We start from the raw sequence: 55730 nt of genomic DNA on the forward strand, positions 1-55730 counted from the left end.
CCGGGCTGTGACCGCCCGGCCGTGACCGCCCGGAGTCGTGGCGGCGGGGTTGCGCGCGGCTGGTCGTACCGGGGTCGGGGGAAAGGAGGACCCCCGGCCCGGCGCCGTTTCCGGGGGTTGGTGGGAGGCGCCGGACCGGGGGAGTGAGGGGGTGCAGTCGCTCAGACGGCGGCGGGCGCGGCGCCCTGGGCGGGGACGGCCTCGGGCGAGGCGTCCGGTGCCGGGCTCCCGGCGTCGGCGCCGTGGTTGTCGACCAGGGTGAGTTCGTCGAACGGCACCTCGCCCGCCAGCACCCGGCGGGCGCGCTCGGCGTCGAGCTCACCGGTCCAGTGCCCGATCAGCACGGTCGCGACGGCGTTGCCCGCGAAGTTGGTGAGTGCGCGGGCCTCGGACATGAAGCGGTCGATGCCGACGATCAGGCCGACCCCGTCGACCAGCGCGGGCTTGTGCGACTGCAGCCCGCCCGCCAGCGTGGCGAGTCCGGCGCCGGTGACCCCGGCCGCCCCCTTGCTCGCGATCACCATGAACACCAGCAGCGAGAGCTGCTCGCCGATCGACATCGGCTTGTCCATCGCCTCGGAGATGAAGATCGACGCCATCGTCAGGTAGATCGCGGTGCCGTCGAGGTTGAAGCTGTAGCCGGTCGGCACGGTGATGCCGACGACCGGGCGGCTGACGCCCAGGTGCTCCATCTTGGCGATCAGGCGGGGCAGGGCGCTCTCGGAGGAGGAGGTCGAGAGGATGAGCAGGAACTCGCGGCCGAGGTACTTCAGCAGCGCGAACACGTTGACCCCGGCGACCAGGCGCAGCAGGGTGCCCAGCACGACCACGACGAACAGCGCGCAGGTCAGGTAGAAGCCGATCATGATGACCGCGAGGCTCTTCAGCGCCGCGGTGCCGGTGGCGCCGACCACGGCCGCCATCGCCCCGAAGGCGCCGATCGGCGCGACCCACATGATCATCGCCATGACCCGGAAGACCAGCCGCTGCACGTGCTCGATCCCGCGCAGCACCGGGGCGCCGACCGGGCCCATGGCCTGCAGGGCGAAGCCGGTGAGCAGGGCGACCAGGAGGGTCTGCAGCACCTTGCCCTGGGTGAGGGACGAGAACATGGTGTCGGGGATCATCCCGAGCAGGAAGTCGGTGGTCGACTGGGAGCCGCCGGCCGCCGCCTGGGCGTGGCCGGACTTGGCGAGCGCGGCGGTCAGGTGCAGGCCGCCGCCGGGCTCCAGGAGGTTGCCGACGACGAGGCCGATGGCCAGTGCGACGGTCGACATGAGGAGGAAGTAGCCGAGGGCGAGGCCGCCGACCTTGCCGACCTTCGCGGCCTTGGTCACCGAGCCGATGCCCAGCACGATGGTGCAGAAGATCACCGGGCTGATCATCATCTTGATCAGGTTGACGAAGCCGGTGCCGACCGGCTTGAGCTCCACGGCGAAGCCGGGGGCGGCCAGTCCGACCACCACACCCGCGACCACCGCGGCGATCACGGCGAGGTAGAGGTAGTGGGTCCGGTCCTTGCGTCTGGGTCCCCCCGCCGTTGCGGCTCCAGCGATCGACATCTGCGGCTCCTTCGCCCTGCAGTCCTGGCGGCCCCGGGTGGTGGGCCGATCCGACTATGGGCCGGGGCGTGACGGAGGTCACGTTTGCGTTCATAGAGTTCACGGTTGCTGCACCGGGGTCCGCCGCGCCCTGCGTGGTGCACACTGGCTGGCATGTCCGAGCGCACCGCCCCCACCGCCCGGCGCCGTCGGCTCCCCCTGCACCGCCTGCTCCGCCCGTCGCGCCCGCACGGGCCGGCCCGCCCACACGGTTCGTCGCGCCCGCACGGTTCGTCGCGCCGGCCGCGGCTGCTGCCGCGTCGGTTGGTCCGCAGCCTGGCCGGGCAGCTGTTCGTCGTCCAGGTGGTGATCGTCGCCGCCGTGGTCGCGGGCGGTGCGGTCCTCGCATACCTCTTCACCGCCGACCGGAACGAGCGCGCGGCCCGTAACCAGGTCACCGCGGTCGCCCACGCCGTCGCCGACTCGCCGTCCGTCCGGGCGGCCGTGACCGGCCCCGACCCGACCACGGTGCTCCAGCCGTACGTCGAGCAGGTGCGGACGGACACCGGGGTCTCCTTCATCACCGTCATGGACACCGACGGCGTCCGCTGGACCCACCCGCTGCCCGAACAGATCGGCAAGCGCTACCTCGGGCACATCGACTGGGCGCTCGCCGGGCAGACCCGCAGCGAGACGTACACCGGCACGCTCGGCCCGTCCGTCCGGGTGGTCACGCCGGTGTGGGACGACCGGCACCGGGTGGTCGCCCTGGTCAGCGTGGGCCTCACCGTCGAGTCGATCTCCGCGCAGCTCAGCGGTCCGCTGATGGCCCTGGTCGGGGTGGCGGTGGCCGCGCTCGCGCTCGGCGGCGCCGGCACCTACCTCGCCAACTCCCGCCTGCGGCGCCACACTCACGGCATGGGACCGGACGAGCTCAGTCACCTCTACGAGTACCACCAGGCCACGCTGCGCTCGGTGCGCGAGGGGCTGGTCCTGCTCGACCGCTCGCACCGCGTCGTGCTGTGCAACGACGCCGCCCGCGAACTGCTCGGCCTGACCGGCGACGTGGACGGGCGGGAACTCGCCGGGCTGGGGCTGCCCGAAGCGCTGGTGGCGGCCGTCCTGGGCGGGGAGCCGGTCCGGGACGAGGTGCACCTCACCGCCGAGCGGGTCGTGGTGCTCAACACCTCCACCATCGGCACCGGCCTCGGCCGGGTCGTCACCCTCCGGGACCACACCGAACTGCAGTCGCTCAGTGGCGAGTTGGACTCCGTGCGCGGCTTCACCGAGGCGCTCGGAGCCCAGGCGCACGAGGCCGCCAACCGGCTGCACGCCGTCGTCTCGCTGATCGAACTCGGCCGCCACGAACAGGCGGTGGAGTTCGCCACCGCCGAACTCGAACTCGCTCAGCAGCTCACCGATCGGGTGGTCGCGGCGGTGAGCGAGCCAGTGCTGGCCGCACTGCTGCTCGGCAAGGCGGCCCAGGCAGCCGAGCGGGGAGTGGAGTTGACCCTCACCGAGGACAGCCGGATCGACGACGGGGTGCTCCCGCCCGGACTCTCCGCCCGGGACCTGATCACCGTGCTCGGCAACCTGATCGACAACGCCGTGGACGCCGCCATCGCCGGGGCCGCGCAGAGCCCCGTCCCGCCGGAGGTCACCGTCACGGCGCGGATCGACGGCGCAGGCTCGCGTGACGCCGGTTCGCGTGATGCCGGTTCGTGTGATGCCGGTTCGTGTGACGGCGGCGAACTCGACGGTGGTGCGCGCGGCGGTGTCGGGGCGGGTGCGGACGGCGACTGCCTGTTGCTGCGGGTCGCCGACACCGGCGCGGGCATCGACCCCTCGGCCGTCGAGGACGTGTTCCGGCGCGGATGGAGCACCAAGCAGGACGGCCGCGGGCACGGCCTCGGCCTGGCGCTGGTCGCCCAGGCCGCCCGGCGCAACGGCGGCACCGTCGAGGTCGGGCGGCAGGTCGGGGCGGTGCTGACGGTCCGGCTGCCGCTGGCCGGCCGGTCGGCGGGGGCGGCTGAATCGGTGGGGCCGGTTGAGTCGGTCGCCCCGGCGGCGACGCCGGAGCCGGTGGGGCCGCCGGGGCGAGCGGGCGAGCGGGCGGGGCAAGGGCCGGCATCGGACGGTCAGGGGCGTGCCGGGCGCGCACCGGAAGGAGTCCTGGCATGACCCCCCACGGCGGAACCGGCCCGGCGGGGATCTCCGTGCTGGTCGTCGAGGACGACCCGGTCGCGGCCGCCGCGCACACCCTGTACGTCGAGCGCGAGCCCGGCTTCCACGCCGCCGGCACCGTCCACAGCTGCGCCGACGCGCTGCGTTTCCTGGACCGGGCCCGCGCCGCCGGGACCCCGGTCGACCTCACCCTGCTCGACCTCTACCTGCCGGACGGCCACGGCCTGCAGCTGTGCCGGACGCTGCGCGCAGCCGGCCACAGCACCGACGTCATCGCGGTGACCTCCGCCCGCGACCTCGCCATGGTCCGGCAGGCGGTCTCGGCGGGAGTCGTGCAGTACCTGCTGAAACCGTTCAGCGCCGCCGCCCTGCACGACCGCCTGGAGCGTTACGCCCGCTACCGCGACAGCCTCGGACGCACCGGCGAGGCGACCGGCCAGGACGAGGTGGACCAGGCGTTCGCCCTGCTCCGCACCCCCGAGCGCAGCACCCTGCCGAAGGGGCTGAGCGCGCCGACCCTGGACACGGTCGCCTCCGTGCTGCGGGAGGCCGCCACGGGACTGTCGGCGGCTGCCGCGGGCACTGCCGCCGGGGTCTCGCGGATCACCGCACGCCGGTACCTGGAGCACCTGGTGGACACCGGGCGGGCGGTGCGGGAGCCGCAGTACGGCAACGTCGGGCGGCCGGAGCTCTGCTACCGGTGGAAGGCGAAGGCCTGAGCGCTCCGGGGCCGGCGACGTGACCGCCCGGTGGCGTGGCGGTTCGGCGGTGCTGCCCGCCGTGGGCGCGCCCCTCGCGGGGTGCGGTTCCCCCGGGGGCGTGCCTTCCGTACTTCTCCGGGTCGCGCTCTTCCGGGTTGCGTCCTTTCGGGCCGTGACCTTTCGGTGCGGCGGTCGTTGGAAGGGCCGGGGGCGTCGAGGAGCGGGGCGAGGCGGAATCGGGAGAGGTTCACTCGCGCGGGTGATTTTGGGTGCCCCGCTGGCATCCCTCCAGGTCAGGACCGGTAAAGTTAGGCTTACCTAACTTCTCCTGGGGGTTTGTCGTGTCGCTCGCTGCCGTACCCGTCCAGGCCGCCTCCGGAGCCCCGGCCGCCGGTGAGGCCATCCTGCGCCGTCAGCGCGTCCGCGAGTCCGCCGCCAGGACGTACGCCCGCTCCTTCCCGATCGTCCCGGTCCGCGCCAACGGCATGACGGTCGAGGGCGCCGACGGGCGGCGCTACCTGGACTGCCTCTCCGGTGCCGGCACCCTCGCCCTCGGCCACAACCACCCCGTGGTGCTGGAGGCCATCCGCCGCACCCTCGACAGCGGCGCCCCGCTGCACCTGCTCGACCTCGCCACCGCCGAGAAGGACGACTTCACCAGCGCCCTGTTCGACAGCCTGCCCGCCGAGTTCGCCACCCGCGCCCGCGTGCACTTCTGCGGCCCGGCCGGGACGGACGCCATCGAGGCCGCGCTCAAACTGACGCAGACCGCCACCGGCCGCTCCGGCGCGCTCGCCTTCACCGGCGCGTACCACGGCATGACCGCCGGCGCCCTCGCGCTCACCGGCAACGTCGCCGTCAAGGAGCCCCTGCCGAGCGGCGGCGAGGTCGTCCGGCTGCCCTACCCGTACGGCTACCGCTGCCCGTTCGGCGTCGGCGGCGAGGCCGGCGCCGACCTCGCCGCGACGTACGTCGAGCGGCTGCTGGACGACCCCTCCGGCGGTGTGGTGCCGCCCGCCGCCATGGTCCTGGAAGCCGTCCAGGGCGAGGGCGGCGTCGTCCCCGCGCCCGACGGCTGGCTGCGCGAGATGCGCCGGATCACCGCCGAACGCGGCATCCCGCTGATCGTGGACGAGGTGCAGACCGGCGTCGGCCGCACCGGCGCGATGTGGGCGGTCGAGCACAGCGGCGTCGTCCCGGACGCGATGGTGCTCTCCAAGGCCATCGGCGGCAGCCTGCCGCTCGCCGTCGTCGTCTACCGCGAGGACTACGACGGGTGGCGGCCCGGCGCCCACACCGGCACCTTCCGCGGCAACACCCTCGCCATGGCCGCCGGGGCCGCGACCCTCCGGTACGTCGCGGCGCACGGACTGGTCGAGCGGGCGGCCGTCGTCGGCGAGCGGATGACCGCCCGGCTGCGGGCACTCGCGGACGAACTGCCGGTCATCGGCGACGTGCGCGGGCGGGGGCTGATGGTCGGCGTCGAACTGGTCGACCCCACGGTCGAGGCCGACGCCTGCGGGGCCCACCCGGCGGACCCGGCACTCGCCGTACGGGTGCGGGAGGCGTGCCTGGAACGGGGCCTGATCGTCGAACTCGGCGGCCGCCACGACGCGGTGCTGCGGCTGCTCCCTCCGCTCACCATCACCGACGAGCAGGTGGCGGCGGTGCTGGAGCGGCTGGCGGAGGCCATCGCGGCCGCGGCCGAGGCCGGGTCCGGGCCGTCGACCGGGTCCGGGCCGTCGACCGGTTCCCGCTCCCGGGCCGGGGCGGCGACCCGGGCCCCTGCGGTGCCGTCGGCGGGTGGTGCGGGGGAGACGCAGCGGTGAGCGGCCTCGGGCCCGGACCGGTCGGGCTGCCCGGCGGCGAGACCCCGTCGGACGCCCTCGCCGGCGGCGCCGCCGGACCGGGCGCCCTCGCGCCGCTGCTCGCCACCGTCCTCGACGCCCTCGACACCGGCATCGCCATGCGGTCCGGGCCGTTGCCGGCGGGCAGCCCCGCCGAGATCGCCGCGCTCGTCGCCGACGCCCTGGCCACGACCGGCGGCCGCGGCGCACTCGCCCGGCTCACCGAACTCCTCGCCTACGGAGCGGCCGACCCCGCCGACCCGGCCTGCGCCGCCCACCTGCACTGCCCGCCGCTCGCCGTCGCCGCCGCGGCCGACCTCGCCGTGAGCGCCCTCAACCCGTCCCAGGACTCCTGGGACCAAGCCCCCGCGGCCACGGCGCTGGAGACCGCGCTGCTCGCCGAACTCGCCGAACTGGTCGGCTACGACCCGCGGCGCTCCACCGGGGTGCTCACCTCCGGCGGCACCGAGTCCAACCTGATGGGGCTCATGCTGGCACGCGACCAGAAGCTCGACGGCATCGTCGAGTTGGACGGGATCCCGGCGGGCGTCCGGCCCTGCATCCTCGCCTCCGAAGCCGCGCACTTCTCCGTCCAGCGCGCCGCCGCGCTGCTCGGGCTCGGCGAACGCGCCGTCGTCCCCGTCGCCGTCGACCGGCGGCTCCGGATGAGGGAGGAGGAGCTGGAGCGGTCACTGGCCGAGGCCAGCTGGGCGGGCCGGACCCCGATCGCCGTCGTCGCCACCGCTGGCACCACCGACACCGGCGCCGTCGACCCGCTCGTCGCCGCCGCCGACCTCGCCGCCCGCTACGGCGCGTGGCTGCACGTCGACGCCGCGTACGGCGGCGGGGCCCTGCTCTCCGACCGGCTCGCCCCACTGCTCGACGGCATCGCCCGCGCCGACTCGGTCTCCCTCGACTGGCACAAACTCGGCTGGCAACCGGCCGCCGCCGGCGTCTTCCTGGTCCGCCGCGCCGAGACCTACGTCTCGCTCGCCCGCCGTGCCGAATACCTCAACCCGGTCGACGACGAGCAGGCCGGTTACCCCAGCCTGCTCGGCCGCTCCCTGCGCACCACCCGCCGGGCCGATGCCTTCAAGCTCGCCGTCACGCTGCGCACCCTCGGGCGCGACGGCCTGGGACGCCTCGTCGACACCTGCCACGACCTCGCCCTGGCCGCCGCCGACGCCGTCCGCGCCGACGCGTCCCTCGAACTCCACGCCGACCCCGTCCTCACCGTCCTCCTCTTCCGCTACCGCCCGCCGGGTGTGACGGACGGTGAGGCGCTGGACGAGATGAACGGCCGCCTGCGGCGGTTGCTGCTGCGCACCGGGCGGGCGGTGGTCGGGCGCACGGAGCTGCCGGGGGAGGGGCCGGGGCGGGTGCGGCTGAAGCTGACACTGCTGAACCCGCACACGACGGTGGGGGAGGTCGGGACCCTGCTGCGGGAGGTGGTGGGTGCGGGCCGCAAGGTGGCGGGCGAACGCGCCGGATAGCCCGCCACGGGGTGACGGGCCAGGCGGGGTGCGACGGGCCAGGCGGGGTGCGACCCGGGTGATGCACGGCCGGGGGGCACGGCCAGGGGCGTAGAGCCCGGGCCGGGGACGGGTCCCGGGCGGGACGAGGCCCGGCCCGCGGAGTGGGGCCGGGCCGGGGGCGGGCCGGGGGCGGGTCAGGCGCCCATGAGGATCCCGCGGGTGAGTTCCCAGGTGTGGGGGTCGGCGGCGACCAGGAGGCCGTCCTCGCAGCCGGGGGCCTCGGGGCGGTACGGGCTGCCGTCCAGGCGGGCGGAGACGCCGCCGGCCTCGGTGACGAGGAGGGAGCCGGGGGCGTGGTCCCAGGGGAGGGTGCGCCAGTAGAGGAGGAAGTCGAAGCGGCCCTCGATGACGTCGGGGTACTCGATCCCGGCGGCGTGCCGGCCGGGGGAGACGTCGCCGAAGGCGGTGCAGTTGGCCTGCAGGCGGCGGCGGTGGTCGGGGTCGAGGTAGCGGCTCTTCACCGAGCCGCGCAGCTCGGCGGCGTCCCGCGGTGCCGGCGGGCGGGTGAGGCGCTCGCCGTCGCGCCAGGCGCCGGCGCCCAGTTCGGCGCGGTACGCCGTGGCGGTGGCGGGCTGCCAGATCCAGGAGGCGACGGTCCGGCCGTTGCGGACCAGGGAGCACATCACCGCGTACTCGGGGCGGCCGGCGACGAAGTTGGCGGTGCCGTCGACCGGGTCGACCAGCCAGGCGGCGGGCTCGTCGTGGAGGGCCCGGGCGAGCGAGGGGTCGGCGGCGACGGCCTCCTCGCCGACCACGGGGACGGGCAGCAGCTCGTGCAGGCGGCGGGCGATGATGGCCTCGGCCTCGCGGTCGGCGACGGTCACGACCTCGCCGGGTGCCTTCTCCATCACCTCGCCGGCGGCCAGCGCCCGGAAGCGCGGCTCCACCGCCTCGGCCGACGCCTCGGCGAGTATCTCCGCCACCTTGTCCATCAGCACGTTCGCGCTCCCTTCGCTGTGTACCACTCTCCCACGAGTGCGGGAAGGGGGCGGCGGCGGCCGGGGGCGCGGACAGTCGACAGCCCGGCGAACCTCAGCTGACGGGTGGCGGACGGCCGTCGACGGCCGACGGCTGACAGATGACAGCTGACAGATTTCGAAAGTTGTCAGCTGTCATCTGTCACCCGTCCGTCGTTGCTCGCCCGCCGTGCGTCGCCGCTGTGCGGTGCCCCGTCAGCCACGAGGTACCGGCTCCCGTCACCCGCCCAGGTAGTGGAACCCGGGGCGAGGGTGCATCAGGAACTCGTGGTGCGAGATGTTCCACGCGTACGCGCCCGCCATGGCGAACAGCACGCGGTCCGCCGCCCGCAGTCCCGCCGCGCCCTCGGCCGCGCGGGCGAGGACGTCCTTCGGGGTGCAGAGCTGTCCGGCCAGGGTGGCGCGGCCGGTGGTGACGGCGGGGCGCGGCCATGGGTGCGGCCAGGCGTCCACCGGGAGCACGTCGAAGGGCTGCGAGTGTCCCCGGGTCGCCGGGGTGCGCAGGTGGTGGGTGCCACCGCGGACCACCGCGAAGTCCTCGCCGTGGCTCTGCTTCACGTCCAGCACCTCGGTCGCGTACCAGCCGCAGTGGGCGGTGAGGGCGCGGCCGGGCTCGATCCGCAGGGTGAGTCCGGGGCGGGCGTCGAGCAGCTCGGCCAGGCCCTCGCCGAAGGCCGTCCAGTCGAAGCGCGCGACCGGGTCCTCGTAGTCCACGGCCATTCCGCCGCCGATGTTGACCTCCGCGAGCGGGAAGCCGTGCCGCTCCGCCAGCGCGGCCGACCAGGTGACGATCTGAGCGGCGACCGACAGCTGTTCCTCCGCGGCCAGCCCGCTCGCCAGGTGGGCGTGCACGCCGCGCAGGCGCAGCTGCCGACCCGTCGGGCCGTCGCCGGTGAGCAGCCGGACGCACTCCTCGGTCTGTTCCGGGTCCAGGCCGAAGGGCGTCGGCCGTCCGCCCATCGCGAGCGGCACCGCATCGAGCGCGTCCGTGGTGACCGCCAGGTTGACCCGCAGCAGCACGTCCACGACGGCGTCCGGCCGGTCCGCGAGCACGGCGGCGAGCCGGTGCAGCTCCTGCTCGCTCTCGACGTGCCAGCGGTGCACCCCCGCCTCCACCGCGGCGGCGATCTCGGCGGGGGTCTTGCCCGGTCCGCCGAAGGCCAGCAACGCGTCCGGCACGACGGCCCGGACGTGTGCCAACTCGCCGCCGCTGGAGACCTCGTAGCCGTCCACGGCGTCGCGCAGCGCGGCGAGCAGCGGTGCTTCCGGGTTGGCCTTGGCGGCGTAGTACAGCTCGACCCGTTCGGGCAGGGCGGCCCGGACGGCGGCGGCGTGTGCGCGCAGTGCGGTCAGGTCGTAGACGTAGGCGGGCAGTTCGTCGGCCGCGAGGGCGGCGACGTGGCTGCGGACGGTCTCGGTCATCGGGCGGCGCTCCCGGCGGGCAGGCGGGCGGGCAGGTGGGCGGGCACGTCGGTGGGCACGTGGGCGGGCATACGGGCGGCCTCGGCGAGGACGGAGCCCGCCAGCGGGGAAGGCATCCGGACGTAACCGGCCTCGCGGTCGGCCTTGCGCTCCCAGCGGGTCAGCAGGTTGGCCTTGGCGGGCAGCGGGACGCCGGCGAGCAGCGCGCGCAGCCGGGGCGGGCAGCCGTGGGCGGCGGCGTACTCCTCCAGGGTGTCCCGGACGGTCTGCCAGAGCGCGCACTCCTGCTCGGGGTGGCGGTCGGCGAGGGCGGCGAGCAGCTCGGAGACGTGGTTGACCAGGAGGCAGTAGACCACCCGGTCCCAGCCGCGCTCGGCGTCGTACGTCATCGGGCCGGCCACCTCGGGCGGGAGGGCGGCGAGGACGTCGGCGTTGTGCTCGGGGACGAGCTTGGTGCCCTCCAGGTCGCGGAAGAGCACCTGGACGGGGCGGCCGTCGGCGTCCACACCGATCAGCACGTTCTGCAGGTGCGGCTCCAGCACCACGCCGTGGTCGAAGTAGGCGGCCAGGACCGGCGGGACGAGCAGCCGCAGGTAGGCGCGCCACCAGTCGAGCGCGGCCGTGCCGTCCGAGTCCTCGACCGGGGCCCGGTCCGAACCGCCCTCCAGCAGCCGGGAGATGTGGGCGGAGCTGGTCGGGTGTTCGTCGGCGACGGCGGCCGCGAGCAGCGGGGTCACACCGGGCCGCAGCACGCCGTCGAAGCCCTCGCGGACGATCAGGCCGAAGCCCTCGTACAGCGCCCGGTCGGGGAGGCCGTCGGCGCCGGGCAGGGCGAGGGTGCGGAAGGCCGGCTCGCGCAGCATCGCGGCGTCGGGGAAGCGCCGGGCGAGGTCGGCGAACACCGGGGCGAGCAGCCGGGTGAGCGCGACGGCGCCGATGAGCTCGTAGGCGGCGTTCTTCCGCAGGCAGTTGGTGATGCGGACGTCGAGGCTGAACTTCAGGAAGGCGCCGGCGCCGTGCAGGGTGCGCACCGAGGCGGTGGCGGTGAACCGTTCGCCGCGCGGGCCGAGGTCGAGGACGTCGCCCCGGGCCATGGCCTCGCGCAACAGCGGCTGTTCGCCGATCAGTTGGTACTGCCAGGGGTGGACGGGAAGCAGCCGGTAGCCGGCCGGCACCTCGCCGAGCCCGTCCAGCAGGGCACTGACGCCCGCGTCCAGCGACTCCTCGGCCAGCAGCTCGGCACGGACGGCGAGGTGGCGCAGCGGGAAGTCGGCGCGGGACTCCGGGGCGTAGTGGCGCCAGTCGCCGCGGACGGCCGATCGGGACTTGGGGGCCGGGTGGAAGCGGTGACCGAACAGCAGTGCCTGCTCGGACTCCAGGTAGCGGTCGGGCCCGGCGGCCGGCCGGTGCTCCAGGCCCTGTCGGACGCCGTCATGACTGGACGTCACCTGGTCGAGGAACTCCTCGTTGACGGTGCCGGTGCGCAGCTCCAGCTCGTCCTGGACGTACTCGGCCAGCTCCTGCCAGCCCAACTCAGCCCATTCGCCGTCCCGTTCGACCTCGACCGGCCCGGTGAAGCGGTGCGCGCCGAGCAGCGAGGTGCGGCGCAGGGTGACCCGCAGCAGGGCGCCGCGCCGGGGCAGGCGCAGCAGCAGGCGGCCGTCGTCGGCGGCGGTCTGGTGCTCGGGTGCGGAGACCTCGCGCAGCAGGCAGTTCAGCAGGGTGTGGACCACTGCCTCGTCAGCGGTGGGGAGTTCACCGGATCGGAGTGCGGGGGCGGCCGGCTCGCGGTTCGCCGACCCGGTGGTCATCGGCTGAGCGGTCATCTGCCGGGCGGCCGTCGTCTCGGTGGACATCTGCCGGTCGGACGTCTGCCGGTCGGTCATCTGCCGGTCGGTCATCGGCTCGGTGGTCATCGGTTCGGCGGTCATCGGCGACTCCAGCGCTGGCGCAGGGACGGAAGGGTGAGTGCGGTGGCCGCGACGGCGGCCAGCAGGGCGGCGGCGGTTCCGGCCACCACGGGGGCGGCGGCACCGAACCGCCCGTTGGCCAGCGCGGCGACGGCGCCGGCGGCGACGGCGCCACCCTTGGAGACGAGTTCGAGGGTGCCGAACATCCGGCCGGGCGGGCGGCCCTTGGCGGCGCCGGCGGCGAGCACGGCGAGGCAGACGAGGCCCAGCGTGAGTCCGGCCCCGAGCAGCAGGCGGACGGCGACGAACACGGGCAGCGAGTACGCGACGGCGTGTCCGGCCAGGCCGAGCGCCACGAGGCCGAAGCCGAGCGCGATGCCGGTGTGCGGGCGGAAGTCGAACACCCGGTGGGTGCGGGCGGCGAACACCAGGTAGCACAGGTGGGGCAGGGCGAAGAGCACGCCGGTGGTGGTGCCGTCCACGCCGGGCAGGCGCTGTTCGGCGAGCGCGATGAGGTACGGGAAGGAGATGACCGTCGCGAAGACGAAGGCGAACTCGAAGACGTAGAGCGTCAGGAGCGGCGCCGTGGCGGACTTCACGGGTGCCCGGTCGGCGGTGGCCGTCGGGGCCTCCGGGCATTCGGGTTCGGGCAGCAGTGAGAGGAACACCGCTGCGGTGAGCGGGAGTACGGCCATCACCAGGTACTGGCGGTGCGGGTCGATCCACGGCGAGAGCGCCCCGACCAGGATCGGCGCGGCCACCAGGGCCGCCCGCGCGCTGCCCTGCATCAGGGTGAGCGCGCGGGAGAGCCGGGACCCGTCGAGCGCGGCGGCCAGGTAGCCGTTGGTGGCGGCGAAGGTGCCGCCGAGGAAGCCCTGGAGGACCAGGGCGAGGGTGAACGCGGGCAGGCTGTCGGCCGCGCCGGCCAGCAGGAAGGAGACGGTGAGCCCGAGTTGGGCGCGCAGCAGCAGCCGCTTGCGGCCGAAGCGGTCGGCCAGCCGGCCCCACAGCGGTGCGCCGAGCCCGCTGAACACCGTCGGCACGATGTACAGCACGCCCGCCCAGCTGGCCTGCGGGTCGCCGAGCGAGGGCAGGATCGCGGTCAGGTACGGCGGCAGGCCGAGCGCGGCGAAGGAAGCGACGAAGTAGCAGGCCGCGACGGCGTGCACCTGGCGCCGATCGAGCCCGCCGGAGTGTGCGGCGGAGGGAGACGACTGCTGAGGCAGTGTCTCCACCGTCATCGGACGGCCCTGTCGGTGCCCGGGGCGTGGCGCACGGTCTCACGCGCGGAGTCCGGAACGTGCTCCTGTGCGGGCTCGCGTGCGGTGACCCGTGCGGGCTCGCGTGCGGAGCCCCGTGCGGGCTCGCGCGCGGAGTCGCGCAGGTAGTTGGGGCCGCTGGTGTAGTGCTTGTTGATGTCGGCGGCGCCCGAGCGCTGCTTGCTGAGCAGCGTTCCGGCGGTGACCATGGCCTTGACCGGCAGGCGTTCGGCGTCCAGCAGGGCCGCCCGCAGCGGCGCGCCCACCGGCCCGAGCCGGTCCACGGCCTCCGCCGTGCGCTTGCGCAACAGGGTGAGGGTGTCGATGAGTTCGGCCCGGCCGTGGTCGGCGAGGCCGAAGGCGAGCGAGCCGGTGCACAGGTGTCCGGTGATGGTGGCGAAGAGGTCGGTGAGCGCGCGGTCGTCCCCGCCGAAGATCCGCGCGTCGTCGAAGTCGTCGACGGCGGGTGCCAGTTCGCCGAGGGAGGCGGCCATCCGCGCGGTGTGCACGCGCGGGCCGTCGTCGTCCTTGTAGAGCAGCCGCAGGCCGTCCCGGTCGAGCACCAGTGAGGTGTTCTGCTGGTGGGACTCCAGGGCGATGCCGTAGCCGAACAGCGTGGTCTGCCAGTCCAGCAGCAGTTCGAGCAGGGCGTCGTAGCAGGCCAGGACGTCGCCGCCGTGGTGGCGGTCGGCGAGGTGGTCGAGGACCAGGCGGCCGTCGGGCGCGGGGGCCAGCAGGGCCGCCAGCGGCACGGTCGCCGCCTGCTCCAGCCCGGCCGGGTAGCGGCGCAGCAGGACGGCCAGCAGCTCGTGTCCGGCGTGCGCCCAGGTCTGCTCGTCGGCGTGCAGGATCCGGTCGGCGAACCGCGGTTCGCGCTCCAGCACGGCCTCGATCAGCCGCTGGCCGGCCGCGCCGTCGAGCAGCGTGCCGGGCTTGATGGTGCGGCGGTTGAGGCGGCCCAGGGTGGCGGTGGCGAGCGGGAGCTTGAGGTGGCAGGTGGGGTCGTCGGCGACGGCGACGGTGCGCATGGACAGGGTCGGGACGACGGTCAGGTACGGCCGGTCGGCGAGCACCGCGCGGCCGGCCAGGCCGGTGGCGGCCAGCGCCTCGTCCAGCGGCGCTCCGACGGTGAGCGGGTGGACCGGCAGGGTGGCCCAGCCGTCTCCCGGGCAGCGGTCGCCGAGGCCGAGCCAGGCCGGGGTGGGCCACCAGCTCGGCAGCGGACGCTCGCCGTGGACGGTCAGCGCGCCGACCGGCACGGCCAGCCAGCGCAGTTCGAAGGCCGGGTGGAACTCGGGTGCGTAGGAGCGCAGTTCGGTCTCGGTGAGGCCGGAGCGGCCGCGCGCGGTCGGGTAGACCGGGTGGTCGAGGTAGGCGGCCAGGGTGTCGTGGCCGAGCGCGGCGGCGGGGCCGGTCCAGTCGGCCGGGTCGGCGCCGTACAGGTCGGTCAGCCGGTCGTGCACCTCGGCGCGGTTCCGCTCGTGCAGTTCCATGGTGGCGAGGGTCTGCCGGCACTCCTCGGCGAAGGCGGTCCAGCCGGGCCGGTCCTCGGCCTCGGCCAGTGCGGAGAGGGCCGTCACGACGGTGTCCGGGCCGGTGAGGCGGCGCCCGTCGAGGTCCAGGAGCGGCAGCCGGGCGGCGTACTCGCACTGGAAGCCCTCCGGGGCCACCGGCAGGGCGAGGCGGGCCTCGGGGACGGTCAGCCAGGGGCCGTCCGGGCGGTCCTCGACGGCGCCGCGGGTGCGCAGGCCGAGGACGTCCTCGCGCAGCAGGGTTGAGAGCACCCGGAGGGTGAGCTGTTCGGCGGCGGACGCGGGGCCTGCGGACGCGGGGCCGGCAGACACCAGGCCGGCGGCCGAGGAACCGGCGGCCGAAGGGACAGTGGCCGGAGGGGTGGCGGTGGCGGGATGGTCCCGGGTGGCTGCGGGACGGTCTCCGGTGGTCACGGGGTGATCTCCCAGCGGTTGGCCGCGAGGAAGCGGGCGACGGCGGCGTCCACCGCGCCCTGGTCGGTGCCGACGGCCCAGATGACGCCCAGGTAGTCCCGGTTGGTGCGGTAGTGCTCGTGGCGTTCGCCGAGCGGGCGCAGTGGGCGGTAGGCGAGCCGGACGCCGTCGCGCTCCTCGTCGTACGGGCCCGGGGCGGTGGTGAGGACGCCGGCGCGGTCGGCGCAGATCAACTCGTTGCGGGCCCGGCGCGGGGTGGCGGCGCACCGGTCGGACAGGTCGCCGGGCAGGACGCGGCCCAGGTGGACCCCGAGGACGAGCTCGAACAGGGGAATGTCGAGGATCTCGGCGAGCATCAGGTCGCACTGGTCGCCGATCGCCCGGTAGTTGACCTCGATGATCCGGGCGCGGCCGTCCGGCTGGAGCACGAACTCCGTGTGGCAGACGCCGAAACCGACGCCGAGCGCGTCGAGTTGGGCGAGCACCTGGTCGACCACCGGTTGCGGGTGCGCCGGGACGAAGGTGAGCAGTTCCTCGATGAAGTCCGGCGGCGGGGAGAGCCGGGTACGGAAGCCGCCGAGGACGTGCCGACGGTGGCCGTCGCCGAGGGTCTCCAGCGTGTACAGCTGCCCGTCCAGGAACTCCTCGACCACCAGGGTGGCGCCGGCCCTGCGGTGCTGGATCTCCTTGCAGCGCTGGGCGAGTTCGGCGGCGTCGGAGACCAGGGTGACGTCCTCGCTGGCCACCCCCTCGCGCGGCTTGACCACGCAGGGGAACGGCGGGTCCAGCTCGGCCGGGTCCTGCCCGGGGGCGAGTTCGGCGGACCATACGGTGTCCTGGCCGGCCAGTTCGAGGTGGCGGCGCAGCTCGCCCTTGTCCTTGGCGCGCAGCGCGGCCTTCCAGTCCTTGGCGGGGAGGCCGAAGTACTCGGCGGCCAGGGCGGTCTGGATCTGCAGGTGGTCGCTGTTGCTGAACACCGCGTCCGGCGCGTGCTCCGGGGAGGCCAGGGCGCGGCGGGAGACCAGGCTGACGACGGCGCGGAAGTCGCGCACGTCGCACTCCAGGACCTCGGGTGCGGCGAAGGGGAGTTCGGCGTAGGCCTGCCGGTGGGGTTCGGCACAGTCGGTGAGGACGGTGACGTCGATCCCGAGCCGCGAGGCGGCGGGCAGGAATCCGTCGGTGACCGAGTCGGTGGGGTTCAGGGCGAGCAGGTAGAGCCGCATGGAGGGAGTCCTCGGGGAGATGGCGGAGGAGGGCGGGGTAACGGATGACAGATGACAGGGGTTGAAATCTGTCATCTGTCATCTGTCATCTGTCATCTGTCAGCGGTCGGTTGTCGGCCGCCGGCTGCCGCTGTCGTCCGGTGACCGGTTTCGCGGGGCGACTACTTGGGCGCGTCCACGCCTGCGGCCTTGGCGATGTCGACGAGCATCGCGTCGGCGGCCTGGACGCCGATGCCGGACATCCAGGTCTCGTCCGGGACGTTGAACACCTTGTTGTTCTTCACGGCGTTCAGGCCCTGCCAGACCGGGGTCTGCTGGACCTCGCTCTCCTTGGTCTTGGTCGGGTCGTCGGCCGTGGTGACGAACACCAGGTCGGCGTCGGCCTGGTTGATCTGCTCGGCGCTGACCTCCAGGATGTTCTGGTCCACGTCCTGCGGGGCCGGGCGGGTCAGGCCGACGTCCTTGAGTACGACGCCGCTGTAGGAGGACTTGGCGTACAGACGGGTCGGGCCGGCCACGAAGCGGACCACCGACGCGGTCGGCATGGTGCCGTTGAACTTGGTCTTGATCTCCTCGCCGAGCTTCTTCGCCCGCGCCTCGTAGTCGGCGAGCGCCTTCTTCGCCTCGTCCTCCTTGCCGAGGGCCTGGGCGTAGAGCGCCAGGTTGTCCTTCCACGGGAAGCCGGTGGTCTCGGCCAGGACGGTCGGCGCGATCGCGTTCAGCTGGGAGTACACCTTGGCGTGCCGGACCTTGGAGGAGAGGATCAGGTCGGGCTTGAGGGAGGCGATCAGCTCCAGGTTCGGCTCGTTCATCGGGCCGACGTCCTTGGTGTCCTTGATCTTGTCCTTGAGGTAGTTCGGGAACCCGCCCTCGGTCTTCATGTGCGGGGACACCGCGCCGACCGGCGTGATGCCGAGCAGCGTGACGTCGTCCAGCTCACCGCTGTCGAGGACGACGACGCGCTTCGGCTGGCTCTTGAGTTCGGCCGTGCCCGCGGCGTGCTTGACGCTGCGCGGGAATCCGGCGGCGGCGCCGGCCGGGGCCGAGGACGCGGAGTCGCCGCCCGACGTGGCACCGTCCCCGCTGCTGCCGCAGGCGGCGAGCAGGGTGGTCGAGAGGGCGACGGCGAGGACGGCGACGGGGAGTCGGCGGTTCATCGGGGTTCCTTGGATCGGGTCGAACGGGGGGACGGGGGAGGGGGGTCAGCCGACGGTGGCCGCCGGGGACGTGGCGGAAGCAGTGGACGTCGTGGAGGTGGCGGAGGCGGGCCCGGAGCCCCGCACCTGCTCCCGCGCCCGGGGCACGACCAGCGGCGTGCCGGTCTCCGGGTCGGGCACGACCCGGCAGGGCACCTGGAAGACGGCCTCGACCAGCTCGGCCGTCAGCACCTGGGCGGGCGGACCGGCGGCCGCGAGTCGGCCGTCCTTGAGCACCACCAGGTGGTCGGCGTACCGGGCGGCCTGCCCGAGGTCGTGCAGCACCATGACGACGGTGCGCCCGGCCTCGGCGTGCAGGTCGGCGACCAGGTCGAGCACGTCGAGCTGGTGGCGCAGGTCCAGGAAGGTGGTCGGCTCGTCGAGCAGCAGCAGGTCGGTCTCCTGGGCGAGCGCGAGCGCGATCCAGACCCGCTGGCGCTGCCCGCCGGAGAGCCGGTCGACCTGCCGGTCCCGCAGTTCGGCGGTGCCGGTGCGCTCCAGTGCCTCCTCGACCGCGGCCTGGTCGGCCGTGGACCACGGGCTGAGCATCCGCTGGTGCGGGTACCGCCCGAGCCGTACCAGCGCCTCGACGGTGACGGCCTCCGGCGTGACCGGTTGCTGCGGCAGCAGGCCCATCCGCTTGGCGAGCGCCCGGGCGGGCATCCGGTGGATGTCGGCGCCGTCCAGGGTGACGGTCCCGGCGGCGGGGTCGAGCAGCCGGACGAGACCGCGCAGCAGCGTCGACTTGCCGCAGGCGTTCGGTCCGACGATCGCGGTGACGGCGTCGCCGGGCAGTTCGAGGTCGAATCCCTCGACGATGGTCCGGTCGCCGTAGCGCAGGCCGAGGCCCCGGGTGGCGAGCCGGTTGGCCGCCGGGGTCGGAGCCGCCGTGGTCGGGGCCGCCGCGATCGGGCCTTCCGCGGGGTCCGCGGAGGGGGTCGTGGTGGGAGCCCCGGTGGAGGCCCCGGCGGCGGTCTTGGCGGACGTCATCAGCTGCTCCTCTGGGGAAGCCGGCCCTGGCGGATCATCAGCACCAGGAGCCAGGGCGCGCCGAGGGTGGCGGTGACGGCACCGACCGGCAGACCGTGGACGGGGATCACGTGGAGCACCAGGAGGTCGGCGGAGAGCAGCAGCACGGCGCCGGTGAGCGCGGTGAGACCGAGGGTGCCGAGGGTGGGCGGCCCGGCGAGCAGCCGGACCAGGTGCGGGACGGCGAGTGCGACGAAGGCGACCGGCCCGGTGAGGGCGGCGGCCAGCGAGGCGAGGGTGATGGTGAGCAGCAGCAGCCAGAGCCGGTCGCGGGCCGGGTCGAGACCGAGGCCGCCGGCCGAGTCGTCGCCGAGGTCGAGCACGGCGACCCGGCGCTGGCAGAGCAGGACTCCGAGGGCGGTGACCGCGATGGCGGTGCCGCCGATCCACACCTCGGTCCAGGTGCGGCCGTAGAGCGAGCCGGTGGTCCACTGCAGCGCGGAGGAGGCCAGCTCGGCCGGGAACCGTACGATCATCAGGTTCACGGCGGCGGCCAGGCCCTGCTGCACCGCCAGGCCGACCAGCACCAGCCGGGTGACGGCCATCCTGGAGCGCCAGGCGAAGCCGCCGAGCAGCAGCGCCGCGAGCAGCCCGCCGCCGACCGCGGCCAGCGGGATCAGCTGCTGGGAGGCGCCGGTGGCGAGCATCAGCACCGCGCCGAAGGAGGCGCCGCCGGTGATGCCGATGGTGTCGGGGGCGGCCAGCGGGTTGCGGAACAGCCGCTGCAGCATCGAGCCGGACATCGCCAGTCCGGCGCCCGCGATGAGCGCGGAGACGACGCGGGGCGCGCGGAACTGCTGCACCACCAGGACGTTGCCGGGCTCGCCCTGTCCGAAGAGCGCACGCAGCGCGTCCCAGACGGGGATGCCGACCTGTCCGGTGCCGAGCGCGATCCCGGTGAGCAGCACCAGCAGCGCGGCGGCGACCAGCGACCAGAGGGCGGTACGGGCGCGACGGCGGGCGACGGCCCGGGCGGGGAGGACGAGCGTGGTCACCGGGCCACCTTCCGGGCCAGCACCGCGAGCAGCGGCGCGCCGAGGAAGGCGGTCACGATGCCGACCTCGATCTCGGAGGGGCGGACCACCAGCCGGCCGAGCACGTCGGCGGTGAGCAGCAGTACCGGACCGGCGATCAGGCAGCCGGGCAGCAGCCGGCGGTGGTCGTTGCCGAGCAGCGGGCGGACCAGGTGCGGGGCGGCCAGTCCGATGAACGCCACCGGTCCGGCGACGGCCACCGCACTGCCCGCGAGCAGTACCACGGCGAGCCCGCCGGCCGCCCGGATCCGGGCCACCGGTACGCCCAGCGACTGCGCGGTCTCGTCGCCGAGGGCCAGTGCGTTGAGCGCGGGCGAGATGGCGAGGGCTCCGACCAGGCCGATCGCGAGGAAGGGCAGGACGGGGGTGAGGGTGTCCAGGTGGCGCCCGGCGATCGAGCCGGCCAGCCAGAACCGGGCCTCGTCCAGCGTGCGGTGACTGGCCAGCATCAGCGCCGACGTCCAGGAGGTGAGCACCACGGTGAGCACGGTGCCCCCGAGCGCGAGCCGGACCGGGTCCAGGTCCCCGCCGCGGCGGGACATCGCGTACGCGGCGACGGCGGCGACGGCCGCTCCGGCGAAGGCGAACCAGACGTACTGGACCGGGCGGGCGAGGCCCAGCGTGTAGATCGCGGCGACCACGGCGAGGCTCGCGCCCGCGTTGATGCCGAGGGTGACCGGGGAGGCCAGCGGGTTGCGGGTGACCCCCTGGGCGACCGCCCCGGCGACGCCGAGCGCGGCCCCGACGGCCAGTCCGATGAGCGTGCGCGGTACCCGAAGGCCCGTCACCACGTCGGCGTCACCGCCGTGGGCGGCGCCGGTGAGGGCGTCGACGACGGTGGCGAGCGGGATGGATCGGGAGCCCAGCGCGAGGCTCAGGGCGGCGCACAGCACGAGCGCGCACAGGCCGGCGGCCAGCAACAGGGGCTGCCGGACCGCCGAGGCGCGGGGCGCGGGGGCCGTGGGGGCCGGCGGGTCGGTTCTCAACACGAGGCAACATCTTAGGTTAGGTTTGCCTAAGTTCGTCAAGGTTGGGCGATTCGGCCGGTTGACCCCCGGTTGGTCCGATGTGTCGATCGCCGCGTCGACCGGTGGCGTCGCGTCGCGTCGGGTCGTGCTGTGCCGTGCTGCGCCGTGTCGTGCCGGGTCGAGCCGGGTCGAGCCGGGTCGTGCGTGGTCATGTGTCGCCGTGCGTCGTGCCGGGTCGCGCGTGGTCGCCGGGTGACTTGAGGCATTGTAAGGTGAGCCTCACCTTAATCGATCATACGGAATCGATCTCGGGAGTGTCGATGGTTCCCGGAACACCCCTGCCCGTCGCGCCCCGCGGCGCCCTGCCGCTGACGGCGTCCTCCGGGCTCGTCGGCGACTACCGGCGGCTGCTCGAACTGTGCCCGGTGCTGGAACTGCGTGTACTCGGCGCCACCGAGCCCGACCCCCGAGCCGCCGACGGCTGGTACTCCGGCGCCCGACTCGCCACCGACGAAGCGGCGCTGGCCGCCGTCCTGGCCGGCGAGGAGGCCCGCATCGCCGCCGAGCACGGCCGCGCCCCACGTCCGCACGTCACCGCCTCCCGGCTGCTGCACCACTACGTCTGGTCGGCCTGCCTGATCGTCGCCGGCCCCTGGCACCTCGCCCGGCGGGTCCCCGTCGTCGCCCCCGCGGACCTCTGGCTGCACGCCCCCACCGGCGCCCTCGCGCTGCGCCCGCGCGGCCACGTCAGCCTCCCCGGCGACGACGAACTCCGCGCCGAACTGCGGGCCGCCGTGGTCGCGCACGTCGGACCGGTGCTCGCCGCGTTCGCCGGACCCACCCGACGCCACGACCGGGCGCTCTGGGGCATGGTGACGGACGACCTCGCCTCCGCCGTCTGGTACCTCGGCCGGATGCTCGGAGAGGAGGACGCCGCCGCCGCAGCCGCCGACGCCGTCCTGCCCGGCGGCACCCGACCGCTCCCGGGCGCCGCCGACTTCCGCCGCCTGCGCACCCCCGACGGGCGCGCCCACCACACCCGCACCCGGCTCGGCTGCTGCATGTACTACGCGGTCGAGCCCGCGGCCGTCGCCTGCCTGACCTGTCCGCGGACCTCCGACGAGGAGCGGCTGCGGCGGCTCTGACCGCCCGGTCGTGGACGTCGGTGCCGGCCACCGTGACGGAGTCGGCGGACTCCTGACGGGTCGTCCACCGCCGCCCGGTGCGGCCCGGTTCGTTGTCAGTGGCGTCGGCTATGGTCACCGGCATGATCGATTCCACCATGCGGGTCCGGATCGCCCGTCCCTCGCGCGACCTCGCGGCGGCCGAGCGCTTCTACGTCGGCGGTCTCGGCCTCGACGTGCTGTGGCGCACCACCGAGCGGGTCTCCGGCGAGCACGACCTGCTGATGGTCGGCCCGCCCGGCGGCGCCTGGCACTTCGAGCTCACCCACGACCCGGAGCGGCCGCTGGAGCCGACCCCGACGGTCGACGACCTGTTCGTCGTCTACCTCGGCGCGCCGGTCGACGAGGCCCTGGTCGCCCGGCTGGAGGCGGCCGGTGGCACCCGGGTCAAGGCCCACAACCCGTACTGGGACGAGTTCGGCGTGACGATCGCCGACCCGGACGGCTACCGGCTGGTGCTCTGCGCCCGCAGTTGGGGGGAGTGACCGGCCGGGCTGCTCCCGCTTCAGCTCTTGCCACCCGACGCCGGGCCGCTCCCGCTCCTGCCACCCGGCGCCGGGCTGCTCCCGCTCCCGCCGCCCAGGGCAGGGCCGCTTGCGCTCCCGTCGGACGGCGCGGGGCCGGGTGTGCGGTCCCCGGAGCGGGGCAGCACCGCCACGCCCCGGTCCAGGTCCACGCCGACGTGCGGCGGCGATCCCGCGTGCGCGTCGTCCCGCAGCGCCAGCTGCTCCTTCTTCTGCTCCACCTGGATCCGCTTGCCCGGGCTGAACAGCGCGTGCAACTCGTCCAGCCCGCCGGCGCCCAGCCCCACCCCGGGCCCGCGCTGCCGCGGACGCGGTGACGCCTCGTCCCGGATCTGCCACGCCGCCAGCACGGCCAGCCCCAGGATCGCCGCCACCGCTGCCACCGCACCCATGATCAGCCCCATGCCCGCTCAACGCGGCACGGGAGCGCGGGTGTTCCCGTGCGGAGGGGACGGACCGGGCGGTGAGTCCGCCGGATACGCTGCCACCCGAACGGAAGGAGCACCCTCATCATGACCGTACGCGGAAGCCTCGTGGCCATCCGGACGGCGGACGGAACCGCCGACGCCTACCTCGCCCACCCCGACGACGGCCGGGCCCACCCCGGCGTCATCCTCTACATGGACGCCTTCGGGCTCCGGCCGCACCTCAAGCGCATGGCCGACCGCCTCGCCACGGCCGGGTACACGGTGCTCGTGCCCAACGCCTACTACCGGAACGGCCGTGCGCCGGTCGTCGAACTGCCGGAGTTCATCGACCCGGAGAAGGACGACACGATCTTCGACCGGCTCGTCCCGCTGCTCGCCACCCTCACCCCCGAGACGACCGAACGCGACGCCGACGCCTACCTGCGCTGGCTCGCCGGGTCCCCGCTGGTCCAGGACGGCCCGGTCGGCCTCACCGGCTACTGCCGCGGCGCCCTCCTCGCCCTGCGCACCGCCGCCAGTCATCCGGACCGGATCGCGCTGGCGGCCGGCTTCCACGGCGGAAACCTCGCCACCGAACGCCCGGACAGCCCGCACCTCGGGGCCGGCCGGATCACCGCGGAGCTGTACTTCGGCCACGCCGACGGGGACGAGTCGATGCCGCCGGAGCAGATCGAGCGGCTCGCGGCGGCCCTCACCGCCGCCGGCGTCCGCCACCGGGCCGAGGTCTACACCGGTGCCCTGCACGGCTACACCCAGGCCGACACCGCCCGCTACGACGCGGCCGCCGACGAGCGGCACTGGGAGGCCCTGCTCGGCCTGCTGAAGCGCGTCCTGCCGGCCTGAGCGGGGCCGGGTGCGGTTCGGCCGCGTGCTCCGGCGCGTCCGGTGGTGCCCGTTCCGGCGGCACGGTCCGCGCCCGATCTGTTGGCTTCCCGTTCATGTGCGGGACGGGCGGAATTCGGGCACCGGAGCGAACCGGCCGACAACGTCGGATGCCTGACGCCGAGTCCGGCCGCGTGACACGGGGCACGGGGGACGAGAGGGCCGGACACCGGCATCGGGGAACGAAGCGGAGCGACGGATCCAGGGGGGCCGTACGTGCACACCATGCAGGACAGGCGGGGGACGCGGACCGGGCCGGGCCTGCGCGGCGTCCAGGACGCCATCGCGCAGGCAATCGCCGAATCGACGCCCGGCGGAGTACGGACGGGCGAACTCGACCGCGACGGGCGGGCGTTGCGCTGGGTGGAGGCCGGGCGGGGCGGCGGAGCGCCGGTGGTCCTGATCGCGGGTTGCGGCACGTCGTCGCTCACCTGGGCGCCCGTACTGCCCGAACTCGCCCGGCACGGAAGGGTGGTGGCCTACGACCGGGCCGGGACCGGCGCCAGTGAGCCCAACCGTGGTGCGGGCCGGGTCGTGGCCCCGACACTGGACGGCCAACTCGACGACCTCGCCGCCCTGGTGCGGCACCTGGGCGCCGGCCCGGCCGTCCTGGTCGGCCACAGCTGGGGCGGCCAGCTGGCCCAGCTCCTCGCCTGGCAGGCGCCGGAGCTGGTGGCCGGCCTGGTCCTGGTGGACCCTGCGCACGAGGAGTTCCAGCCGTCGGCCATCCGCGTCGCCGAAGGCGCGTTGAACCGGCTGTGGCTGCTCCGCGCGGCGCTGACCACGCCTCCGGCAGGGCCGGCGGATCCGCTCGCCCGGGCCGAGGCGGCCGTGGTCGCGCACCACCACCAGCGGTGGACCCTCCTTGCCGAGAGCCGGCTGACGACCGTCGCCACCCCCGAGCTCAGGCGGCGCCGCTCCGACTCGCGGCTGCCCGAGGTGCCGGTGGCGGTCCTGAGCGCCACCGCGGGGCTGCCCGGGGTGATGCGGTCCCGCTGGACCGCCCTGCAGTCGCGGATTGCCTCCGGAGCCACCCGGGGGACGCACATCCTGGTGCGCGGCGCCGGTCACGCCGTCCACGCGGACCGGCCCAGGGCCGTCATCGCGGCTGCCCTGGAGGTGTCCGATCACGCCCGGTACGCCGGGAAGGCCTGACGGGAATCCGACAGCCGTGGTCAATTGGTGCCCGGATACGGGCTGCTGAGGACACGACACGCTCTGGCACACTGTGTGCCGTCGACCTGTCGGGGAGGGTCGCGACACACGGGGGTCAGGGGTATGGGCGGGGCGGGCACCGTGCTCGGCGGACGGTACAGGCTGATCGAGAAGATCGGCGGCGGCGCGATGGGCTCGGTCTGGCGGGCCGAGGACACGGTGCTGGCGCGACAGGTGGCGGTCAAGATCCTGCGCTCGGAACTGTTCGAGGACGGCACCGCCGCCCAGCGCTTCCGCCGGGAGGCCCAACTGGTCGCCGCGATCGACCACCCCGGCGTCGTGCACGTCCACGACTACGGCGAGGGCGGCGCGGACGGCGACGAGCGCTGCGCCTACATCGTGATGGAGCTGATCGACGGCCGTCCGCTGGACCGGGTGCTGGCCGACACCGGCCCGATGGGCGTCGAGCGCACCCTCGACCTGGTGGCCGGCGCCCTGGACGCGCTGCACGCCGCGCACCGGCGGGACATCGTGCACCGGGACGTCAAGCCGTCCAACCTGATGGTGCGCACCGACGGCCGGGTGACGGTCACCGACTTCGGCATCGCCCGGGCTCTCGCCAGCACCAAGCTCACCGCCCCGTTCGCGATCATCGGCACCGCGCTCTACATGTCGCCGGAGCAGGCCGAAGGAGCCGCCCTCGGGCCGGCCACCGACCTCTACTCGATCGGCGTGGTCTGCTACGAACTGCTGGTCGGCGAGCCGCCGTTCACCGGTGACGGTCCGCTGCAGATCGCGCTCAAGCACGTCAACCAGCCGGTGCCGGAGCTGCCGGAGACCTTCCCGGTGGCCGTCCGGGCCCTGGTCGCCCGGGCCCTGGCGAAGAAGCCCGAGGAGCGGTTCGCGGACGCCGCCGCGCGGGGGGGGGCGGGCCCGGGGGGGCAGCAGGCCCCCGGGGGGGGGCGGGCCGCCGGGGGGGGGGGGGGCGGCCCCTACCACGGGGTGGGCGCGGTCACAAACGGCTCGGCGCGGGCGTCCCTGGGGGGGTGTGAGCCCGGGGGGGGGGTTGCGCGGCGCCGCGCGCGTGGGGGGCGGCGGCCCGGGCGGCGATCAGGCACGCGGGGGGCGTCGGGCGCGCGGGTGGCGTGGCGGGCGGCCCGGGCGGGGGCACGTCCGGACCCGCAGGCAGCGGGACGATCGCCCTCCGGCCCGGCGCGGTGCCCGTGACCGGAGGGAAGGCCGGGGGAGCGCCCGCGGCGGAAGCCGGGGCGGGTGCGGCCACGCCGGACGCGGCCGCGGGAACGGCAGCCGGGGGAACGCCGGCCAAGGGACCGGCCGTCAAGGGGCCCGCCGTCAAGGGGGTCACTGCCGAGGGGGCCGGCGCCGAGGGCGGACAGGCCGGGGCCGTTCCTGGCGCAGGCGCAGGCGCAGGCTCCGGCGACGAGGATCCGCCGAAGGGCGCCGCCGCGCGGGACGAGGTCGCGAAGCTGCTGCCGCAGGCGCCGACCGAGGCCGGTCGGCGCCGGCCCCGGCGCACCCTGCTGGTGCCGGTGATCATCCCCGTGATCATCTCGGCGGGTACCGCCACCGCCCTGCTGATCGACCGCAGCCCCGGTGGCTCGGACGCGGCAGCGCCACCGGCCGCCCAGCCGACCGTCGTGGTGACCGTCCCCGCGAACCCCGCCAGTGGTTCCCCGGCGGCCGCTGCCACCACCGCGCCCGTCACCCCGCCGCCGTCCGACACCCCGGCGGCCACCCCGAGCCCCGACCAGTCGGCCCCCGGCGCCCAGAACCAGCAGCCGCCGCCCGTCGCGGTCCCGGCCCAGGGTGGTGCCGGTGGCACCTCGGGCGGCGCCAGGGCCGGTGGCACGGGTGCGACCTCCGGCGGTGGTGCGTCCGGCGGAAGCGCCGTGGGCGGCCAGGCGAACCAGTCCGCAGGCGGTGCCGGCGGCAATCCGCCCGCACCGCCCGTCAACCAGAACCCGCAGCCGCCCGCCCAGACCTCGGGCGGCGCCACCACCGCGGCCCCGCAGGGCCCGAGCCGTCCGTCGTCCTGCGGCGGCACCAGCTGGAGCACCGTCGTCAGCGTGAAGGAGGACCGCCCGATCGGGATGCGCAACGACAGCCTGACCGGCGGCAACCCGATCGTGCTCGGCGGCGCCACGCAGTACGGCTGGGTCCGCGCGACCAACCCCGGTGCGTGGATCCTCTTCAACGCGTGCAACAACGGCGGCCCGCAGCTGGTCCAAACCCCGGACGGGAAAGTCGAGTTGAGCAGCGGGTTCAGCTATCTGACGAACTGGACCGTCCGCAGCGGCTCCACCGCGGGCTCGTACACGCTGGCCGACTACATGAACTCGGTCTGCATGACCTCCAACGGCCCGGGCAACGCGGTCACCATGGTCGCCTGCACCCCCGGCAACACGGCCCAGGAGTGGCGCTTCCAGTGACGGCGGGCGCGGCAGTCGCTCCGCTCCCTGAAGCAGTGCCGCGACGGTCCCTGAAGCGACGGCCGCGGCGGTCCGCGGGAGGCAGGTAGCACGGGCCCGGTGGGCGGAGCAAGGCCCCGGGGTGGCGGAACCCCGCCACCCCGGCGTCAAGGGACTGTGTGGAAACTTCTACACAGATGTAAAAGTCGAGCGCCGACCGGTCGACGCCGCCCGCCGAACCCCCGTTCGGCGCGCGGGCGGCCGTCGGCGCAGGCGGCCGGATGTGGTTCGTAGCGGAACCGTTCGCGGAATGCGGTGAATTGCCCCGGTTCTCAGGTCGCTTGACGACTCTTTACCCGGTGGCGGGACCTGGCCAACTCCTGAAGTAGACCTGTCATTTCATCTGTTGGATTGTCATGCTTCTGTTCATCCCCAGCGGCAGCCCCCACCCCCACCCCTCGGTGGCGAGCCGCATGACTGCACGGGATTCCAGCACGTCAGCGCCCGTCCCGCCCCACAGGTGCCGACCCGGCCCCCGGGACGAGGTGCGACCGCGCCCCTGCGCGGTTTCCCGGAAGGACTCGTACGTGAAGCGAAAGCTCGCGGCCGTCGCCGTACTCTCGGCCACCGCCCTGCTGACCGGTGTGATCCAGGTGAGCACCGCCGCCCAGGCCGCCCCCACCCCCTCGCTGCAGGCCCAGGCCGCCCAGCAGCACGCGACCGCGCTCGCCGTGGCGAGCGGCCAGGCCGGTCCGCTCGCCAAGGCGCTCGGCCTCGGCGACAAGGAGCAACTGGTCGCCAAGGACGCCGTCGTGGACAAGGACGGCACCCGCCACCTGCGCTTCGAGCGCACCTACGCCGGCCTGCCCGTGATCGGCGGCGACCTGGTCGTCCACCAGAAGGCCGACGGCGCCGTGAAGTCGGTCTCCAAGGCGGTCGCCGCACGGATCGACCTGCCGAGCGTGACCCCGAAGCTCCCGGCCGACCAGGCCGCCGCGCAGGCCACCGGCGCGGTCAAGGCCACCGTCGGGGTGACCCTCGACGCCGACCAGTCGCCGCTGTCCGACGTCCACCAGACCGGCAAGGCCCAGCTGGTGGTCTGGGCCACCGACGGCGAGCCCCGACTCGCCTACCGCACCACCGTCGAGGGCGTGCGCGCCGACGGCACCCCGAGCAGCCAGGTCCTGGTGACCGACGCGGCGAGCGGCCAGGTGCTCTCCACCCACGAGAAGGTGCAGACCGCCGCCGGCACCGGCAACGGCGTCTTCGTCGGCCAGGTGCCGCTGACCACCGCGCAGAGCGGTGGGCAGTACTCGCTCAAGGACGACACCCGCGGCGGCCAGTCCACCACCGACATGAGCAACGGCACCTCGGGCAGCGGCTCGCTGTTCGCCAACACCACCAACACCTTCGGTGACGGCACCGCCGCCAACCGCGAATCCGCCGCCGTGGACGCCCAGTTCGGCGCCTCCACCACCTGGGACTTCTACAAGAACACCTTCGGCCGCAACGGCATCCGCAACGACGGCGTCGGTGCCCTCAGCCGGGTGCACTACGGCTCCAACTACGTCAACGCGTTCTGGAGCGACGACTGCTTCTGCATGTCGTACGGCGACGGCAGCGGCGACGCGGCCCCGCTCACCGAGATCGACGTGGCCGGTCACGAGATGACCCACGGCGTGACCGCCGCGACCGCCAACCTCAACTACGCGGGCGAGTCCGGCGGCCTCAACGAGGCCACCTCGGACATCATGGGCACGATGGTCGAGTGGTACGCCAAGCTGCCCTCCAACCCGCCGAACTACTGGATCGGCGAGCTGATCAACCTCAACGGCGACGGCAAGCCGCTGCGTTACATGGACCAGCCGAGCAAGGACGGCCAGTCCGCCGACTACTGGGACGCCAACGTCGGCAACTCGGACGTCCACTTCTCCTCCGGCGTGGCGAACCACTTCTTCTACCTGCTGTCCGAGGGCAGCGGCGCGAAGAGCATCAACGGGTTCGACTACAACAGCCCGACGTACGACAACTCGACGCTCGCCGGCATCGGCCGGGACAAGGCCGCGCAGATCTGGTACAAGGCGCTGACCACGTACTTCACCTCCACCACCGACTACGCGGGCGCCCGTGCGGCCACCCTCAGCGCGGCGGCGGACCTGTACGGGTCGGGCGGCACGGAGTACAACGCGGTCGCCGCCACCTGGACGGCGGTCAACGTCAACTGAGCCGGGGGCCCTGCCGGACCGTGGGTGCCGGCCGGAAGGGCCGTGAGCGGCGGGAGCGACGGTGCGCGGACCACCGTCGTTCCCGCCGCTCCTCCATGTGCGGCGCACCCCGCGCGACGTGCGGAGTATCCGGGGACGTGCGGAGCATCCCGGGACCCGCGGAACCCCCCGCTGTGGCGCGGTGTGCCTCAGGCCCCTCGTGTTCCGTACCGCTCCTGGGCGTCGAGGACCGCATCACCGTGAGCGGCGGCCCAGGCGCCGAGCGCGCGGATCGGCCCGAGCAGGGCCGCGCCCGCCCCGGTGAGGGCGTAGTCGACCCGTGGCGGTGCCTCGGCGTACCGGCGGTGCTCCACCAGGCCGTTGTACTCCAGCCGCCGCAAGGCCTCGTTGAGCACCTTCGGGCTGATCCCGCCGATCCGGTCGAGCAGGTCGCGCGGCCGCATCGGGCCCCGCTCGCCGAGGACGTGGACGACCACGCTGTCCCAACGGTTCGCGATCACCTCGAAGGCCAGCCGGGCACGGCAGTCGGCGGCGAAGACGGCGCCGTCCGGATCGCCGTCCGGGCCCGGCCCCACGGTTGCGCCGGCACCCTCGGCCGCCGGGCCGGAATCCGCTCCACTCCCGCTCTTCCGGTTCATGGTGTCCATGCGTCCATCCTGCCCGATCCGATGCGTACCGGATGGTGTGCATCGGCCCGCCTAGCGTGCCGGGTACGGAAGTTCGCACCGACTGAGGTCGGGCATCGACGGCGAGGAGTGGACATGCGGATCGGCATTCTCGGGACCGGCGCCATGGCGGCGGCCCTCGGCGGGGCCTGGGTACGGTCCGGGCACGAGGTCCTGGTGGGCGGGCGCGACCCGGAGGCGGCGAAGCGGCTCGCCGTCGCGATCGGCGCGTCGGGAGGCGATGGGCTGAGCGGTGCGGCGAGTTTCGGGGAGGCCGTGCTGGTCGCGGTGCCGGCCGGAGCGGCGGTGCCGGTGGTCGCGCCGCTGGCGGGCGACCTGGCCGGGCGGACCCTCCTCGACTGCACCGTACCGATGGCCCCGGGCGCGGCCGGGCCCGTGCTGACCACGGAGGGCACGGCCGACTCCGTCGCCGCCCGGCTCGCCGTGGCGGCGCCGACGGCCCGGGTGGCCAAGGTGTTCGGGATCTGCCACGAGAGCATCTGGACCCTGCCGCGGCCGGCCTTCGAAGGCGGCGCCCCGCTCGGCGTCCCCTACTGCGTGGACGACCCGGCGGCCGGCACGCTCGTCGCCGACCTGGTGGCTTCCATGGCCTGCGTCCCGGTGCACTGCGGCGGCCTCGACCGGGCCGGGCTGCTGGAGGCGACGGCCGTGTTCGCGATCGGCGTCTGGTGGTCCGGCGGCGAGGCGCGGCACGTCTTCCCGTCGCCGGCCCTCGCGCCGGGAGCGGTGGACGACTAGGCCGCGACTGGGCCCGGTTCGGTCCGGCCCCGGACAGGACCTAGCACGCCGGACCGGTCGCCGGACACCCAGAAAACTCGACCATCCGCCGGCAGCCGACAACCCCCTTGACCGGCAGCGCACTTGGTTCCACCGGTGTGCTTCGGGTCCGTAGCGTCCTCGGCATGACGTTACTGACGCAATCTCCGCCGGGCACCGTTCGCCGTCGCGGCCTGGTGGTCTACCTGGTCCTCGCGTACGCCGGGATGTGGGCGGCCATGGCGCCGCTGCTGGCCGACGGCTACCGGCGGGCCGACGCCCGGGAGGAGGTCGGCGGGCTGGAGCAACTGTGCATCGGCGCAGCGATGTTCGCGCCCGCGCTGGCCGCACTCTTCGTGGTCCGCTTCGTCGAGAGCGGTCGCGAGCGCGGTCGCGCGGGTGGGCGCGCGGGTGGGCGCGCGGGTGGGCGCGGTGGGGTGCGGGACGCCCTCGCGTTGCACTGGCCCCGCCCCCGGGCCCGCGCGGTCCGGGCCTGCCTGCTGCCGGTCGCGGTGCTCGGCGGGCTGACGGCGGCGGTGCTGGTACTCGGCACGCTGGCGGGCAGCTACCCGTTCGCCGGGTTCGGCGCGTTGCACGCGGGGGCGGTCGGTTCCTGGGCGGTCCAGGGCGTGATCGGGATGGCGGTCTCGCTGCCGCTCTTCTTCGGCGAGGAACTCGGCTGGCAGGGTTTCCTCTTCCCCCGACTGGTCCGACTGGGCGCCGCTACCCAGGGCGGGGCCGCGGCCGGTACCGAGGGCGGGGGCGAGGGCGGCACGGGCGCCCTGGTCCGGGCGTACCTGCTCACCGGTACGGCCTTCGCGCTCTGGCACCTGCCGCCGTTGCTGATGGGCGGCCAGTACCCGGGGCGCCCCTGGTACGTGGCGGTGCCCGCCTTCGTGGTGAGCTGCGTGCTCGTCCTGCCGGTCTTCACCTGGCTGCGGCTGCGTTCGGGGTCGGTGGTCCCGGCCGTGCTGGCGCACACCTTCGCGAGCAGCATGAGCGTGTCGATGGTCAAGGAGTTCGCCGACCCGACGGCCGAGCTGGACCCGCTCACCATGGGGCTCGGCGGCTGGCCCGGCTGGATCGTCCTCGGCGCGTTCGTGGCCTTCCTCGCGTGCACCGGCCGGCTGCGCCCGTCCCGGTACGGCCGGGGGTAGCCCGCCGGGTGGTGAGCGGTGGGCGGTGGGCGGTGGGCGGTGGGCGGTGGGCGGCCGGGCGGTGGGTGGTAGCCGCCGGGCGGCCGGGCGGTGGGCGGTCGGCGGATCGCGGCCGGCGGTCACCCGCCCGTCGGCGCCAGGTCCTTGCGGACCTCGTCCAGCATCAGGCCGGCCCCGGTGTACCCGATGCCGAGCATCCACAGGTTGTCGTCCACCCGGAAGACCCGCCCGTGGCGGACGGCGTCCAGGTTCTTCCACAGCGCGCCCTCGGTGACCTTGCCCTGGTCGGACTTGGCCGCGTCCCCGTACACCGAGTAGAAGATGACGTCGGCCGCCGCCTGGTCGACCTGCTCCGGGCTGATCTCCATCGAGAAGCCGGGCTTGTCCTGGTTGGCGGGACGGCCGAGTCCGAGGTCCTTGAAGACCGAGCCGACGAAGGTGTCGTCGAGGTACAGCCTGGTCGGCGCGCCCGCCAGGAAGCGGGCCATCGCGACCCGGGTGGCCGCGGCCCTGGCCGGCCCGCCGAGTGCGGTGACCAGGTCGCGCAGCTTCGTCCGGTACGCCGCGTCCGCCGCCGCGGCCTCGGTCTGACGGCCCAGGGCCTCGGCGTGCAGCCGGACGTTCTCCTTCCAGGTCGGCCCGGTGGTCTTGGAGAGCACGGTCGGCGCGATCCTGGACAGCTCGTCGTACCGCTTGTCGTCGCGGACCTGGTTGCTGAGGATGAGGTCCGGACGCAGTGCCGCGATCGACTCCAGGCTGGGCTGGCCGATCGTGCCGACGGTCTTCGTCCCGGCGAGCCGATCGGCGGGGAGGTAGGCGGGGAAGGGCGCGCCCGCGCTGACGGTGGTGGCGCCGACCGGGGCGAGACCGAGGGTGAGCACCGAGTCCAGCGCGTCCGTGTCCAGCACCACGACCCGTTCGGCCCGCGCCGGCACGGTGCTCTCCCCGCGCGCGTGCCGGACCGTCCGGGTGCTGCCGCTGCCGGACGAACCGGCCTTCGGGGCGGGGGAGTCGGGCCCGCAGGCGGCGAGCGCCAGTCCGGGAGCGAGCCCGGCGGCGAGGCCGAGCGCGGCGCGGCGGCTGAGGGTTCTGGACATCGACGGCACCTCCAACGTGCGTGCGGGGCGCGGGAATTCCTGCCCGCACGGCCGCCGGTTCACGCCTGGAGCCACAGGGGTCGGTCGCACCCCCGGAGACGCAGGATCACCGCTGAGCGCCCGGAGCCCGCCGCGGCCCCGTCAGGGCCCGTCCTGGGCCTCGGTTCCGTTCTCCCGTCGCTGGCGCAGCAGTTCGTCGTACTCGGCGTGCACCCGGCGGTCCATCGCCAGGGTGAACTGGGCGTCGGCGACGGTGCGGGCCAGTGGCCGTACCCGCAGGATGCGTTCGGTGAGCCGGGCCGCTTCGCCGGGCGGCAGCGGGGTGTCGGTGGCCAGTGCGCTGAGCAGGTGCTCGGTGACCACCTCGATGAAGATCTCGGCGATGGCGTCCACGTGTTCCCTGGTGCGCCGGCTGGCGTCCAGCACCGCCGAGAGCGGCACGCCCTCCGCCACCAGTTCCGTGGTGGCGTCCATGAGCCGGCGGCTCACGTGGGTGATCCCGTCCTCCTCGATGCTGATGTAGCCCTGTTCGATCGATTCGGCGGTGTTCTCCTCGGTGAGCTGGTCCCCGAACGCGGTCTTCAGTTCCTCCCAGTCCAGGCGTACCGGGGTCTCGTCCGACCAGGGGGCGACGATCGCGGCCTCCAGCCCGATCAGGTCGGCGACGTCCCGCCCGCTCTCGCCGGCGCCGATCAGCTCGGCGATGCCGCCCAGGGTGTGGCCGCGTTCCAGCAGCTCGCCGATCATGCGCAGCCGGGAGAGGTGTTCCTCGCCGTACCAGGCGATCCGGCCCGCCTTGCGGGGTGGCTGGAGCAGTTTGCGCTCGCGGTAGAAACGCAGGGTGCGGGTGGTGATTCCGGCCGCTTCGGCCAGTTCCTCCACCCGGTACTCGCGTTTTCTGTCGCCGGCAGCAGCTCTGACCTTGTCCACGGCGATCAGCATAGGTCCGTCGGCGGGAACGTTCCCGGGGTCGGGTCCGTCGCGCTTCTTCCCTCCGGTGTCAGCAAGGGCTACCCTGCCAATCATGCCAGTGATTACTGGCGCGATTGGCAGGGTCCGGGGGCGGGGTCCCCGGAGAGCGCGACGACCACCGCCCACCCTCAGGAGGAGGCCGCATGGCATCCAGCAGCAAGCGCCCCCGCTCCGGCACGGCCGGCGCGTCCGGCGGGCCCGACACGCCCGGCGCGGCCGACGGCTCCGGCACCTCCGGCGCCGCGGGTGCCCCCGACGCCGACGGCACGCCCGAAGCGGCGGCCGCGACCGGCGCCCGCGTGGCGGCGGAGACCGTGCCGCACGTCCGGGTGGCGGTGATCGGCTCCGGCTTCGGCGGGCTCGGTGCGGCGGTCCGGCTGCGGCGCGCCGGGATCACCGACTTCGTGGTCCTGGAACGCGCGGACTCCGTCGGCGGCACCTGGCGCGACAACAGCTACCCCGGCTGCGCCTGCGACGTACCCTCGCACCTCTACTCCTTCTCCTTCGCCCCCAACCCCGACTGGCCGCGCAGCTTCTCGGGCCAGCCGGACATCCGCGCCTACCTGGAGAAGGTCGCGACGGTCTTCGGCCTCCGCCCCCACCTGCGCTTCAACGCGGAGGTGCTGGAGGCGCGGTGGGAGAGCGAGGCGACCCGCTGGCGGATCACCACCTCGGCCGGTCAGTGGACCGCCGACGCCGTCGTCTCCGCCGCCGGGCCGCTCGCCGACCCGCAGGTCCCCGACCTGCCCGGGCTGAGCGGCTTCCCCGGCAAGGTCTTCCACTCCTCCCGCTGGGACCACGACTTCGACCTGACCGGCAAGCGCGTCGCCATGGTGGGCACCGGCGCCTCCGCCGCCCAGATCATCCCGTCGATCCAGCCCGAGGTCGGCAAGCTGACCGTCTTCCAGCGCACCCCGGCGTGGGTCCTGCCGCGCCGCGACCGCGAGATCACCCAGCTGGAGAAGTGGCTGCACGGCCGCCTGCCGGTCACGGCGAAGGTCCGTCGCGGCACCCTGTTCGCCCTCCGCGAGCTCCAGGTCGACGCCTTCGTCCGCCGCCCCGGGATGCTGCGCCTGGTCCAGCAGCTCGCCGAACGCCACCTCGCGCAGGGCGTCGCCGACCCGGCGCTGCGCGCCAGGCTGACCCCGGACTACCGGATCGGCTGCAAGCGCATCCTGCTCAGCAACACCTACTACCCGGCGCTCTCCGCTGCCAACACCGAGGTCGTCGCCTCCGGCCTGCGCGAACTGCGCGGCTCCACCCTGGTCGCGGCCGACGGCAGCGAGCACGAGGTGGACGCCATCGTCTTCGGCACCGGTTTCCACGTCACCGACATGCCCATCGGTGACCGGGTGTTCGGCGTCAACGGCACCAGTCTGGCCGAGGAGTGGAAGGGCGGCATGGAGGCGCTGCGCGGTTCGACCGTGCGCGGCTTCCCGAACCTCTTCTTCGTCATCGGGCCCAACACCGGCCTCGGCAACAGCTCGATGATCCTCATGATCGAGTCCCAACTGAACTACATGATCGACGCGTTGACCATGCTCCGCTCGATCGGTGCCGCCGCGATGCAGCCGACCGCGCGCGCCCAACGGCAGTGGAACCTCGAACTGCAGCACCGGATGGACCGTACCGTCTGGACCACCGGTGGCTGCCGCAGCTGGTACCTCGACCCGAGTGGCAGGAACACCGTGCTCTGGCCCGGCTCCACCAGCTCGTTCCGCCGCGCCACCCGCAAGGTGGACCTCGGTGAGTACGAGCTGATCATGCGCGCCGCACCGGCCGCCACCCGTACCGTCCAGGAGGTCTCCGCGTGAGCGCCGTCCATCTGCCCGCCGAGTACGAACCCCCAGTACCTGCCGAGGAGTTGAGCGTACGGTCGGCGGACGGCATCCGGCTGCACGTCGAGGTGCACGGCCAACCCGGCGCACCCACCGTGGTGCTGGCGCACGGCTGGACCTGTTCCACCACGTTCTGGGCCCCGGTGATCCGCGAACTCTCCGACCGCTACCGGGTGGTGGCCTACGACCAGCGCGGCCACGGTCACAGCGAGATCCCGCCGAGCCGGGCCCGCTACTCGACCAGGGCGCTCGCCGAGGACTTGTCCGCGGTACTCGCCCGGACCGTTCCGGCGGGGGAGCGGGCCGTGCTGGCCGGACACAGCATGGGCGGGATGACCATCATGGCCGCCGGCGGCCGCCCCGAGGTCGCCGACCGCACCGCAGCCGCGATCCTGATCTCCACCGGTCCGGCCGACCTGGTGGCCGAACTCACCGTGCTGCCCCCGGGCGTCCGCTCCCCGGGTCTGCGCCGCTTCCTGCACCGGCAGCTGCTCCGCTCCCGGCTGCCGCTCGGACCGGTCTCGCCGGTCAGCCGGGTCGCGCTCAAGTACGCCACCATGGGGCCGGGTTCGCCCGCCGGGCAGGTGGAGGCCACGGCCCGGATCGTGCACGCCTGCCCGACCGCCGTACGCGCCAACTGGGCCGCGGTGCTCGACCGGCTGGACGTCCGCGCCGGACTGGCCCGGCTCGCCGCGCCCACCGCGGTCGTGGTCGGCACCGCCGACCGGCTGACCCCGCCGGTGCACGCGCACCGGATGGTCGCCGAACTGGCCGACCCGCAGGGGCTGTTGCTGCTGCCCGGGGTCGGCCACATGTCGCCGCTGGAGCGCCCGGCGGAGGTCGCCGCCGAGATCCACCGGATGGCCGCCACGCACCTGGTCGGCGGCGCCGGCTCCGCTGATCGCCCCGAGTCCGCCGATGAAGCTGCCAATGAACCCGCCGATGAACCCGCCGATGAGAGGACCGCCGTCGCATGACCGCCATCCCGCCGCTGTCCGCGCAGGTCGTCGTCGTCACCGGAGCCGCCCGCGGGGTCGGCGCGTCGCTCGCCCGCAAGCTCGCCCGGCGCGGGGCCAAGGTCGCCCTGCTGGGGCTGGAGCCGGAGGAGCTGAAGGCCGTCGCCGCCAAGTGCGGCCCGGACGCGACCAGTTGGGAGGTGGACGTCACCGACCTCGACGCGCTGGAGGACACCGCCCGACGGGTCAAGGAGCACTACGGGCGGATCGACACCGTCGTCGCCAACGCCGGGATCGCGCTCGGCGGACCGCTGACGGACAGCGACCACCGGGCGTTCAGCCGGGTCATCGAGGTGAACCTGCTCGGCAGCGTCGCCACCGCGCGGGCCTTCCTGCCGGCCCTCACCGAGAGCCGTGGGTACCTGCTGCAGATCGCCTCGCTCGCGGCGCTGACACCGGCACCGCTGATGAGCGCGTACTGCGCCAGCAAGTCCGGGGTGGAGGCCTTCGCCCACTCGATCCGCGCCGAGGTCGCCTACCGGGGTGTGAAGGTCGGCGTCGGATACCTGAGTTGGACCGACACCGACATGGTGCGCGGGGCCGACGAGGACGCCGTGCTGAAGCAGATGCGGTCGCGGCTGCCGTGGCCGGCGAACAAGACGTACCCGCTGGAGCCCGCGGTGGACCGGATCGTGGCGGGCATCGCGCGCCGGTCGGCCCACGTCTACGCCCAGGCCTGGCTTCGGGGCATGCAGCCGGTCCGCTGGCTGCTGCCGAGCCTGATCGCGGTGGTCGGCTCCCGGGACGTGGCCCGGCTCGCCCCGCAGCTCGCTGCCACCGCCGCCGACCGCCTGCGCGCCGTCGGCGCCGGGGGTGCGGCGGACACCGAGGCCCGGGGGAGCCGACGTGGGTCGGACAGCCGAGGCGACGGCTGACGCGGTCGGCTGACTGCGGTCAACCAGCCGCTGACAACTGACAACTGACAACTGGTAGGCGGTAGGCGGCAGGCGACAAGTGACAGGCGACAGATGACAGCTGACGGATTTCGAAAGCTGTCATCTGTCATCTGTCATCTGTTCGCCGCCCGTCGTCGTCCGCTCCCTCCCCCTCTCCCTCGTCCACTCCCTTGCCCTCGCTCTCGCCCGCGATCCGCGCCAGCGTTTCCAGGGCTTGCGCCAGTACCGGCAGCGGCGGCGAGGCCAACCCGACTCGGACGGCGGACGGCGAGCGCCGCGGATCCACGGCGAACGCCGTCGCGGGCGTGACCGCGATCCCGGCGCGCGCCGCCGCCGCGACGAAGGTCTCGGCCCGCCGGCCGCCCGGCAGTTCCCACCACAGGTAGTACGAACACGGGTCGGCCCGCAGCCGCTGCCCCGCCAGCACCTCGCGCGCCAGCCTCTGCCGGTCCGCCGCGTCGGCCCGCTTCGCCGCCTCGACGGCGGCCAGCGTGCCGTCCCCGATCCAGCGCACCGCCGCCTCCAGCGCGAACCCGTTGGGCGTCCAGCCGCCCGACCGCAACGCGCCCGCCACCTGTTCGCGCAGCCCGGCCGGCACGACCGCGAACCCGGTGGTCAGACCGGGTGCGAGCCGCTTGGAGAGACTGTCGACGAGGACGGTGCGCTCCGGTGCGAGCGCGGCCAGCGGGGTCGACCCGGGGCACAGGAAGGACCAGACGGCGTCCTCGACCACCGGCAGGTCGAGTCGCCGCAGTTCCTCCGCGAGGGCAACCGCCCGTTCGTGCGGCAGGCTCACGCCGAGCGGGTTCTGCAACCGGGGCTGCACGTACACGGCGCGCAGTGGCGCCGCCCGGTGGGCGACGGCGACGGCGTCCGGCAGCAGTCCGCGTTCGTCCATCGCCAGTGGCACCAGCCTGATGCCCAGCCGTTCCGCCGTCGCCTTGACCACCGGATAGGTCAGCTCCTCGACCCCCAGCCGTTGCCCCGGCGGGACCAGCGCGGCGAGCGCCCCCGCGATGGCCTGCCGCCCGTTGCCCGCGAAGAGCAGGTCATGGCCGCCGGCCTCCCGGATGCCGGTCGGGAGCAGGTCCGCGAAGGCGTGCCGTGCCGCGTCCGTTCCGGCCGCGCCGACCGGCCGCAGCGCGTCGCCGAGCGCGTCCGCGCGCAGCAGCGGAGCCAACCCGCCCGCCAGCAGCCGGGCCTGCCCGGGGACGACGGGGTAGTTGAGCTCCAGGTCCACCGGTGTGGCGGCCGGTTCGGTGAGCGCGACCTGTCCGCCGTCCGGGTCGTGCGCGGCCCGGACGAAGGTCCCACGTCCGACCTCTCCGACGGTCAGGCCGCGGCGGCCCAGTTCCCGGTAGACCCGTCCCGCCGTCGAGGCGGCGATGCCCCGGCCGCGGGCGAAGGCGCGCTGGGTGGGCAGTTGTCGGCCGGGCCGCAGCCGCCCGGCGGCGATGTCGGCGGCGACCTGGTCGGCGATCTGGCGGTAGTCGTCCATCGGCGTCGATCCCTCCGTCTCCTGCGTGTCCGGGCATGCCGTGCGCGCCCCGCGCCCGGCATCCCGCGTCCGGCGCCCCCGCGCCCTGCACCCCGCGTCCGGCGCCCCGCATCACACGCGACGCACCCCGCCATCATTGCACCGAGCGCAAAGTCGTCATTGCGCCGAGCTGATCGCCCGGCCTAGCCTCCTCGCATGGACACGTTGACAACCGCCGTGGACGGCCACGCCGCGCTCGGGATCGCCGCTGTGGCACTGGGCATGGTGTTGTCGCCGGGGCCGAACATGATCTACCTGGTGTCGCGCTCGATCGCGCAGGGCCGCCGTGCCGGGCTGATCTCGCTGCTCGGGGTCGCGACCGGTTTCCTGGTCTACCTCGTCGCGGTGACGGCGGGGGTGGCCGCGGTGTTCTCGGTGGTGCCGGCCCTCTACACCGCGATCAAGCTGGCCGGCGCCGGCTACCTGCTCTGGCTGGCCTGGAAGGCGGTCAAGCCGGGTGGCACGGCGGTGTTCGCCCCGCAGGAGCTGCCGCCGGACCCTCCGCGCCGCCTGTTCGCGATGGGGTTCCTGACCTGCCTGCTCAATCCGAAGATCGCCATCATGTACATCTCGCTGCTGCCCCAGTTCGTGGTGCCGGAGCGCGGTCACGTGGCCCTGCAGAGCCTGCTGCTGGGGCTGATCCAGATCGTGATCGCGATCACCGTCAACGGACTGATCGCGATGAGCGCGGGCGGCATCGCGTCCTTCCTCAACCGCCGTCCGGCCTGGCTGCGCGTCCAGCGCTACGTGATGGGCACCGTCCTCGCCGGGCTGGCCGTGCACATCGCCGCCGACCGCGCCAAAGCGGTCGCTGTCTGAGGAGCGGAGCGGCCGCTCCCCAAGGGCCAGGGCGGCCGTCGGCTAAGGCCCGTCCTCGACGCACCGTCGTCCGTCCGGAGCCGACGTATGACGGTCGGTCCGCTCCGACGGGCGGTCCCGTGCGGTGGTCGCGGCGGTCACGGTGGTCGCCGCGGTTGCGGTTGAGACGGTCGCGGCGGGCGTCGGGCGGTGGCCGCGGCCGGTGGTGGTCGTCCGCGCGACCGTCCGCAGCACCTCGTACCCGGCCTGCACGAACCGTCCGTCCAGTGTCGGCCCGGTGTTGGCGAGCACCGCGACGGCGGCCGCCGTCTCCGGGGAGAACCCCACGAAGGTCGTGAAGCCCCGAGTCCCGCCGGTGTGGAAGTACAGGTCGCGCCCGCCCGAGCGGCGACGGTTCCACACCAGGCTCAGTTCGTCGGTGGAGTGCGGGAGCCGCAACCGCGCCCGCTGGACGTCGGCCAGGGCCGCTCCCAGCGCGCCGCCGCCCCCGCCTCCACCACTGCCCCGGCAGCTGCTGCCGGGCCGAGGCGCGTCGAGGTGTGCCCGGAGGTAGCGCAGCAGGTCGGCCCCGGTCGACCGGACGGCGCCCGCTCCCGGCAGCCCGGGGATGCTCCACGGCGGGACTGCGCGTCCGTGCCGGTACCCGGTCGCCAGGTTCGCCGGGTCCGGCGCGCAGGTGGTGGCGGGGAGGCCGAGCGGTCGGCAGACGCGCCGGGTGAGCAGTTCGCCGTAGGGCAGTCCGCCCGTCTCGGCGAGCACCCGACCGAGCAGTCCGACGCCGTAGTTGGAGTACCGGTACCGGCTACCGGGCGTGCACCGTACGGTGGTTCGGGCCAGTGCCGCGCGCAACTGTTCGTCGCCGAAGGCGGTGTACGGGTTGCCGGCCCAGTTCCGGACGGCGCCCGCGAGCAGCCCGGGCGGCAGGCGGGGGAGCCCCGAGGTGTGGGTGGCCAGGTGCAGCAGCCGGATCGGATCGGTCGAACGCACCGTCACCGGAAGCCAGTCGGGCGCGAGGCGGTCCTCCACCGGGTCGGCCGGGGCGAGTTCACCGGTCGCGGTCATCTCCGCGAGCAGCAGGGCGGTGAACGTCTTGCTGACCGAACCGAGTTCGAAGACGGTGTCCGGGGTGCACGTGGGCGCGTCCGCGGTGCGGGCGAGTCGGCCGTGGCACCGGACCTCCTCACGGTCGCCGTGCACGACGGCCACCGTGACGGCGGTGGCGTACGGCGCGGCCGCCCGGACTGCCGCCCGGACGGCCGCGTCGAGCTCGTTCACCCGGCCGCGGCGTCGGTGCCGCCGAGCGCGCGGGAGAGTGTGACCGTCGCGGCCACCACCGCCACCACGGCGGTGTGTTCGTGGGCCCGGATCGCCGACTCGGGGTCGTCCTCGATGGGTTCGGCATCCCGGGGGACCAGGCCGTCCGCCCGTTGCACCGCCGCCAGCGCCTCCCAGCCGGAGCTGCCGAGAGCGGGTTCGCCGATGCACGCGTCGACGATCAGCAGTTCGCCGACGAGGTCCCACTGGCCGATCTCGGTCCAGATGTCGAGCCAGACCGGCAGCCAGGCGCGCAGGTAGTCGCGCATCGGTCCGGGCAGGTCCGCCGGGCGGGCGCCCCAGTCGGTGAGGTGGAAGACGGTGTGGGTGACCTGGTAGGCGATCGACCAGGCGATGGTCCAGGGTTCGGGGAGCGCGCCGAGCCAGGTGCGAGCAGCGAGTTCGGCCCAGTCGGGCCGGTGGCTGAGCCCGATGACCCGTCGTGCGTTCGCCACCGCCAGCTGGCGGCTGCCCTGGATCTCGACGGCGTGGACGGCGCGCAGCCGGCTGATCGATTCGAGCAACTCCTCCAGGGCGGCGTGCCGGTAGCCGACCCGGGCGAAGTGGGCGTAGGTCTCCAGCGGGTCGGTGACCGTGACGTGCCGCAGCTGGCGCTCGTACAGCATGTCGCCCTCGCGCAGTTGTTCCCAGGCGCCGTCGAGCATGTCGCGCGCGGCGCGGGCGTCCTGCGGTCCGGCGACGCCGTCGCGCAGGACCAGGGAGGAGGCCATCGCGGCTTCGCAGAGCGGCTTGTAGACGTCGTTCGGTTCGGCGAGGTCGATGATGGTGTTGTCGGAGAGCCGGCCCCAGCCGTCCTGGTAGCAGGTGTGCAGCCAGGACAGCGCGCGGGTGCCGAGTTGTTGGGCGGTGGCGAGCACCTGGGTGTCGGTCATCGCGGTCCACCCTCCGACAGGGCTTCGGCGACGGCGAGTTCGAGCCGGGTGCGGACGGCGCCGATGCCGACCAGACGGATCCGGTCCAGGATCGGCTCGACCTCCAGGTGCGGCGGCCGGTCCGCGGCGTCGGCCCACGCGAGCCAGCGGGCGAGCCGGACGGCGGTGGTGAAGTCGCGTCGGAGCATGGCGCGGGCGGTGCCGCGGGAGAGGTCCAGGAGGTTCGTGCGGGCGGCGTCGTGGACCGGGCCGTCCAGTCCGGGCAGCGCGAGCACGGACAGCTGTGCCATCCGGACCGACCAGGTCTGCCAGCCGAGTTCGGCCGGCCCGGGCGGCGGGGCGGGCGTGGGAGCCGGAGCGGTGTCCGCGTACGGGGTGCGGGCGAGCACCTGCTCGGCCGCCCAGTCCTGCCAGGCGATGGCCTGCGCGGCGTCGGGGGAGGCCGGTGCCGGGGAGGGGAAGGTCCGTCGGGCCTCGGCGAGCAGCGCGGCGGTGGGGCCGTCGGGCTCGGCTCCGGTGAGCAGCTGCGGGGCGAAGAGGTCGGCGCCGAGCACGCGGACCGCGGCCAGCAGCGGGCGGGGCACGGCGGTGTCCGGGGTCGCGAGCGCGGCCGCACCCCCGCCGCCCCGGAGGGCGTCGAGGGTCCGGCCCGCCACCCGCTCGACCGCCGCGGCGTACTCGTCACGGAGAGGGGTCTCGGCGAATGGCATGGTGGTGAGGTCCTCCTTCAGGAGGTAGGGCGCGGGCGCGGGGCCCCGCGGGTGCGGGGCCCTGCGGACGGAGCGTGGCTACCGGGTCGGCTTCTCCTTGGGTCCCTTCGGGGACAGCAGCAGGAGTCCGAGCAGCAGCAGGCCACCGGCGGCCTCGGGCAGGTACGTGGGCGCGTCGGACACGACGGCCTCGTCCTCCACCATCAGGCTCGCTAGGGTTTCGGCTTCGGCCGACGTCGCGCTGCGTGACGTCGAAACCGATTCGGTCCGGAACTGAGTAAGCATCAGATGTGCCTCCTCGTCTGGATTTCACCGCCAGGTCCGGCGGTGCCCCTGTCCGACACTACGAGCACGATCGAGTACCTGCATCCGCAGCGTCCTGAACTGGGGCGTTGCACTCGGTGTGGGCTCGACAGCGGCGAGTGGGTACGGTCGGGGGCATGACCACAGCCTTGATCACCGGCGCGACCGCCGGCATCGGAGCCGCGTTCGCCCGCCGGCTCGCCCGCAGCGGCTACCAGCTCGTCCTGGTGGCGCGGGACACCGAGCGCCTGGAACGCGCCGCCGCCGACCTGCACGGCACGTACGGCGTCGAGGCGGAGGTGCTGACCGCGGACCTCGCGACCGACGCCGGCATCGGGGCCGTCGAGGCCCGGCTGGCCGACCCGGCCCGTCCGGTGGACCTCCTGATCAACAACGCCGGGTTCGGCAACAAGGGCGCGTTCGGAACCGTCCCGCTGCAGGACGAGCTGGACATGCTGAAGGTGCACGTCGAGGCGATCCTGCGGCTGACGACGGCCGCACTGCCCGGCATGCGCGAGCGCCGCCGGGGAGCGATCGTCAACGTCGCCTCGGTGGCGGCCTTCCTGCCGCGCGGGACGTACGGGGCGAGCAAGGCCTGGGTGGTCAGCTTCACCCAGGGCGTGCTGCGCGACCTGGGCGGCACGGGCGTGCGGATGATGGCGCTGTGCCCGGGTTTCACCCGGACCGAGTTCCACGAGCGGGCGGGCATGGGCACGGGCAACATCCCGGCCTGGTCCTGGCTCTCCGTCGACCGGGTCGTGGACGAGGCGATGCGCGACCTGGCCCGCGGCCGGTCGGTGTCCGTGCCGAGCAAGCGGTACAAGGTCGCGGTCGCGATCGCCCGGCTGCTGCCGCCGGGCGGGCTGGGCGGGCTCTCCTCGAAGGCGGCGCGCACCTACCGGACGAACTGAGGCTCGCGGCGGCGGGCGGCGGGCGGCGGGCGGCGGGCGGCTGGGGCTGCGGGGCTGCGGGGTCGCTGGGCAGCGGGGAATAGGGCAACCCTCACTATTAGCTTGCCTAACTATGAGCTACGCTCGCTATGCTGGCGTTCATCCGACCGCCGTGCCACCCGTCGTCGCGCCCCCGGCGCGCGTCCCGACCCTGGAGGCCCGCCTTTGAGGCCCGCCGTCAACTGGACCCCGCCTGCCCGCGCCGAGGGCGAGCCCCGCCCGCCCGCACAGTGGCGGCGCATCCTCGCGCTCTTCCGCCCGTACCGGGGCCGCCTGACCACCGTCGGGCTGCTGGTCGCCGCCTCCGCCGTGGTCTCGGTGGTCTCGCCGTTCCTGCTGAAGGCAGTCCTGGACACCGCCATCCCGCAGGGCCGCACCGGGCTGCTCAGCCTGCTCGCGCTCGGGATGATCCTCACCGCCGTGGTGAACAGCGTCTTCAACGTCCTGCAGACGCTGATCTCCACCACCGTCGGCCAGCGCGTGATGCACGACCTGCGCACCGCCGTCTACGGGCACCTGCAGCGGCAGTCGCTGGCGTTCTTCACCCGCACCCGCACCGGCGAGGTGCAGTCCCGGATCGCCAACGACATCGGGGGCATGCAGTCCACGGTGACCTCCACCGCGACCAGCCTGGTGTCCAACCTCACCGCGGTGGTCGCCTCCGTCGTCGCCATGCTCGCCCTGGACTGGCGGCTCACCGTCGTCTCCCTGCTCCTGCTCCCGCTGTTCGTCTGGATCAGCCGCAGGGTCGGCAGGGAACGCAAGAAGATCACCACCGAGCGGCAGAAGCAGCTGGCCGCGATGAGCTCGGCGGTCCAGGAGTCGCTGTCGGTCAGCGGCATCCTGCTCGGCCGCACGATGGGCCGCTCCGACTCACTGGCCCGCGACTTCACCGAGCAGTCCGACCGGCTCGCCGACCTGGAGGTCCGGGCCGGCATGGCCGGGCGCTGGCGGATGAACACCATCCAGATCGTGATGGCCGCGATGCCCGCGCTGATCTACTGGGCGGCCGGCCTGACCTCCGCCGCCGGCGCCCCGATCGTGTCGGTCGGCACCCTGGTCGCCTTCGTCACCCTCCAGCAGGGCCTCTTCCGCCCCACCGTGAGCCTGCTGTCCACGGGCGTCGACGTGCAGACCTCGCTCGCGCTCTTCCAGCGCATCTTCGAGTACCTCGACCTCCCGGTGGAGATCGCCGAGCCGGCCGCGCCGGTCACCCTGGCCGAGCCGCGCGGCGAGGTCCGCTTCGAGCGCGTCGACTTCCGCTACGACCCGGCCCAGGAGCGTCCGACCCTCTCCGGCCTCGACCTCACGGTCCCGGCCGGGAGCTCACTGGCCGTGGTCGGCGAGACCGGCTCGGGCAAGACCACCCTCAGCTACCTCGTCCCGCGGCTGTACGACGTCACCGGCGGCCGGGTCACCCTGGACGGCGTCGACGTCCGCGAGCTCTCCTTCGACACCCTGGCCCGCTCGGTCGGCGTGGTCTCCCAGGAGACCTACCTCTTCCACGCCTCGGTCGCCGAGAACCTGCGCTTCGCCAAGCCGGGCGCCACCGACGCCGAACTGGTCGAGGCCGCCCGGGCCGCACAGGTCCACGACACCATCGCCGCCCTGCCGGACGGCTACGACACCATGGTCGGCGAACGCGGCTACCGCTTCTCCGGCGGCGAGAAGCAGCGCCTCGCGCTCGCCCGGACGATCCTGCGCAACCCGCCGGTGCTCATCCTCGACGAGGCCACCAGCGCGCTCGACAACCGCACCGAGCGCGCCGTCCAGCAGGCCGTGGACGCCCTGTCCGCCGGCCGCACCACCATCACCATCGCGCACCGGCTCTCCACCGTCCGCGCCGCCGACCAGATCGCCGTCCTGGACCACGGCGAGGTGGTCGAACTGGGCACCCACGACGAGCTGGTGGCGCTGGACGGCCGGTACGCGGCCCTGCTGCGCCGGGAAGCACCGGAAGCGGCCGCGCTGCCGGAGGCCGTCCTGCCGGAGGTCGCCCTCGACCGGGTGTGAAGCCCGGCCCGGGTGTGAACCCCGCCCCGGTGTGAAGCCAGCCCGGGTGCGAACCCCACCCCGGTGTGAAGCCTTCGAGCGGATGTGGGCCCGTGCACGGCCGTGAACCCGTGCCCGGGCGTGGACCCTCGGACAGGGGTGACCCCCGGCGGTCAGGCCGCCTTCGGCACCTCGTTGTAGGTCTCCGCGACCTCCTGGCCGGAGAGCCGCTGGATCGCCGCCATCACCTCGTCGGTCACCTGCCGACGGGCCTTCAGCGAGCGGGCCTGCCCGTGCAGCTCGTCGAAGTGCAGCGGCTCGCCGAAGCGGACCGTCACCTTCTCCAGTCGCGGCACCCGCTTGCCCACCGGCAGGATCTGCTCCGGCCCCTCCAGCGCCACCGGGACCACCGGCACGCCCGCGGTCAGCGCGAGCCAGGCGACGCCCGTCTTGCCCCGGTAGAGGCGGCCGTCCAGCGAGCGGGTGCCCTCGGGGTAGATGCCGAAGGCCTTGCCGTCCTCCAGGATCTCCAGCGCCGACTCCAGCGAGGCCTGAGCGGAACGGTAGGTGCCGCGCTCGACCGGCACCGCGCCGATCGCCTCGAAGAAGCCCTTGGAGAGCTTGCCCTTGAGCCCGGCGCCGGTGAAGTACTCGGCCTTGGCGAGGAAGTGGACCCGGCGCGGCGAGGTCAGCGGGATCACCACGCTGTCGATGAAGGACAGGTGGTTGCTGGCCAGGATGACCCCGCCCTTGCGCGGTACGTTCTCGACCCCCTCGATGACCGGGCGCCAGATTCCCCGCGAAACCGGTTTCAGCACCAGCTTGGTGACGAGGTCGAGCACGATTCCCTCCCTGGACGAACGACCGCCCGGGAGGTGCCCGGGCCCGCAATCAGATCCGCAGACTACGACACCCACCCCCGCGCCCGTCCACTCCCGCCGACCGTGGTGCACACCACGGACAGGTAGGGTACGGCCGTCCGAACCGAGCAACACCCCGCAGTACCCAGGAGGGCACGATGGAGACCACCGAGGCGATCAAGGCCTTTTTCGACCGCTTCGACAAGGACGGCGACGGCAAGATCACCCCGGCCGAGTACGCGCTCGCCGCGAACGAGATGGGCGACCACGACGTCACCCTCTCGATGGCCGAGGCCCTGATCCACAGCATGGACACCAACCACGACGGCGTCCTGACCTTCGACGAGTTCCTGGCCGCGCGCCGGCGCTGAGCCCGCGTGCCGACGGGGCCGGTCGCCGTACCGGCGGCACCGGCCCCGCCCGGCGGTCCCGCCGTCCCCCGTGCCCCGGGCCGCCCCGTCACTCCTCCGCGCCAGGGCCGCTCCGCCGTCCCCCGTGCCGCTCCGCCGTCCCCCGTGCCGCTCCCTCGCGTCCCCCGTGCGCCCGTCGCGTCCCCCGTGCCCCGGGCCCGCCCGGTGGCGTCCCGCGGGGCCCTACCGCCCGTCGGTCACCGGGAACACCCGGCGCACCACCCGGTCCGCCGCGCCGCCGTCGTCCCAGACGCAGAACTTCGCCCGGAACCGCGCCCGCGCCCCCGGTGCCGGATCGCCCGCCAGCAGTGCCCGCACCAGTTCCCCCGCGGTCTCCGTGACCGCTCCCGGCGGCTCCGCGAACAGGTCGAAGTAGACGCCGCGCTCCCGCTGGTACTCCTCCCAGTCCGGGGCGAAGACCACCACCGGCCGGTCCAGCACCGCGTAGTCGAACATCATCGACGAGTAGTCCGTCACCAGCACGTCCGCTGCGAGGTAGAGGTCCTCGACGGTCGGGTGCGCCGAGACGTCCACGATCCGTGCCGCGTCCCCGTCGGCCGCCAGATCGCCCGGTCCGCCGGTGTGGAAGTAGTGCGTGCGCACCAGCAGCGTGAAGTCCGGGCCCAGTCGCCCGGCCAGCTCGGCCACGTCCAGCAGGGGCACGTAGCCGCCCTTGCCGCCGCGGTGGGTCGGCGCGTACAGCACGGCCCTGGTGCCCGGCCGCAGCCCCAGTCGCTCGCGCACCGCGCGCACCTCGTCCGGGGACGCGTCGGCCAGCCGGTCGTTGCGCGGGTAGCCGGTGTCGAGCATCTCGTACCGGCCGGGGAAGGCGCGGGCGAAGTGCTCGCTGGTGTGCGGGTTCGGGGAGACCAGGAAGTCCCAGCGGTCGACGGCCTCCTGGAGCAGGTCGAAGTCCATCCCCTCCGCCGCCTCGGGGCGGTCGCGCAGGTCCATGCCCATGGTCTTGAGCGGGGTGCCGTGCTGGGTCTGGACGTGCACCGAGCCGGGCCGCTTGACCATCGTGCGCGGGAAGTTGACGTTGTTGACGAAGTACTTGGCGGTCGCCATCACCTTCAGGTAGGCGGGGGTGTTGACGATCACGTACGGCACCCCGGGCGGCAGCGTGCCGGCCTGCCGGCGGTTCTCCACCACCCACACGCCCCGGATCCGCGGCGTGAGTTCCTTCGCCTTCTCGTAGATCGCCGCCGGACTGCAGGCGTAGCCCCGGTGCCAGTACGCGGCGTAGACCGCCAGGTTCTCGTCGAGCGGCAGCCGGCGGAAGGCGTTGTACGCGGTGAACCGGGCGCCGCTGCGCACCCCCTTCTTCACCGCGGGCGCCACCGCCCGTGCCCCGCGCTTGAGTTCGCGCGGAAGCCGGCCGGTGCGGCGCAGCTCGGCGTACGCGATCCGGGCGCCGCGGGCGGCCAGCCGGTACTGCACGCCGCGCACCCCGCCGGGGTAGCGGTAGCCGGCCGGGCGGTGCCGGTCGAAGTGCCGGGCGATCCGCTGGAAGAAGTCCCGGCGCAGGTCGGCGGGGACCAGCCCGGGGGAGTCGTAGACGTTGAGCGCCTGGCGGACGGTCCGGTCGAAGACCAGCGTGCGCAGCGACTCCGGGACGGGTCTGCCGGGGCGGTCCGGGCGGTCCAGGAAGGCGAAGATCGCGTCGTACTGCGCGAAGACGTCGGCGTGCTTGGGGGAGGCGGTGGCGGTGATCGCACCGTCCCGTCCGCGCCGGTAGTTGTAGCAGGCCCGGTCGACGTAGCGCAGCCGCTCGGCGGCCAGCAGCGCCGGGTAGGTGACCGAGATGTCCTCGTAGTAGCCGCGGCCGAAGGAGACGCCGAGGCCGTCCAGGAACTCGCGCCGGAACACCTTGTTCCACACCGACATCACGGTCTGGAACAGTGCCGGGTGCTCGGCCAGCGTGCTGCCCTCGACCAGCGGGGAGCCGGTCAGCACGTGGCGCCAGGGGTTGGACTCCGTCCCGCCGTCCGGGTAGACGTGGGTGAAGTCGGTGATCAGCACGTCGGCGGGGGTCTCGCGGCGGCGCTCCTGCGCCAGCTCGTCGAGGACCACGCTGACGGTCCGCTCGGGCAGCCAGTCGTCGCTGTCCAGGAACCAGACGTACTCGCCACGGGCCTGCGGCAGGGCGGCGGTGCGGGCGCCGCCGAGGCCCTGGTTCTCGGTGAGGTGCATCACTCGCAGCCGGGGGTCGCGGACCGCGTAGGCGTCCAGGATCGCGCCGGAGCCGTCGGGGGAGAGGTCGTCGACCGCGATGACCTCGAAGCGGGACTCCAGGGCGGGGGTGTCGCCGAGGATCGAGTCGAGGCAGCGCGGCAGGTACCGCTCCACGCCGTGGACCGGGAGCACGATGCTGAGGAGGAGGGACACGCTGGCCGAGTCTACCGATCCACCGGGCGCGACCAGCGCGGACGTCCGGTGCGAGCGGTCTCGCCGGGGACGGTCGGGATTTCGCCGACGGGATCCGTGGCGGACTGACCCGGAACCGCCGGTGCCGGGCCCCTCGCGGGGCGGCACCGGCAGTCAGGTGGCGGTCCGGCCGACCCTCGACGGCCGACCGCCGGTCCGGGCACCGCGCGAGCCTGGCCACCGCAGCGTCGAGGCGGCCGGGCAGTGGCTCGCGGGAGCCGGAGTTCTTCATCAATCGAACACGCGCCTGGGTGCGGTGCGGGCACAGCGCGTGCAATCAGATATTGCTTGGAGGTGGGGCGGGAGTCAATCCCTCGAATGTGTTCACTTCATGAAAGCAGGCGTCCGGGGGGTGAGGGGGGTCGAATCGACGGGGGTCGGTGGCGTCCGGTGACGGGAGGTGGCGATGGGTGACGAGGGTGGTGGCGATCCGGGGCTCGCGGGTCAGGTCGGGGCGGGTGGAGGTCGACGGTCGGCCTGCGGCGTCGGGTTGCGGCGTCGGCTCGGGAACCGGCGACGGTGCCGCTTCGGGACCGGCTCGGCGTCGGCTCGGGAACCGGCGTCGACGTGGGGTCGGAGGCGCCCCGAACATCACTTTGTCGATCTGGCGGCTGTCCCCTATATGGGGAGTCCGTCTGCGGAGGTCCCGGGGGTGTGCGCGGGCGCTCCGGCCGACGCCGTGCCGGGTGCCGCCGCAGCGCCCCACGTGCGCCGGGCGCGGACGGCGCGGACGGCTACCCGGTCCGCACTTCCGGGCACTGCTGACGGATGGCCGGTCGTGCACCATCATTGATGCCTAGTCGTGATCGGCCGGGTGGCCCCTGGTGCATCGTCAGTTGACGCCGCACGGTACGGTGGCACAACACCAAGGACGGTTGCGCGAAGGCCGTCTGTCACGGATAGTCTTCGCCTCACGGCCCTGGCGCCTCGTAGGGGTGGGAAAACTGATGGAACACATGCAAGTGCGGACTCGGCCCCGTGTGCCGGCGATCCAGTGCGGTGTCGGCACGACCGGCCGCCGGATCGAACGACACCTGGCCGTGCTCGGCGCGCCCGCGCTCCCGGCGGTGGACACCGCCGAGGCGCTCGGGCTGATAAGGGAGCTGACGCCTCGCGGCGCCGGGGCCCCGACGACCCGTCGTCGCCACACCAGGATCTCGCTGCTGACGCCGCTGCGTCGGCTGCGTCGGAGCCTCTTCGGCGGGCGCGGCTAGGGGTTCGTCCCCAGCCGTCGTCGGTCGTCGTCCCGCCCTGGTCGGGAACAGACCCGGTGGACCGTCCGGTCCGCCGGGTCATTGGCGTGTCCGGACGCCCCGTCGCTCCGGGGCGGCCCGAAGCCCGCGCTGTGGTCTGAACCTTTCACCTTATGCGAGTTTGCCTCCCTGGCAAGGCGAGTCGGCGAGGCAGTAGGCCCGACCCCCTGACCTGGGCCAGGATGGCGCCATGGCGGACAACAACCACTCCACCCCGACCGGCCGGTTCCAGACCACCACCTTCGAGATCACCACGGGCAGCCGCGAAGTCGCGGTCGACATCACCGACCGCTGCGCGGCGTTCCTGGACGAGCGGGCCACCGGGCGCGACGGCCTGCTCAACGTCTTCGTGCCGCACGCGACCGCCGGGATCGCCGTCCTGGAGACCGGCTCCGGCAGCGACGACGACTTCCTCGCCACCCTGCGGGACCTGCTCCCGGCCGACGACCGCTGGCGCCACCGGCACGGCAGCCCCGGGCACGGCCGGGACCACGTGGTGCCCGGCCTCGTCGCCCCGCACGCGACGCTGCCGGTGCTCGGCGGCCAACTCGCGCTCGGCGTCTGGCAGTCCGTGGTGCTCGTCGACACCAACGGGGACAATCCGCGCCGTACCGTCCGGCTGTCCTTCCTGGGCTGATTCGGGTCGGCGTCGGGCTGGGTCGGCGTCGGGTCGGTCCCGGCGGCTGCAGGGTGCCGGACGCGGATACCGGCTACCGGCTACCGGCCGACGTGGGCGGCCACCGCCGCCAGGTAGCGCTCGATCGCCAGGTGCTGGCAGAGCAGCGCGACCGGGCGGCCCAGGCGTGCGTACCAGGCGGACAGCCGGGAGAACGCGGTGACTTCGAACCACACCTCGCCGTCGGCGTCCATCGACACCAGGAACGCCTCCTCGCCGCACTCCGGGTGGCCGGGGAGCGTCCCGTAGGCGAACCCGACCCGGTCCGGCTCGTCCGTCGTCCACACGACCCGGCAGGGGATCACCAGCCGTGGCCACCGGCTGCCCGGCAGGCTCAGCCGCAACAGCACCGTGTCGCCGTCCCGGGCCGGGCCGCCGGGGTGGACGGCGAAACCGGTGCCCGTCTGGCTTCCCCAGTCGCGCACGTACCGCCCGGCCCGCTGCAGCACCTCCGGCCCGCGCCCGAGGTGTATCCGGCGCCGCAGGTGCGCGTAGCCGTCCGGCAGCCGCCCGCCCCTGGTCGCCCCCACCTCGGCGTACGAGGGTGCGGTGGCGCGGGCGGCAAGCAGGCGGCGGTGGAGGTCGGTGGCCATGCCGGCCACGGTAGCCGCCGCCCGGGACCGCCCGGTCGGCGGGCTGCCAGGGGCTGCCGGGGGTTGCGGGGGACTGCCGGGGGTTGCGGGGGCTGCGGGCCCACGGGGCGCCGGAGGTCGACGGGCGGGGCTCGGCGAACAATGTTCAGCGAACAGAGTTCAGATGGCAGAGTTCAGCGCACGTCTTCTGACATCTGTTCGTCGGGTCCGTGCCCGTGCCCGGCTGTCGGGGCCGCTTGCCCGCCGCCCGCGTCGCCCGCCGCTCGACCGCGCCGGTCAGCCGTCGAGCGAGATCGCGCTCTTGGCCCGCTCCACCGACTCCTCGGCGGCCGGCCCGCCCGGATTCTCGGTCGCCAGGTCCTGGTTGAGCTCGACGAACGGGCGCAGCCGTTCCTCGTACGAGGCGAAGGCGGCCCGGTGGTCGCCGTCGGAGCGGGCGAGGGCGTCGGCGAGGACGTGGGCGCCGACGAGGGCGAGGCTGGTGCCCTGGCCCGACAGCGGGGAGGCGCAGTAGCCCGCGTCCCCGAGCAGGACGACCCGGCCGTGCGACCAGCGGTCCATCCGGATCCGGGTCATCGTGTCGCAGTAGAAGTCGGGTGCCTCGGCCAGTGCCTTCAGCAGCCTCGGGGTCTCCCAGCGCAGTGCCGCCATCCGCTCGGCGACGACCGCCTTCTGCGATTCCGGACCGCGTTGGCCGTGCGGCAGCGGCTCGCCGCCGAAGCCGAAGGTGATCCGCAGCTCGGTGTTGTCCCGCACCGGGTAGACGCCGTAGCCGGCCTCGCCGTCGCGCAGCCACAGCTGCCAGTCCTCCAGGCCGAGGAAGTTGTCCGCGCTGAAGATCGCCAGGTGCATGCCGAGGTGGTGGGCGAAGTGCTCCTCGGGTCCGAAGGTCAGCCGGCGCACGGCGGAGTGCAGGCCGTCGGCGCCCACGACCAGGTCGTACCGGTGGGGTGCGGCGTGCTCGAAGCGGACCCGGACGCCGTCCTCGTCCTGGTCGAGTGCCGTGACGCCGTCGCCGAACAGGAACCGGGTGTTCCCTTCGGCGATCGCCCGTTCGTGCAGGATCCGGACGAGGTCGTCGCGCAGCAGCTCGATGTCGTCGCTGTCGAGCCGCCCGCTGCTGAACGTGCTCTCGGTGGAGCGGTGGACCTCCCGGCCGTCGCCGTCCAGGACGGACATGCCCCCCATCCGGGTCCGGTGGGCGCGGGCCTGTGCCAGCACGCCCAGCCGCCCGGCCACTTCCAGTGCGGCGCCCCGGATGTCGACGGCCTGTCCGCCGCCGCGCAGTGCGGGGGCGTGCTCGACCACCGTGGGGGCGAAGCCCCGGCGGCTCAGCAGTGCGGCGAGCGCGGTGCCGGCGATGCCGCCGCCGGAGATGAGCACGGTCTTCATGGGTCGCTCCTCGCTGTCCGTCCGCGCGCGGTGTCGCGCGCCGGTCCGTACGTTGTACGCGACGCTGAATGTACGGCGTACATGCAGGCCCGCCAAGTGCGGTTTCTCTGCTTCTGAACTAGTACAGCCGGGGGTTTCGGGGGAGCTCTCCTGGTAGCGTCTGAGCTAGTACAGTTCCGGGCGTCGCAGAAGGAGATCCGTGTCACACGAGCGAGTCGGAGCCGGCCGCACGCATGCCACCCCCGGGACCGCCGTTCCCGGACCTGTCACCGTCCCCGGATCCGCCACCCCCGGGTCCGCCCCGCCGTACCGGCGCATCGCCGACGAGATCGCCGCGCGGATCGCCGAGGGCACCCTCGCGCCGGGCGATCGGGTGCCCTCGACCCGGCGGATCGCCCGCGAGTGGCACGTCGCGTTGGCCACGGCCACCAAGGTGCTCACCACGCTGCGGCTGGAGGGGCTGGTCGAGACCCGGCCCCGGGTGGGCACCGTGGTGGCAGCCGCCCCCGCCCCTTCCCCTGGCCCTGCTCCCGCCACCGCTGCGCGGCCCGGCACCGCGGTGGGTGCACGCGTTCCGACGCCCGCCAAACCGTCCACTCCCGGGCCGTCCACTCCCGGGCCGTCCGTCGAACTCACCGCGGAGCGGATCGTCCGGGCCGCCCTGGAGATCGCCGACCGCGAGGGGCTCGCCGCACTCTCCATGCGCAGCGTCGCGGCCCGGCTCGGTGTCGCCGCGATGTCTCCCTACCGGTACGTCCCGAGCAAGGACGACCTGGTGCTGCTGATGGCGGATGCCGCGTTCGGGGAGGAGTCGTACCCGGCCGGGCCACCGGGGGACTGGCGGGCGCGGCTGGAACTCGGTGCGCACACGCTGTGGCGGATCTACCGGCGCCATCCGTGGCTCGCCCAGGTCGGCGTGCTCACCCGCCCGCTGATGCTGCCCGCCCTGTTGGACCACGCCGAGTGGGCGCTCTCCGCACTCGACGGCCACGGCCTCGACGCCGCGACGATGCTCGACCTGCACGTCCTGCTCTACAGCTACGTCCAGGGGATCGCCGTCCACCTGGAGCGGGAGGCGCAGGCCGAGGCGAGCACCGGTCTCACCGAGGACCAGTGGATGGACCGTCAGGGCCCGGCCCTCACGGCGATCGTCACCGGCGAGCGCCACCCCGTGTTCGCGCGGACGACCGGCAGCCTCGGTGACGGCTACGACCTGGACCTGGACGCGCTCTTCGCCTTCGGGCTGAAGCCGCTGCTGGACGGGGTCGCCACCATGATCGAGTCGGCCGGGAGCGGGAGCGGGAGCGGGAGCGGGGCCGGGGCCGGGGCCGGGAACAGGAACGGTGCCGCCGACGGGGCCACCACCGGGGCCGTCTTGCGGCGGGGCGGAGCGTCGGAGTAGGAAGGCAGCATGAGCGACAACGCGACGAACGAGCCCACGGTGGTCTGCGAACTCGCCCCCGACGGCGGCGCCGAGGCGGCGCTGCGGCACGACCCGGCGGCGTCCGGGCCCCGCGCCGACTGCGTGCTGTGCGGCGAGCCGACCGAGCTGTCCGCCGACCAGCCGGGCAGCACGCTCTGCCC

Annotated in this window: 48 protein-coding genes (1 of these 48 cut by a window edge); 24 read left to right on the top strand and 24 right to left on the bottom strand. The window is 74.2% G+C overall.

The genetic code is table 11. The features are described from left to right. Positions 1-161: 161 nt before the first annotated feature. Complete coding sequence (locus tag ACFV0O_RS12365) at positions 162-1562, bottom strand: cation:dicarboxylate symporter family transporter (RefSeq protein WP_380340005.1); 1401 nt, start codon at positions 1560-1562, stop codon at positions 162-164. A gap of 153 nt (positions 1563-1715) precedes the next feature. Between ACFV0O_RS12365 and ACFV0O_RS12370 the strand changes: the two genes are divergently transcribed. From ACFV0O_RS12370 to ACFV0O_RS12385, 4 genes are all read left to right on the top strand, one after another. Further along, a complete protein-coding gene (locus tag ACFV0O_RS12370) occupies positions 1716-3722 on the top strand; it encodes an ATP-binding protein (protein WP_380340008.1) in 2007 nt (668 codons plus the stop codon). Next, positions 3719-4444 carry a response regulator gene (locus ACFV0O_RS12375; RefSeq protein WP_380340010.1) on the top strand — a complete coding sequence of 242 codons (726 nt, stop codon included), beginning with the start codon at positions 3719-3721 and terminating at the stop codon, positions 4442-4444. The genes ACFV0O_RS12370 and ACFV0O_RS12375 overlap by 4 nt, the downstream gene beginning before the upstream one ends. Before the next feature lie 323 nt (positions 4445-4767). Beyond that, entirely contained in the window at positions 4768-6255 is a 1488-nt protein-coding gene (locus ACFV0O_RS12380; protein WP_380340013.1) for a diaminobutyrate--2-oxoglutarate transaminase, read from the top strand. After that, complete coding sequence (locus ACFV0O_RS12385; RefSeq protein ID WP_380340016.1) at positions 6252-7766, top strand: pyridoxal phosphate-dependent decarboxylase family protein; 1515 nt, start codon at positions 6252-6254, stop codon at positions 7764-7766. The genes ACFV0O_RS12380 and ACFV0O_RS12385 overlap by 4 nt, the downstream gene beginning before the upstream one ends. Before the next feature lie 176 nt (positions 7767-7942). On the opposite strand, the gene ACFV0O_RS12390 is transcribed toward ACFV0O_RS12385, so the two are convergent. The 10 genes from ACFV0O_RS12390 to ACFV0O_RS12435 all read right to left on the bottom strand — a co-directional run bounded on the left by ACFV0O_RS12390 (position 7943) and on the right by ACFV0O_RS12435 (position 20793). Continuing rightward, positions 7943-8740, bottom strand: a complete 798-nt coding sequence (locus ACFV0O_RS12390) for an inositol monophosphatase family protein (RefSeq protein WP_360250689.1) — start codon at positions 8738-8740, stop codon at positions 7943-7945. 264 nt (positions 8741-9004) lie between these two features. Continuing rightward, positions 9005-10207: a type III PLP-dependent enzyme gene (locus tag ACFV0O_RS12395; protein ID WP_380340018.1), complete on the bottom strand. Its 1203-nt coding sequence runs from the start codon at positions 10205-10207 to the stop codon at positions 9005-9007. After that, a complete protein-coding gene (locus tag ACFV0O_RS12400) occupies positions 10204-12018 on the bottom strand; it encodes an IucA/IucC family protein (RefSeq protein ID WP_380340284.1) in 1815 nt (604 codons plus the stop codon). The genes ACFV0O_RS12395 and ACFV0O_RS12400 overlap by 4 nt, the downstream gene beginning before the upstream one ends. A 116-nt stretch (positions 12019-12134) precedes the next feature. Then, positions 12135-13358: an MFS transporter gene (locus ACFV0O_RS12405; RefSeq protein WP_380340020.1), complete on the bottom strand. Its 1224-nt coding sequence runs from the start codon at positions 13356-13358 to the stop codon at positions 12135-12137. Then, entirely contained in the window at positions 13355-15322 is a 1968-nt protein-coding gene (locus ACFV0O_RS12410) for an IucA/IucC family protein (RefSeq protein WP_380340023.1), read from the bottom strand. The genes ACFV0O_RS12405 and ACFV0O_RS12410 overlap by 4 nt, the downstream gene beginning before the upstream one ends. Further along, positions 15319-16545 (bottom strand): acetyl-CoA carboxylase biotin carboxylase subunit family protein, encoded by a 1227-nt coding sequence (locus tag ACFV0O_RS12415; RefSeq protein ID WP_380340026.1) that lies wholly within the window; start codon positions 16543-16545, stop codon positions 15319-15321. The genes ACFV0O_RS12410 and ACFV0O_RS12415 overlap by 4 nt, the downstream gene beginning before the upstream one ends. 161 nt (positions 16546-16706) lie before the next feature. Next, positions 16707-17702 (bottom strand): ABC transporter substrate-binding protein, encoded by a 996-nt coding sequence (locus ACFV0O_RS12420; protein ID WP_380340029.1) that lies wholly within the window; start codon positions 17700-17702, stop codon positions 16707-16709. A gap of 45 nt (positions 17703-17747) precedes the next feature. Continuing rightward, positions 17748-18731 (bottom strand): ABC transporter ATP-binding protein, encoded by a 984-nt coding sequence (locus tag ACFV0O_RS12425; protein ID WP_380340031.1) that lies wholly within the window; start codon positions 18729-18731, stop codon positions 17748-17750. After that, a complete protein-coding gene (locus ACFV0O_RS12430) occupies positions 18731-19765 on the bottom strand; it encodes a FecCD family ABC transporter permease (RefSeq protein WP_380340033.1) in 1035 nt (344 codons plus the stop codon). Before ACFV0O_RS12430 ends, ACFV0O_RS12425 begins: the two co-directional genes overlap by 1 nt. Beyond that, positions 19762-20793, bottom strand: a complete 1032-nt coding sequence (locus tag ACFV0O_RS12435) for a FecCD family ABC transporter permease (RefSeq protein WP_380340035.1) — start codon at positions 20791-20793, stop codon at positions 19762-19764. The genes ACFV0O_RS12430 and ACFV0O_RS12435 overlap by 4 nt, the downstream gene beginning before the upstream one ends. A gap of 299 nt (positions 20794-21092) precedes the next feature. Between ACFV0O_RS12435 and ACFV0O_RS12440 the strand changes: the two genes are divergently transcribed. Together ACFV0O_RS12440 and ACFV0O_RS12445 are read left to right on the top strand one after the other, a co-directional pair. Then, entirely contained in the window at positions 21093-21917 is an 825-nt protein-coding gene (locus ACFV0O_RS12440) for a (2Fe-2S)-binding protein (protein WP_380340037.1), read from the top strand. A gap of 122 nt (positions 21918-22039) precedes the next feature. Then, positions 22040-22441: a VOC family protein gene (locus tag ACFV0O_RS12445; protein WP_380340040.1), complete on the top strand. Its 402-nt coding sequence runs from the start codon at positions 22040-22042 to the stop codon at positions 22439-22441. A gap of 20 nt (positions 22442-22461) precedes the next feature. Here ACFV0O_RS12445 and ACFV0O_RS12450 read toward each other — a convergent pair whose 3' ends face one another. Continuing rightward, positions 22462-22884, bottom strand: a complete 423-nt coding sequence (locus tag ACFV0O_RS12450) for a DUF6191 domain-containing protein (RefSeq protein WP_380340043.1) — start codon at positions 22882-22884, stop codon at positions 22462-22464. Between the two features lie 108 nt (positions 22885-22992). Here ACFV0O_RS12450 and ACFV0O_RS12455 point away from each other — a divergent pair, with 108 nt between their 5' ends. The 5 genes from ACFV0O_RS12455 (at position 22993) to ACFV0O_RS12475 (ending at position 29599) form a co-directional block, all read left to right on the top strand. Further along, positions 22993-23751 carry a dienelactone hydrolase family protein gene (locus ACFV0O_RS12455; protein WP_380340046.1) on the top strand — a complete coding sequence of 253 codons (759 nt, stop codon included), beginning with the start codon at positions 22993-22995 and terminating at the stop codon, positions 23749-23751. Between the two features lie 264 nt (positions 23752-24015). Then, positions 24016-24945, top strand: coding sequence for an alpha/beta fold hydrolase (locus ACFV0O_RS12460; protein ID WP_380340049.1), 930 nt, complete (start codon positions 24016-24018; stop codon positions 24943-24945). Positions 24946-25068: 123 nt separating this feature from the next. Further along, the gene (locus tag ACFV0O_RS12465; protein ID WP_380340052.1) at positions 25069-26172 is read left to right on the top strand and encodes a protein kinase; all 1104 of its coding nucleotides are present in this window, start codon (positions 25069-25071) and stop codon (positions 26170-26172) included. Beyond that, on the top strand, positions 26169-27395 hold the full coding sequence (locus ACFV0O_RS12470; RefSeq protein ID WP_380340055.1) for a hypothetical protein: 1227 nt from the start codon (positions 26169-26171) through the stop codon (positions 27393-27395). Before ACFV0O_RS12465 ends, ACFV0O_RS12470 begins: the two co-directional genes overlap by 4 nt. 566 nt (positions 27396-27961) lie before the next feature. Then, positions 27962-29599 (top strand): M4 family metallopeptidase, encoded by a 1638-nt coding sequence (locus ACFV0O_RS12475; RefSeq protein WP_380340058.1) that lies wholly within the window; start codon positions 27962-27964, stop codon positions 29597-29599. Between the two features lie 188 nt (positions 29600-29787). On the opposite strand, the gene ACFV0O_RS12480 is transcribed toward ACFV0O_RS12475, so the two are convergent. Beyond that, positions 29788-30246 (bottom strand): winged helix-turn-helix transcriptional regulator, encoded by a 459-nt coding sequence (locus ACFV0O_RS12480; RefSeq protein ID WP_380340061.1) that lies wholly within the window; start codon positions 30244-30246, stop codon positions 29788-29790. Positions 30247-30360: 114 nt separating this feature from the next. Here ACFV0O_RS12480 and ACFV0O_RS12485 point away from each other — a divergent pair, with 114 nt between their 5' ends. Together ACFV0O_RS12485 and ACFV0O_RS12490 are read left to right on the top strand one after the other, a co-directional pair. Further along, positions 30361-31023, top strand: a complete 663-nt coding sequence (locus tag ACFV0O_RS12485; protein ID WP_380340064.1) for an NADPH-dependent F420 reductase — start codon at positions 30361-30363, stop codon at positions 31021-31023. 164 nt (positions 31024-31187) lie between these two features. Continuing rightward, entirely contained in the window at positions 31188-32198 is a 1011-nt protein-coding gene (locus ACFV0O_RS12490) for a CPBP family intramembrane glutamic endopeptidase (protein WP_380340067.1), read from the top strand. Between the two features lie 119 nt (positions 32199-32317). On the opposite strand, the gene ACFV0O_RS12495 is transcribed toward ACFV0O_RS12490, so the two are convergent. Further along, positions 32318-33295 (bottom strand): ABC transporter substrate-binding protein, encoded by a 978-nt coding sequence (locus tag ACFV0O_RS12495; RefSeq protein ID WP_380340070.1) that lies wholly within the window; start codon positions 33293-33295, stop codon positions 32318-32320. Between the two features lie 141 nt (positions 33296-33436). Then, positions 33437-34237 (bottom strand): MerR family transcriptional regulator, encoded by an 801-nt coding sequence (locus ACFV0O_RS12500; protein WP_380340073.1) that lies wholly within the window; start codon positions 34235-34237, stop codon positions 33437-33439. A gap of 173 nt (positions 34238-34410) precedes the next feature. On the opposite strand from ACFV0O_RS12500, the gene ACFV0O_RS12505 reads away from it, so the two are divergent. Genes ACFV0O_RS12505 through ACFV0O_RS12515 form a run of 3 tightly spaced genes read left to right on the top strand, consistent with a single transcriptional unit; the run spans position 34411 to position 37996 of the window. After that, entirely contained in the window at positions 34411-36081 is a 1671-nt protein-coding gene (locus tag ACFV0O_RS12505) for a flavin-containing monooxygenase (RefSeq protein ID WP_380340076.1), read from the top strand. Next, entirely contained in the window at positions 36078-37082 is a 1005-nt protein-coding gene (locus tag ACFV0O_RS12510) for an alpha/beta fold hydrolase (RefSeq protein ID WP_380340079.1), read from the top strand. The genes ACFV0O_RS12505 and ACFV0O_RS12510 overlap by 4 nt, the downstream gene beginning before the upstream one ends. Continuing rightward, the gene (locus ACFV0O_RS12515; protein WP_380340082.1) at positions 37079-37996 is read left to right on the top strand and encodes an SDR family oxidoreductase; all 918 of its coding nucleotides are present in this window, start codon (positions 37079-37081) and stop codon (positions 37994-37996) included. The genes ACFV0O_RS12510 and ACFV0O_RS12515 overlap by 4 nt, the downstream gene beginning before the upstream one ends. 127 nt (positions 37997-38123) lie before the next feature. Here ACFV0O_RS12515 and ACFV0O_RS12520 read toward each other — a convergent pair whose 3' ends face one another. Beyond that, positions 38124-39515, bottom strand: coding sequence for a PLP-dependent aminotransferase family protein (locus tag ACFV0O_RS12520; protein WP_380340085.1), 1392 nt, complete (start codon positions 39513-39515; stop codon positions 38124-38126). A gap of 195 nt (positions 39516-39710) precedes the next feature. Between ACFV0O_RS12520 and ACFV0O_RS12525 the strand changes: the two genes are divergently transcribed. After that, positions 39711-40373, top strand: a complete 663-nt coding sequence (locus tag ACFV0O_RS12525) for a LysE family translocator (RefSeq protein WP_380340088.1) — start codon at positions 39711-39713, stop codon at positions 40371-40373. A gap of 42 nt (positions 40374-40415) precedes the next feature. On the opposite strand, the gene ACFV0O_RS12530 is transcribed toward ACFV0O_RS12525, so the two are convergent. From ACFV0O_RS12530 to ACFV0O_RS12545, 4 genes are all read right to left on the bottom strand, one after another. Continuing rightward, a complete protein-coding gene (locus ACFV0O_RS12530) occupies positions 40416-41648 on the bottom strand; it encodes a serine hydrolase domain-containing protein (protein ID WP_380340091.1) in 1233 nt (410 codons plus the stop codon). Beyond that, complete coding sequence (locus ACFV0O_RS12535) at positions 41645-42580, bottom strand: DUF6895 family protein (RefSeq protein WP_380340094.1); 936 nt, start codon at positions 42578-42580, stop codon at positions 41645-41647. Before ACFV0O_RS12535 ends, ACFV0O_RS12530 begins: the two co-directional genes overlap by 4 nt. Then, positions 42577-43290: a hypothetical protein gene (locus tag ACFV0O_RS12540; RefSeq protein ID WP_380340097.1), complete on the bottom strand. Its 714-nt coding sequence runs from the start codon at positions 43288-43290 to the stop codon at positions 42577-42579. Before ACFV0O_RS12540 ends, ACFV0O_RS12535 begins: the two co-directional genes overlap by 4 nt. Before the next feature lie 78 nt (positions 43291-43368). Then, complete coding sequence (locus ACFV0O_RS12545; RefSeq protein WP_363568886.1) at positions 43369-43494, bottom strand: hypothetical protein; 126 nt, start codon at positions 43492-43494, stop codon at positions 43369-43371. A 236-nt stretch (positions 43495-43730) separates the two neighbouring features. Here ACFV0O_RS12545 and ACFV0O_RS12550 point away from each other — a divergent pair, with 236 nt between their 5' ends. Continuing rightward, positions 43731-44504, top strand: coding sequence for an SDR family NAD(P)-dependent oxidoreductase (locus tag ACFV0O_RS12550; RefSeq protein ID WP_380340101.1), 774 nt, complete (start codon positions 43731-43733; stop codon positions 44502-44504). A gap of 204 nt (positions 44505-44708) precedes the next feature. Then, complete coding sequence (locus ACFV0O_RS12555) at positions 44709-46556, top strand: ABC transporter ATP-binding protein (RefSeq protein WP_380340104.1); 1848 nt, start codon at positions 44709-44711, stop codon at positions 46554-46556. 152 nt (positions 46557-46708) lie between these two features. On the opposite strand, the gene ACFV0O_RS12560 is transcribed toward ACFV0O_RS12555, so the two are convergent. Continuing rightward, positions 46709-47377, bottom strand: a complete 669-nt coding sequence (locus tag ACFV0O_RS12560; RefSeq protein ID WP_380340107.1) for a lysophospholipid acyltransferase family protein — start codon at positions 47375-47377, stop codon at positions 46709-46711. Between the two features lie 176 nt (positions 47378-47553). Between ACFV0O_RS12560 and ACFV0O_RS12565 the strand changes: the two genes are divergently transcribed. Beyond that, on the top strand, positions 47554-47766 hold the full coding sequence (locus ACFV0O_RS12565; protein ID WP_360250369.1) for an EF-hand domain-containing protein: 213 nt from the start codon (positions 47554-47556) through the stop codon (positions 47764-47766). Positions 47767-47988: 222 nt separating this feature from the next. Here the strand turns inward: ACFV0O_RS12565 and ACFV0O_RS12570 are convergent, their stop codons facing one another. Beyond that, the gene (locus ACFV0O_RS12570; RefSeq protein ID WP_380340111.1) at positions 47989-50193 is read right to left on the bottom strand and encodes a CDP-glycerol glycerophosphotransferase family protein; all 2205 of its coding nucleotides are present in this window, start codon (positions 50191-50193) and stop codon (positions 47989-47991) included. Positions 50194-51179: 986 nt separating this feature from the next. On the opposite strand from ACFV0O_RS12570, the gene ACFV0O_RS12575 reads away from it, so the two are divergent. Then, positions 51180-51446: a hypothetical protein gene (locus tag ACFV0O_RS12575; protein WP_360250363.1), complete on the top strand. Its 267-nt coding sequence runs from the start codon at positions 51180-51182 to the stop codon at positions 51444-51446. 229 nt (positions 51447-51675) lie between these two features. Then, entirely contained in the window at positions 51676-52122 is a 447-nt protein-coding gene (locus ACFV0O_RS12580) for a YjbQ family protein (protein ID WP_360250360.1), read from the top strand. An 80-nt stretch (positions 52123-52202) separates the two neighbouring features. Here ACFV0O_RS12580 and ACFV0O_RS12585 read toward each other — a convergent pair whose 3' ends face one another. Together ACFV0O_RS12585 and ACFV0O_RS12590 are read right to left on the bottom strand one after the other, a co-directional pair. Beyond that, positions 52203-52754, bottom strand: a complete 552-nt coding sequence (locus ACFV0O_RS12585; protein ID WP_380340115.1) for a DUF1990 family protein — start codon at positions 52752-52754, stop codon at positions 52203-52205. A 276-nt stretch (positions 52755-53030) separates the two neighbouring features. Next, a complete protein-coding gene (locus tag ACFV0O_RS12590; RefSeq protein WP_380340118.1) occupies positions 53031-54146 on the bottom strand; it encodes an FAD-dependent monooxygenase in 1116 nt (371 codons plus the stop codon). 316 nt (positions 54147-54462) lie between these two features. Here ACFV0O_RS12590 and ACFV0O_RS12595 point away from each other — a divergent pair, with 316 nt between their 5' ends. Both ACFV0O_RS12595 and ACFV0O_RS12600 read left to right on the top strand, forming a co-directional pair. Next, on the top strand, positions 54463-55548 hold the full coding sequence (locus ACFV0O_RS12595; RefSeq protein WP_380340286.1) for a TetR/AcrR family transcriptional regulator C-terminal domain-containing protein: 1086 nt from the start codon (positions 54463-54465) through the stop codon (positions 55546-55548). Positions 55549-55557: 9 nt separating this feature from the next. Then, positions 55558-55730, top strand: partial view of a hypothetical protein gene (locus tag ACFV0O_RS12600; protein WP_380340121.1) — the 5' portion only. It continues 46 nt past the right edge of the window; only the first 173 of its 219 coding nucleotides appear in the window; it begins with the start codon at positions 55558-55560; its stop codon lies beyond the right edge, outside the window.

Origin of the sequence: Kitasatospora sp. NPDC059577, from assembly GCF_042735475.1 — a bacterium.
Lineage (GTDB): Bacteria > Actinomycetota > Actinomycetes > Streptomycetales > Streptomycetaceae > Kitasatospora.

What these genes read in the sequence shown, in the direction of transcription:
- ACFV0O_RS12545 (WP_363568886.1), bottom strand. Translation starts at nt 43,494, where the DNA reads ATGGTGGAGGACGAGGCCGTCGTGTCCGACGCGCCCACGTACCTGCCC.
- ACFV0O_RS12400 (WP_380340284.1), bottom strand. Translation starts at nt 12,018, where the DNA reads ATGACCACCGGGTCGGCGAACCGCGAGCCGGCCGCCCCCGCACTCCGA.
- ACFV0O_RS12460 (WP_380340049.1), top strand. Translation starts at nt 24,016, where the DNA reads ATGCAGGACAGGCGGGGGACGCGGACCGGGCCGGGCCTGCGCGGCGTC.
- ACFV0O_RS12405 (WP_380340020.1), bottom strand. Translation starts at nt 13,358, where the DNA reads ATGACGGTGGAGACACTGCCTCAGCAGTCGTCTCCCTCCGCCGCACAC.
- ACFV0O_RS12450 (WP_380340043.1), bottom strand. Translation starts at nt 22,884, where the DNA reads ATGGGGCTGATCATGGGTGCGGTGGCAGCGGTGGCGGCGATCCTGGGG.
- ACFV0O_RS12550 (WP_380340101.1), top strand. Translation starts at nt 43,731, where the DNA reads ATGACCACAGCCTTGATCACCGGCGCGACCGCCGGCATCGGAGCCGCG.
- ACFV0O_RS12455 (WP_380340046.1), top strand. Translation starts at nt 22,993, where the DNA reads ATGACCGTACGCGGAAGCCTCGTGGCCATCCGGACGGCGGACGGAACC.
- ACFV0O_RS12390 (WP_360250689.1), bottom strand. Translation starts at nt 8,740, where the DNA reads ATGGACAAGGTGGCGGAGATACTCGCCGAGGCGTCGGCCGAGGCGGTG.
- ACFV0O_RS12485 (WP_380340064.1), top strand. Translation starts at nt 30,361, where the DNA reads ATGCGGATCGGCATTCTCGGGACCGGCGCCATGGCGGCGGCCCTCGGC.
- ACFV0O_RS12540 (WP_380340097.1), bottom strand. Translation starts at nt 43,290, where the DNA reads ATGCCATTCGCCGAGACCCCTCTCCGTGACGAGTACGCCGCGGCGGTC.
- ACFV0O_RS12440 (WP_380340037.1), top strand. Translation starts at nt 21,093, where the DNA reads ATGGTTCCCGGAACACCCCTGCCCGTCGCGCCCCGCGGCGCCCTGCCG.
- ACFV0O_RS12415 (WP_380340026.1), bottom strand. Translation starts at nt 16,545, where the DNA reads ATGCGGCTCTACCTGCTCGCCCTGAACCCCACCGACTCGGTCACCGAC.
- ACFV0O_RS12505 (WP_380340076.1), top strand. Translation starts at nt 34,411, where the DNA reads ATGGCATCCAGCAGCAAGCGCCCCCGCTCCGGCACGGCCGGCGCGTCC.
- ACFV0O_RS12375 (WP_380340010.1), top strand. Translation starts at nt 3,719, where the DNA reads ATGACCCCCCACGGCGGAACCGGCCCGGCGGGGATCTCCGTGCTGGTC.
- ACFV0O_RS12525 (WP_380340088.1), top strand. Translation starts at nt 39,711, where the DNA reads ATGGACACGTTGACAACCGCCGTGGACGGCCACGCCGCGCTCGGGATC.
- ACFV0O_RS12395 (WP_380340018.1), bottom strand. Translation starts at nt 10,207, where the DNA reads ATGACCGAGACCGTCCGCAGCCACGTCGCCGCCCTCGCGGCCGACGAA.
- ACFV0O_RS12495 (WP_380340070.1), bottom strand. Translation starts at nt 33,295, where the DNA reads ATGTCCAGAACCCTCAGCCGCCGCGCCGCGCTCGGCCTCGCCGCCGGG.
- ACFV0O_RS12425 (WP_380340031.1), bottom strand. Translation starts at nt 18,731, where the DNA reads ATGACGTCCGCCAAGACCGCCGCCGGGGCCTCCACCGGGGCTCCCACC.
- ACFV0O_RS12465 (WP_380340052.1), top strand. Translation starts at nt 25,069, where the DNA reads ATGGGCGGGGCGGGCACCGTGCTCGGCGGACGGTACAGGCTGATCGAG.
- ACFV0O_RS12365 (WP_380340005.1), bottom strand. Translation starts at nt 1,562, where the DNA reads ATGTCGATCGCTGGAGCCGCAACGGCGGGGGGACCCAGACGCAAGGAC.
- ACFV0O_RS12445 (WP_380340040.1), top strand. Translation starts at nt 22,040, where the DNA reads ATGATCGATTCCACCATGCGGGTCCGGATCGCCCGTCCCTCGCGCGAC.
- ACFV0O_RS12575 (WP_360250363.1), top strand. Translation starts at nt 51,180, where the DNA reads ATGGAACACATGCAAGTGCGGACTCGGCCCCGTGTGCCGGCGATCCAG.
- ACFV0O_RS12500 (WP_380340073.1), bottom strand. Translation starts at nt 34,237, where the DNA reads ATGCTGATCGCCGTGGACAAGGTCAGAGCTGCTGCCGGCGACAGAAAA.
- ACFV0O_RS12370 (WP_380340008.1), top strand. Translation starts at nt 1,716, where the DNA reads ATGTCCGAGCGCACCGCCCCCACCGCCCGGCGCCGTCGGCTCCCCCTG.
- ACFV0O_RS12420 (WP_380340029.1), bottom strand. Translation starts at nt 17,702, where the DNA reads ATGAACCGCCGACTCCCCGTCGCCGTCCTCGCCGTCGCCCTCTCGACC.
- ACFV0O_RS12480 (WP_380340061.1), bottom strand. Translation starts at nt 30,246, where the DNA reads ATGGACACCATGAACCGGAAGAGCGGGAGTGGAGCGGATTCCGGCCCG.
- ACFV0O_RS12565 (WP_360250369.1), top strand. Translation starts at nt 47,554, where the DNA reads ATGGAGACCACCGAGGCGATCAAGGCCTTTTTCGACCGCTTCGACAAG.
- ACFV0O_RS12535 (WP_380340094.1), bottom strand. Translation starts at nt 42,580, where the DNA reads ATGACCGACACCCAGGTGCTCGCCACCGCCCAACAACTCGGCACCCGC.
- ACFV0O_RS12520 (WP_380340085.1), bottom strand. Translation starts at nt 39,515, where the DNA reads ATGGACGACTACCGCCAGATCGCCGACCAGGTCGCCGCCGACATCGCC.
- ACFV0O_RS12515 (WP_380340082.1), top strand. Translation starts at nt 37,079, where the DNA reads ATGACCGCCATCCCGCCGCTGTCCGCGCAGGTCGTCGTCGTCACCGGA.
- ACFV0O_RS12580 (WP_360250360.1), top strand. Translation starts at nt 51,676, where the DNA reads ATGGCGGACAACAACCACTCCACCCCGACCGGCCGGTTCCAGACCACC.
- ACFV0O_RS12590 (WP_380340118.1), bottom strand. Translation starts at nt 54,146, where the DNA reads ATGAAGACCGTGCTCATCTCCGGCGGCGGCATCGCCGGCACCGCGCTC.
- ACFV0O_RS12585 (WP_380340115.1), bottom strand. Translation starts at nt 52,754, where the DNA reads ATGGCCACCGACCTCCACCGCCGCCTGCTTGCCGCCCGCGCCACCGCA.
- ACFV0O_RS12490 (WP_380340067.1), top strand. Translation starts at nt 31,188, where the DNA reads ATGACGTTACTGACGCAATCTCCGCCGGGCACCGTTCGCCGTCGCGGC.